The sequence below is a fragment of the Bradyrhizobium elkanii USDA 76 genome (assembly GCF_023278185.1).
Taxonomy (GTDB): Bacteria; Pseudomonadota; Alphaproteobacteria; order Rhizobiales; family Xanthobacteraceae; genus Bradyrhizobium; species Bradyrhizobium elkanii.
This window is the reverse complement of sequence record NZ_CP066356.1, coordinates 3953191-4007618: the sequence shown is the minus strand read 5'-3', so window position 1 is coordinate 4007618 and position 54428 is coordinate 3953191. Positions and strand designations below refer to the sequence as shown.

Genomic DNA, 54428 nt, shown 5'->3' with positions numbered 1-54428 from the left:
GGTCTCCGGGTTAGGCTCCGGCGCGTACTCGGCGAAGCTGTTGAATGGCACCAAGCATCGGCCCTCGGGCTTGAGCCAGCCGCGCCAGTGCGGTGATGAGGTGTTGCGGATGTTGGTGACCGGTGGTCCGCCAGTGCGCGGCGGTGGCGGCATACCCCAGCGCATCATGATCATCTCGCGCTCATCGGCGGCATTTCGGATCACGGGCGCGGGGTAGTCCGGAAACACGCCCGGCATCGGAGCCAGATTGCCGACGTAGCGGTTGACCACGCGGAACAGGTTGAGGATTGCGGCTTGGTTGGTCGTGATCGAATAAAGGTTGCACATGATGCAGTTCAGACTCCCGTGCGCCAACCTCAGTTGTCATTGAGGCCGTAGGGCTGGCGGGTATGCAGTCGTTCCTTCCAACTGCTCTCCAACCGAATGACTTCCTCCGGTGGCATCGCCGGGGAAACGAGTTCGAGGATTGTAAATCGAAAGTTCGACGGGTCACGCTTTCGAAGCAAACGGTTGCCACCATGACCCGAGGCCCCGTAATGCCTCCACCGGCCAAACAGGTTTTCCGCGCCATAGGCCGAGCCGATGTATCCTTTCGCGTCCGACGTGTCGAAGATGTAGTAGATACCTCGCCATTCAGAGAGCCGAGCTTGCCAGCGTTTCGGCAAGCTGGTGAGCTGGCTCCAAGTGAGGTCGATCTCGTCCCATCTCTGCATCGCCGTCTCAAGCGCGCTTTCCTCCAGCACCGCGTGCACTCGCATCTGGTTGCGATGAGCGCGACGCCACCAAGATCGTTCGGGCGGCGGCCAGTCGATGATCAGTTTGCCTTTCCATTCGGAGTAGAATGGGAGCAAATCCAGATCGAAGCGAAGGCAGGAAGATCGACGGCCGGTAACAAACGCTCGCAGGCCCAACTTGCCGAGTTCGGCATAGGCGGGAACGCTCCAAAATTGTTTCTGCGTGAGAGACTTCGACTTGCCGATGGCGTACAGACCGATGAACAATGCTTTGCCCGGCCCATGCCGAATAAACGACGCAATGTGCGACGCGGACAGCATCGCGTTCTCGACCTTTTCGCTGTTGGTCTGCTGGTAAGCATTGAACAGATCGGGCCGGTCGGCGGCTATCAGGGGAAATACCTTGTTCAGCTCCGGCTCGGCCGGACGATGGCGAAAGACGAGCACGCCGCTGGGCTCGATGCCCTTTCCAGCCAGTAAATCGTTCAATTCCATGCAGCAGCTCCAACGTCAAAAGATGCTCAAGCCACGTCGCTGATCTAGCGCTCACCCGGCCACCACTTCGATGGCGGATCGTTGGCTGAAATCTTGGTCGGTCGCAGCGCGATCAGATGGCTTCGCTTGAAGGGATAACCGCGCTGTTCGGAACACAGTTTGCACCGCATGTACCGCTCTAACTCGTGAATGGGCGTCGTCTTAGGTCGGCGCACGATGTCGAGCGCCACACTCTGGTGTGTGTCGCAGCCTAGGCACTTCACCTCAAGGTACCCGTAGCCCGCGTTGAGGGCGTCACCTAGCGCGGGTGACGGCTGAGCTGGCCCCTGAAAGGCGAGCATGCGGGCGTTCCACGCCTCGCACGCGAGCCGGTCGGCTTTTCGGCGGGCCTTGGCGGCTTGCTCAGCGGTGGCGCGGACCTGTGCGCCGAATAGGTATTCGCGGGATTTAGAGCCCATGCCGACCATCAAAGCGCAGCGGCGAGCGGTCGGCAAATTATCAATCCGTTGGGGCTTGCGAGTCCCGCGAGATACCTGTGGTCGGGGTGTGGATAGCGCACGCGATTAGCGACTGCGGACGAGAATTCTCTGTTTGTGCTGACGTGCATCGCCTACAGCTCGCCGACGACGACATCATAAACGGGCGCGCCTAGGTCACCGAAAATTCGGATGCGGGCCATCAAGTACTCTTTGCCTATTGCGCTTGGACAACGCAGCAATCGAAGCTCAGTCAGGAACTTGCTGGGGGCAACTGGATTTGGGTTGCCTCCTACCAAGAAACCAAAATACCACGGCTCTTTGCCAACAATTGCTGGACCAATGATGGGTTTGAATTTGCCATCAGCAATCGCCACGGCATACGAGTAACCAATTTTCGCTAACATCTTCGAGAAGATCGTGGGGTGAAAATTGGCCATAGAATGAACTCTTGAAAGATCGGGCGTCGCGGCCTGCAGCGCGATCCCGGCCTCATTCCCAAGACCCAAAATAGCCCAACCGTGCTCGAAGGGGCGATCCTTTCTAGTTAGCGGCGTCTGGCCGCTTAAAATTGTCGGCTCATGAAAGGCGTACATCATTGCGGTGGTTAGGCGCTCGGCTGGTTTCGGCGCCGGATATGGTTTTAGGCGTCCGCCGACCATAGCAAACATAGGTCCGGGGGCATAAGCGTCTTTAGCTTTTCGTTTGCGGCGTTTGATATTCCGCAGCAAGCGCAAATCGCCGAACATCGTTCGCAAGCATTCACGCTCTATCTTACCGGTAATTCTTGCGCACGAAACGCAGCTTGCTTGTGGCAAAATATGCCTACCGCCAAGCCCGTATGGGATGATGTGCTCTTTTGTCAGGCGCACGCCACTGTCTCCGCAATAGATGCACCGACCGACCGCACCATATACAACGGTTTCCTCTTGCGGAGCGTCCCGCTCGTCTAGGATTGCTTTATCAGGTGGTTTAGCAGCGTCCGCCGCCATGTCAGGTAACTCTTTGAGCGAGCAAGAAAGGGCGGTCGATTGATCCTTTGCTGCCCTTCTTCTATTTCTTCCAATCCGTCTTAAAACCAAGAGCGCGGGTCATCGCGAACACATTGCAGCACTGCACTCCCATAGTAGAGCACACATCGGGAATTTTTCGATTTTGTCGCTTTTTGGCTGGAGCTGAAACTTCGTTTGATACGACGCAACGCTGGTCGCGCGCGGCCATCGCATAGGCGATTAGAAAGGGGTCACGACCCATCCGTAGCAACTCATCGTCCGTCAAATCGGGCGCATAGCCGATCTTTGTGCACCTCGCTACATGCGCCGGGTTAACCTGTTCGTCTAGCAGCAAATGCTTTTTGACGGAGCTGTCTGCAACCCATTTGTAGAGAATATCTTTATTACCGTCTTTGCCACCTACCTTGATCTCCTCGTAAATCTCAAACGGGATTTTCACGTCGCCGTTCTCGGCTTGATGTAAGAGCCAATCCCAAAATTGGGGAACGGTGTCGATTGGATAATATTGGTTGTGCGCAGTAATCAGCACGTTGGCATCAACGAGGTAGAGCGGCATGCAACCTCGTTACGCGGCTCGATTGCCGCTTGAAATGGGACTGAGAAGAGGTGCAACGCTGCGCGGCTTGACACCAAGGATGTTTCCGGCGCGGGTCGGCGTGAGGACGCCGCTATCTAATGCACGGCTCACAGTTTGAATTAGTGCATTCCCCAAGCGATGGCGCCGAACGACGTAGTAGTTTGGGCCGTCCTTATCCTTGTCGCGCTCGCGCTGGGCGGCCCTGCCCTTACGCCAGTTGGCCAAAAATATGCCAGTGAGCGCACGCCAATTATCTTCCGTGAGAAGCGAGGCTCGATACAATCGGTAGGCAACCATAGTTCGGCTGACATGATTTTCGTCAGCAAATCTTCCTATCAGTTCGATTGCCGTCTCGGTCGGTGTTCGCCGCGTGACTCCCACGCTTGCAAGCTCATGCGCAGGAAGCAAAAAGGAAGCTGCAACGTCATTGCAGAATTGTTCGATCCGCAGATCGGGCGAACGCCCGCTAACGCCAGATTGGCCGAGCCATAGGTGCGCCAGTTCGTGCAAGAGAGTGAAGGACCAAGCAGTAACCCTGTCTTGATCGTTGATCACGACAAAGGGTGCAACCGGGTCAGCAAGCGCGAAGCCCCGAAAAGCTTCAACGTCAATTGCGGTATGGTGGCTTCCCAGATTGCCGAGCAGCAAAACGAAAATGCCCACAGCTTCGGCTTGCGAGCGAAGCAAGGCAAACGCCTTCTCTGGCGACGATTGACGGCGGTAAGAGGAAAGATCGAGCTTGAGCGTACTTTTTATGGAGGCCAAGACTGCATCAGTACCATCTGAAACCCTCATGGAGCCAATGAAGAGGAGCGGCTGATTGTCCTCGTCGTCAATGAGCAGATCGCGGATGGCATCTTGCCTCGCCCGGACGTCGCGAAGCAGTGCATCAACCAGCGCCTCCGAGCCGGTTTGCCTATCGGGAATGCTGCGGAAATCCTCACCCCGGTCACCCTTTGCAGGCGGCGCATCTAAATAGAATGCGAGCAAGGGCCGATGGTATTTTTCTGCCATCTTGGAGATCAGGGCACGACTCGGTGCCGCCCTGCCCTCTTCGAGGGCCGCCAGTCGCTCGACGGCTCGCTCTTTCCTTGTGTCCTTCAAGCCAATTGCCGCAGCCGCACGGCCAAGCGAAAGCCCCGCCGTTTCACGCGCCCAACGCAATATCTCTGGTTTGACCTCAGGCATGGCGTTTTCTAAAACATGCGGCGTCGGTATACCGACACATGATCTTTAGCGTCTAAGTTGCTAAATTACCTTATACGAGGCGCACGGGCCCCTGAACAAGCCCGGCGTTCAGCCAGAAAATCCTTCAACTCGTTGAGCCAATCACCCTGTACGACTTCGCCTGCTTGCGACGCGGCTGTTGCGCTGGCTCGTGCCTGTTCAATGCTCGCATAACGCCGATCCGCGCCAGCATCGTCGGGCCGCCGCGCGCCACCAGCATCAGCGCCTCGATCGCAGCCTGCCATTCCAGCGCATCCTGCTCGGACTTCGGCAACTCGGTGATGTAGGTCGCTGCATCGTGCAGCGTGATCAGCTTCCGGCCATTTGGGAGGATGATTGGATCATCGAAAGGTCGTCGCCATCCCGTCAATGACGCCAGCCCTCCTTATCGAACTCTGTTCTAAATCCCTTCGGAGGTCGCGGTGGATTGTCCTCGTCGCTCGGGTTGCACTGAGGGCACGGAGCGCCAGCCCCACCGCATGAGCAGGCACAGTTACCCATCCATGCCCGCTCAGGGTGGCTCTCGCAGACCCAACCGCAGTCGTCGCATGCCGGACACTTCATCGCAGCGATCCTCCCCATCAAGGTCTATACTGATCGGGTTCGGACGTAGCTATCCGGATCGGCTCTGATCTCGCCTCCCTTTCTTCCGCATGCGGTGCATCTGAAGCTTGGCTCTACATCAGAGAGCCTGACGTGATCAGGCCATATGTCAGCGCTGATCCGCACGTTATGGCTGCATGAGTAGTCGCGGCAATAGACGATGATCCCGCGATAGCCCTGCTCGCGCAGCTCTCCGAACGTGATCTTGACCGGGTATGCCTCTGCCATTGGTGCGCCCAATGCGCTGCAATTGATCCTGCTGAAAATTAGAAAAAAGGCGGCCCGACCTTGGGGTAGTCTGGGGTCGGCCGGGCCGTCAAGCCATGCCGAAAGTGTGAGTTTCCGGCTACTCCATCAGCGATTCAGATTCGGGCATCACGAGGGCGCGCAATTCGATGTCGGCGGTTGTGATCATTTTGCCGACTCCGCCAGCTTCAGTATTTCGGCGACGATTTTACGCCGCTCCGCTGTGTCGTTTGATCGATTGAACTTATCTACCAGCACTTGGAAGGTTGTTCTGATCAGCGCGTCATCAAGCACGACCGGCAATTTATCCACGGCATCGAATCCGGCAGCAGCCGCCTCCTCAAACCCAGCCGCGAATGCCTTCTTAAAGGCCTCGCGATCGTGCAGAAGATGCGCGATCTTCGGCTCAATGGACGCGCTGAAGGCATGTCCGAAAACAAGAAACATACTCATGCCGCCACCGCCGTTTCAGCCTCTTGAACGACGCAAAGAAACACGCGGGCCCGTGCGTGGTACGATGACTGATTTGGGCGATACGAGGGCGCGGTCCCGTCCGGGACTGGCTGAGGGTTCATGGCCGGGACCGCGCTGCCTCGCCGCTGCTGGCATCACGACCGTTGTTCGCCTTCATGGCCTCGCTCGGGCCGGATGGTGGCTCGATCTTGGTTGTCCGCGATATTCAAGCCGGGAGAATTGCGGGCGGAAGGTGGCCGCCCGGCGAAGTGCGCGGTCCCTGATCTCCGGGGCTGGCGGATGAACCATCAGGGACCGCGCGCCGCGCTGGCTAGTCCCATAAGCCGTGAACAGCGGGAAACGTTCCGGCCAGACCCTTGGGCACGAACGCCGCTAGTCCCCGGCTACCGGGTTCCCGCTACTACAGGCTCCCAATCCTTCCACCATCCTTCCACCATTCGAGGCGATCGGATGACGTGGAAGGCAAGCGTCGTAAGTGATTGATTTGATTGGTGGGGGAGGCAGGACTCGAACCTGCGAAGCCATGAGGCGGCTGATTTACAGTCAGCTCCCTTTGCCACTCGGGACACTCCCCCGTCCAACAGCATCAGACCGGCCGCGCGAGTGGCGGCGGACCGGGTCATCGAAATGACGCTGATAACCGGCCGACCCGAAGCGGGTGCGCGGTCGGGCGCGTTTATGGGGGAAGGCGGTCCCCAAAGTCAACCAAGCCAGCCATCTAATTGGGATACTTTTGCAGGCTCGGGCGATCTCTGTTCCAAAGTCGTGAGTCTTGCGGCTAGATTCTTGTTTTGTCGCGTTTTCTTCACGCGAACCGGCCCCCACTTCGCTCGAAAACGCTGTGTAAAATTGCCAATATTCGGGAGCCGTGACACAAGCCTCACATGAGCGACCGCGACCGCAAACCCAATTTCCGAGGCAAGGGCGGTAAACCCTTCCAAAAAGGGCCGAAATTCGGCCGTCCGCCGGCCCGGCGGGAACGCGAATCCGGTTCCGACGGGCCGGTGATTCTGTACGGCTGGCACACGGTGTCGGCCGCGCTTGCCAACCCCGACCGCCATATCCGCAAGCTTTACCTCACCGAGAACGCGGCCAAGCGCCTCGCCGACGAAAACATCGCGACCCGCGTCGCCCCCGAGATCGTCCGGCCGAGCGAGATCGACCGGCGCCTCACCCCCGATGCGGTGCATCAGGGCCTCCTGGCGGAGGCCGATCCCCTGCCCTCGCCCGGCATCGACACGCTGGCGCTGGAGGGCATCGTGCTGGTGCTCGACCAGATCACCGATCCGCACAATGTCGGCGCCATCCTGCGCTCGGCCGCGGCGTTCGCGGTGAAGGCGATCGTCACCACCGCCCGCCACAGCCCGGAGGCGACCGGCGTGCTGGCGAAGTCCGCCTCCGGCGCGCTCGAACTGGTGCCTGTCGTCACCGTGCAGAACCTTGCGCGCGCGCTGAACGAGTTGAACGAGCGCGGCTTCCAGACCGTCGGCCTCGACAGCGAGGGCACCGAGGATCTCGGCAAGGCCGCGCTGCAAGCGCCGCTCGCGCTGGTGCTCGGCGCCGAAGGCAAGGGCTTGCGGCAATTGACGCGCGAGACCTGCCGCCTCGTCGCCCGCCTCGACATGCCCGGCGAGATCAAGAGCCTCAACGTGTCGAACGCCTGTGTGCTCGCGCTCTATATCGGCGCCAGCCGGCTCGGGCTGATGTGAACGACAAACGCCCGCTCGCGTGACGCGAACGGGCGCTGATCTCTCGAACTGACGATCGGATCAGTAGTAGCGGCGCAGCACCGGATGGCCGTAGCGGCCGTAGCGATAGCCGTAGTGCGAACGATAGCCGTAGTGATGGCGGTAGCCGTAGTGACGGTAGCCGTAGCGGCGATAGCCGTAATACGGGCGGCCGTAGCCTTCGCGGTAGTACGGGCGCGGTGCCCAGTTGCCCGGACCGGTGTAGGTAGGTCCCTGGTTGACGTAATAGTACTGCTGCGCCGCGCTGGGATAAGCGGCATCCGGGTCGGGCAGACGTTCGACGGCGCCGTAACCGTAGCCGTAGCCGTAACCCCCGCAACCACCGCAGCCGTAATTCACGACGGGCGCGGAATAGCCGCAAGGGTTGAATCCGCACGCCATTGCGGGCGCGCTCAGCATGACGGCCACCGCCGCAATCAGTCCTTTGATCATTTGACGCATTACTCTCTCCTGTAGGTCTCTCTGTTCGTCGCGTAGCTCTTGATGGCTATTCAGGACCCCCGTTTCGCGGGGCTCTTGATTTCGGGCAGTCGATTTCAGAATCCTCTGGGTCGCGGTGGCCGCGGGAACGGGCGCGGCAGCGGCCGCGGCCCGTTGAACTCCGGCGCGTAGATCACCGGCGGCGGATCGACCGGCACGTTGGACTGTGCCGGCAGCGGCGCCGATTCCGCGCCCCACGATTGATGATAGCTCTCGGCCGGCTTGGGCAGGCGGCGGTTGGCCGGCGGCTCGATCTCGAGGCGGCCGTAACCCGGCATGCGGCCAAGGCTCGGATAATAGTGGCCGACATTCGGCTGGGGATCGATCGGGCGGCCGCCATAGACGGTCGGCACCATCGACTCGTTGCGGGCGAGCCCCATCGCGCTTTCGACCACGGCATAGGAGGCGTCGACGCCGTTAATGATGATCGGCACGCCGGGCCGCACCGGCACGACAATGTCGAAGCCGCCGCCGGCCAGCGCCGTCGAGGTCATCGCAGCCAATATCGCCAGCGCAAGACTTGCGCGCATGTTCACCCAGCGTCCCGAATTGTTCCACCACAACCTAATCCAACGGCTCGGCGGAAGGGTTAAGGACGCCGGCCAAACTGCCGGTAAGCCTAACGCGTAAGCATCGGCATCCGGTCAATGCGGCCGTGCGGAATCAGAAATCGTTAACGGGCGCCCGGAAGCCGCCTACCCGTCAGGTGAAGGCGTTCTCGACGATCGAGTGGACGCCGATCGCGATCGTGACCGCGCCGACCGCCGTTTGCAGGCCGTGATTGGCCCAGGTCAGCCAGCGCGCCGAGGCTGCGAGCGGCACCGCGATCACGCTGGACAGCACGCCCATGCCGATCATCGAGCCGATGCCGAACAGCGCGACATAGCCGAGCCCGATCACTGGACTTGGGGCCTGCGACACCGTCAGCACCAACAGCGCCGCCGAGCCGGCCATGCCGTGCATCAGGCCGACCAGGAGCGTGCGCCAGCGGAAGCCGTGCGCATGGCTGTGCGCGGCGCGGACGTGCGGCACGGTGGACGCAAGCGCCACGGTGGACGCACGCGCTACGGTGGACGTAACCGCCACGGTGGACGTAGCCGCCACGGCTTCACCGGCATGGCTGTGGGCGTGGAAATGCGTGGTGCCGTCGCCATGCGAATGGGTGTGGAAGTGCACGCGGTCGCGCCACAGCCGCCACCACACATGCGCGCCGAGGCCGACCAGCATGATGCCGACCGCGGTCTCGATCGGCTGCGATACCGTCTCGGGAATCGCGCGCCCGAGCAGGATCGCGGCGCCGGCAAAGATGAACAAAGTGAGCGTGTGGCCAAGCCCCCAGGTCAGCCCGTGCTTGACGATGTCACCGACATGGGTGCGGCGGGCCGCGATGCTCGATACCGCCGCGATATGATCCGGCTCCAGCGCATGCTGCATGCCGAGCAGAAAGCCAAGACTCAAGATTCCGAACATCAATCCCCCGCGTCGGCACCGACACCAGTTCGTTCACCGCTGTACACGCAATTCTCGTCGAAGGCAGCGTGCTCCGGAACGCATCATGCGCACGAGCCTGCGGAACTTCACACTGGTTTGAACGCAGGGCAAGGCCGCGGCGGAACGAGCGCTGCACGGCGAAATTAGCCGTCCACCACGACGAGAGGAGGCCTTGCATGACACACTTCAGAATCCTCGGCGCAGCAGCCCTGCTCGCCTCGGCACTGGCGAGCCCGGCGATGGCGCAACAGACGATCGGCACCGCCGCGCGCTGCTCGAATGCCTGGCCGGACGCCCGATGCCAGGCGATGGCACCAGGCACCCGCGCCGCCTATCACCAGCGCATCGATCGGCGGGACCGCGACTGGCAGAGCAGCTACAACCGCTATGACCCCGGCCCGTTCGCGCCTGTCGACGCCGCGGCCCGCGTGGCCGGTGGCGTCGTCGGCGGCGCGGTCGGCACGGCGGCTGCGGTCGCCACCGCCCCGTTTGGCGGCCCCGACTATGCCCGCACCCCGATCGGCGGCGCCGAATATGCCCGGCAGAACGGCTTTGTCTGCACCCCCGGCACCTGGTTCCGCGGCAGCGACGGCCGACGGCATCCGTGCCAGTAGCTCAGCTGACAGGCCGACGGCGCAAAAGGCGGCCTGCGGGCCGCCTTTTGCTGTCGGGCCGATCCGGGGGCGCGATCGCTTCTCGCCTGCTCGGTTCAAGCCTTGGTTCTGGCTCTGGCGCGCCAAGTCTGCTATGCGAGCGCGCAAATCATTGCCAATTCGCCGGCTTAGCTCAGCGGTAGAGCAGCAGTTTTGTAAACTGAAGGTCGGGGGTTCAATCCCCTCAGCCGGCACCATTTGGCTTGGATTTCCGCCATCCTGGCCGCCGCGACCCAGCTTCAGTCTGCCGAGATCGACCGCCGGCCACGGCAGCCCCGCCAGCTCGCAGGCGAATAGGGCAGTTCCGAGCATGGGGAAGCGTGCTTCGACGCTGCAGAGCTGTCCGGAGCACGCTTCTTCGATGCCGACGCCGAAGCAGTCCGCTGCTGCAAATCCTTCGATGACCCCGTGAACGCCGACCGTCCTGCGGCCGATGCTGCCTTCAAACCGAAGTGCCTGGGCATCGCGTCCTCCATCCAGATATGCGCGGCTTTGCGCCGCGCGTCTTTCCCGGCTGCGATTCGAACACGTCGTCGCGATTCAATCAAAGCGCTTCGCTTGATTGCCCGCAATGTGCAGAGCGAGCCGTATTATTCCGGTGGTCGGGAGTGCAACATCGTCGATCGCGTTCACCGATAGCCAATGCAACGACCTCGGCGCGCCGCAATGTTTTGCATGAAGCCCTGCAAGAACGTTGAGTCCCCTCGCAACGACCACTTGTGATTTCCACCGGCACGACGAAGAACGGCACTCGGTTCGTCTGCACCCAACGCTAAGCACATCGATGGGACGACAGGAACCGCCACATCGACTGGTCGTGAAGCGCTGAGGTAGTTCGCCCCTTCCGAACCGACGCTGCGCCGCAGGGCCGGTTCGGAAAGCCGCTGCGACACCTCCCTGGCAGGAATCGTGGGATCCTTCCCGTAGGATCACCCATCCCTCGCCTTGCTTCTGTTCTTGCGGCCCCAAACGGGGTATGCAGAATGCGGGGTGGGACTCAGCCAATGACCTATTTGATCCTTGCCCGAGATGGCACCAGCCAAATCGTGCTGAAGCGCGACAGCGAAGACGCGGCCGAGAAGAAGGCACGCGAGCTGAAGGAGATGGGCTGGTTCGAAGTCGAGGTCCGCGAGGACAAGACGCGGCCCGCCGCGGCGGCTCCGCCGGCGGATCGCCCACCGACGCTGCAATGACACCTTAATGAACCTTTGCCGGGTGGCCCTTACAGATATGTGAGGAGCCGCCACCATGTCCGACACAGCACATTACCGCTTCCAATCCGATCAGGCGCGACGGCTGGCCCGGCAGGTGACCGACGCCGCGGTGCGCGAGAAGCTGCTCGAAATGGCCGAGGAATATGGCCGCTACGCCGACCTGATCGAGGCGCGCAGCACCGAGCAGGTACCCGCCGCGGTAACGGCCCATTAGGCCGAACCCTGCCCCGTTCCTGCCGGCACACCGGTTCGTCCTCTCCTGATGCTCGTTCTTAAGATGCGACGAAATCCGCGCGAAAACGTCTGAGGATTTGTTCGGAACGTTATGCCCGCTCACGCGATTTTCCTCGTATGAGGGTCCGCGAATCCAACCGCAATCTGCTGCTCCTGGGCACGTTCACGCTGCTCAGCGTGGCCGCGGCCGGCCTCGTCGCCCTGCTCGATCAGGCGCCCGCGCCGGCGAACCCCGCGCCTCGGCCGGCCGCGAATCAAGCGTCGGCGCCGAATCAGGGACTGGCCCAGACCCCGGTCCGGATCGTCGGTATCCCGTTCGTCCCGAACACCAATCCCCGTCAGCGCTGACCCGTCCGCGCCCGGCACGTGTCACAATTATGTCACCGCGCCTACCAAACAGTCGTCTTCGTCAACCATCATGATGGCGAGCGCTTGATTCCGCGCGGTTGCTTTGCTGGAATCCGCGCGCTCAGGGTGCGCCATGAAGTGGATGAAGGAACGCGATCTCCTGATCGCGCAGACAATGGCCTTCGTACAGTCGGTGAAGGGCAAGCTGCCCGACGCCGAGCTGCCGGCGCCTGCCCGGCAGACGGCGCCGCCTGCGGCCCAGCCGACCGCCACGCCGCCTGCCGCTACACCTGCCCCCGCCGCGTTGCCAACCGCCGCTGAACAGGCCTTGGCCGAGGCGATCGCCACGTTCAGCGTCAAGCCTGCGGCCGAGGTGCGGGCTGCGGTGGTGCCGCCTCCGCTTCCGGTGCCGACCGTGATCGAGGGCCTGCCCCCCGCTCCGTCGCCCTTGGCGGTGACGGTCGTCGAAGTCCCGCCTCAGCCGGCGCAGCTGCCGCATTTTGCCAGGCTCGACATCAGCGGCGACTTCGGATCCGAGGTGCGGGAACGGGTTGCCAATTTCCGCGCCCAGCAGCAGCGCTTCCTGAAGGAGCGCGAGGAATACTGCACCACGACCATGGCCAAGGTCCGCGCCGCGATCAACGAGCTGCCGCGCTCGGGCAAGTAGCGCAGCCCCATTAGACTCCGGAGCGTGCGTTGGGCATCAGCCGCGCGCGCCCGATTTTACCGGTTCGGTCAGAAAGCGTCCGCCCGATCGCGTCAGCGCCGGATCTTCCACTGCGTCGAGGACAGGCTGCTTCCCCTCCAGCATGGATCGCAAACCGGCGATCGCCTTGGTCATGCGTTCGGTGTATTTGGCTGCGGCGCCGTCGACGAACTCTCGATCCTTTGGCTTAGGCTTGGCGACCCGCAGCTCCAGATGCGTCATTCCGTCTGGACCGTCCAGAACGGCGCGAGTCATCACGATCCGCGGCGCGCCGGGAATTGGAAGCGTAATGCCCACCGTAAAATAATCGGTCGGGCGCCAATCGAGCATCTCCTCAACGACGGTATGGTTGCCGTGCATACAGTGGTTCTTGGTGCCGAGACCGCGTCGTCCCTTGCCGGAATCCTCGACGATGGCGTCGGCGTCCCACCATTTCTGCCATTGCCCGGGCACGGTGAAAAACTCCCACACCGTCTGCCGCGGCGCGGCGATGTCGAATTCCAGTATGGCGTAGGCATCGTCGCGCGTCACCTGCATCCGGGTTTGCGCGTCTTCCTGCCGCCACGCCGCCTCGAGATCGCGCGCCCACAGCGTCACGTCGCCGATGACGTCGATGGTTTCGTGATGCGCGATGAGACCCTGCGCGACCGGATCGACGCCCATCGCGCGGATGGCCGCGTCGCTGTAGAGCGCATACGCGCGCCCGCCGATCTTCTCACCAACCGTGTTCTTGAGCAGCCGGTGAACCAGAATGACGTCGCGCCCGGCGAGTTCCTCTCTCCCGCCCATCTTCTGCTTCACCATCTCGCCATGATGAATAACGAACTTGAAATCGAGATCGCCCATCGCGACGCAGGCTTGACACTCGCAAGTCGAGGCCTGGCGCACACTGCGCAGGCGCCGCCGGAATTTGAAATAGGCGCCCTCGATCGCGTCCTGCAGCAGCGAGCCGTCGATCTTTTCGGCGGTGGTGTAGACGAACGCGGCGTCGCCTTCGAACTTGGCGAGGCGGAATGGCGGGCGCAGCGCTTTCACCACCGTATCCATGAAATCGGCGATGATGTCCTGCGCATGGTCGAGCTCGACCGCCGCGAGGAAGTTGGTATAGCCGGAGATATCGGCAATCGCGAAATAGGCCGCTTCAGCCTTCGGAAGCATGGGGACCTCCTGCGCAACCGGTTCACGCCCAATCGTGCGGACGCGCAGTCTGTCATACCGCACCGCCCGCAGTCGAGGATCAAAGCAACCGCCCTGCGCTCGCAAGCATCTGCCTCTAGCGGCCGCCGATCTGCTCCAGCACCGGCAGCAGATGCTTGAGAAACTCGCCCGGATTCTCGCTCATCGGGAAATGGCCGAGGCCCTTCATGATGGTGACCTCGGCTCCGGCGATGCTGTTCGCCACCGCCAGCGTCTCTTCCGGGGTGCAGGAATAATCGTACTCGCCCGACAGCAGGAACAGCGGGCAACGTCTCGTGTCGATCTCGGCGACGCGGGCGCGGATGTCGCCGTCGATCTTGTAGAAATAGAGGTCGCCCTTGAACACGCCGGGCCCGCCCTGCATGTAGTGCCACAGCGTCTCCCACCGCTCCTTGTCGGGCGCGTCGGGGCCGACGAGGCCCGAGACGATGGCGGCGGCGACCTCGCCGCCATGCACGTCCGGCCGGTGCAGGAAATTCAGGTCGTAATAGGGATCGACATGCGCGCCGGCCTGCAGGCCGATGATGGCGCGGAAACGTTCGGGATGCTCCAGCGCGAGATGCAGCGCGATCCGGCCGCCGATCGAGCAGCCGATCACGATCGGCCTGTCGAGGTCGAGCGCGTCCATCACCGCGAGGATCATGGTCGTGTATTGCGCGGAGGTGAGCTGGTACTCCTCGTCGTGCCAGCCCTGCGGCGGCGACGACTTGCCGTGCCAGGGCATGTCGAAGGCGATGACGCGGTGGTTGCGCGTGACCCGCGCATCGTTCATCAGGCCGCGATATTGCCGCCCGTCCGCCCCTGCGGTGTGCAGGCAGAGCAGCGGCGTGCCCTCGCCCGCCTCCTCGACATAGACGCGGTGGGCCCGGCCGAACAGCTCCAGATGCATGTAACGGCCGACGATCGGTTCGAATCTCGCGCTCATGCGGCCACTCCCTCGCGGCGCAGCTTGCCCAGCGCCTCCTTGAAGTAGCGCAGGTTCGCCATGAAGATCTGCAGCTCGCCCTCGGCCTTCAGCACGCGGCGCTTGATCAGCGCCATCAGGTCGTTCGAGCCCGGCGGCGGCCGCTCTTCGCAGAACCGGTCCCACTCCGCCTGCGAGGTGCGCAGCGCGAACGACGACGACGGCATCACGAACGGGCCCTTCGTGACCGCGACGATGCGGCCCTCATGGATCGCGATCAGCCAGGCGGCGGCGCCGATCTCGAGCAGGAATGTCGTGGTGAGGTAGCGGCCGCGCCGCACCAGGCCAGCGTCGCCGTTGACCCGTTCCTTCAGCGTGTCGATCATATCGGCTCCCCCGATCGCGGCCCGTCCGCGCAGGGCGCAGCGGGCGCTTGTTCTGCCGGCAATGATGGGAGGAATGCAGGTGCCGTCAATCGCCAGCGGCGCCGCGCGGCTCCGGCGATTTCGCGTGGCCGCCACATACGAATTTTGGCGAGAGCCGGGAGATCTAGAGCCAGGATATCTAGAGCCAGGACCAGACCAGCGCCACGTTGGCGGCGCAGGCCGCGAGCAGCGCAACCGCAAGCGCGAGCTGCACGCGTTCGTAGGGGGGCTGGTGGATCGCTCTCATGGACCGAAGCATCCGGCGATTCTAGCCGGCGAGTCCCGGGGATTCTTTTTTCCGGGGTTTACCACCCGTTAAGGACTCAAGGCCCTTCCGCGAAAGGGCCGAAATGACTCATATTTTCAGATGCTTGCCGCAGATGCTCGCTCACGGTTCCGTGACCGGAACGGCGATATTGCCTGAAACCCAAAACGGGGGCTGGCGTTGTCGGTTGTTTGGGGAACGACGAATGCCGTACGCGCTGTTTTATCAGGACGCCAAACTGAGCAAGGCCTACCCGACCGAGGCGGATGTCTGGACGCTGGCCAGGAAATCCGGCCTGGTGGTGGATGCCATTTCCGAGGAGAAGTCCGCGCCCCGCCCGGTGCTGGATAACGACTACGAGATCCGGCCCTGTCAGCTCGAGCCGAACGAGGATCCGGCCAAGAACAAGGCCGATGCCGATCGCGAAGCGCGCCTGGAGCCGCGGTTGAACTGATCAGACGGTAGGCTGGCCGGCGCGCAGCGGCGGACCGGGGATGCAATGGGTGCGGTCGCCCCGCGCCTACGGCGTTGCCGTCGCCAGCGAGGCCTGTTCGGCGGCGAGCGAAACGCAAATCTTCCGCCGATGCAGACCGCGGATCGCGCCGGTCACCTTGAGCACCTTGCCAGCCGAGCAGGACGCGTCCTGCACGAATACGACCTCATAAGGCGCGAGCGCCAGGGGTTCGGATTTGAGGATAGTCTGGGCAAGGCACGGCACGGAGACCGCAGAGAGGATCAGCCCTAACGCAAAACTACGCATGTTCGTTTGTCCACCAGCCCGGCGACCGCATAATAGCGCAGCACGATGAAAGTTCCGTGCCATGCAGGAATTATTTTTTGCATTGCACGATCAGGCGTGAACATCAGCTGAATGAGACAGCGTCCGGCAAACAAAAAGGCCGACCCTAAGGCCGGCCTTTTCATTGATGCGATGAAGCCGCGATCAGTAGCGGGAGCCGACCGGGCCACCCCAGCCGAAGCGGTAGTTGACCCCGAGCTTGACGGTGTGCTCGTCGTTCCGGAAGCTCGTGCCGACGAGGTCGGCCGGGCCGCTGGTGAAGTTGGTCTTGCCGAAATTGTAGTACTGGTATTCGGCCTTCGCCGACCAGTTCGGGGCGAACATGTATTCGAGGCCCGCGCCGACCGTATAGCCGTCCTTGTGGCCGCCATCGGTGGTGAAGGACGCCGGCACGCCGCCGACCGACGCGGTGATGTTGTTGTTGTCGCGCCAGGCATAACCGCCCTTGGCGTAGAGCAGCGCGGGACCCCAGGTGTAGCCAAGGCGGCCGGTCACCGAACCGATCTGGTCGGTGTTGCCGGTCACCAGCGTTCCGCCCGGGAGCAACACGCCATTGTTCGAGGAGCTGGGCAGCCAGGAATACTGCGCCTCGGCGCCCATCACCCAGTTCGGGGCGAACTGATAGTCGAAGCCGCCCTGCACGCCACCCATGAAGCGCGCGTCGCTGCCCATCAGGTTGTTGCCGTCGGTGAACGCGCCGCCGACATGGCCGCCGATATAGAAACCGGTCCAGTTGTAGACGACGGCGGGTGCGGTATAGGGCGGCGGTGCCTTGGTATAGGTGCGGGCCGGCATGTCAGCCGCAAACGCAGGGCCCGCAAGGGCGGCCAGCGCGACTGTGCCGAACAAAAACTTCTTCATTTCTGGTCCCCGTTACTAACGCTGCGCTGTTAAGCCAAACAACGTGACCTCAATTAGGTTGCTTTGGGGCAATGCCGCACCCGTGATGTTTCCGAGCTGTGACAGGGTCGCAACAACGCCCGTCTGTTCCCTGGCACAGAAGGTTTTTTTCACCGGTTAAGCAGCCGCATCTCGCCTGAATGTAAGTCGCAAACGGCTAAAGTGAAGTTCAACGCTCCCCGAAAAGTGATCGGAGTTCGCTAACGTTTCGATCAGGCTTGCGACAAGCGGCCGCGCAGAAGCGCGGTCAGCACCTCACACTTTTCCGGATCATGCCCTAGCGCGACATCTTTTCCAGTTCCGGAAAAGCCGCATAGGACGCGCCGGCGCAGGGCTCGGCGGGGTTGTCGAGGATGCGGTCGAGCCGGCCGTCGACAAACAGGACACCGCGCTCCCGGGCCGGGCGGTAATTGCCGTCGGTATCCTTCGCGCTGTAGCGCAGGCACACGACGTAGCGCAGCCGGCCGCCGACCGTGCGCTGCGCCGGCTCGGCGATAGCAGCCTCGCGGACCCCGACCGGATTGTTCAGGTAGGTCCGCATGAACGCGAGGATCTGGTCGCGGTAGCGGTCCGGGAACGGCTGGTTGGCGACGCCCCGATCGTCGGTGAAGGTGGTCGGCCCGCTGCCGTCATCGCTGGTAAGGCAGCCGGCGAGCGGAAGCGAGAGCAGCAGGATGGCTGCCAGTTGTGATGAAATCCGCAAACGACGCTGTTCCCTGAGTCCCCGGAGGCGTCTCATAAACTGCCGGGCGGCCGAAGGGAATTCGCAACTCGGTTATTCTTCGCCCGGGTTCACAACCGGAGCCGGACGCACTCCGGCCCGTCGCCATTGGGGAAGCAATGGACGACGGGCCGGTTCTGCATCCAAAAGGCGCAGCGGGGCAAATGTGGATCGAAACTACGCCCCTCGGATCAGATTCAACCGCGCTTGATCAGCCGCGTTTGGCCGGCGCGACGTGCTTGATCGCTACCTTCGCACGGACGTGCTTGGTCGCATGCTTCGGCGACTTCACATTCAGCATGCCCATGTGATTGTGGTGACGGTGATGACGATAGTGCTTGTGGTGCATCTTGGCGTTGGCGCTGCGCACCTTGGACGGCAGCTGCTCGCTCTTGATGACGGGGGCAGCCTTGGTCGCGGGGGCGGTCGTGGTCGCCGGCGCGGGCGTTGCGGCCTTGCCGGTCTCGGCGGCGAGCGCGGGCGCTGCGATCACGGACATGGCGAGCAGCGCGGCGGAAATCGTCTTCAGCATGATGGTCCTCCTCGTCGGGATCGAGAGGTTTCCGGCCGGATGGTCGGCCTCACCGATCAATGCACGTGACCTTAGGGGCCGCGCACTGAACCCGTTCTGAAGGACCCTGACGGACTTCATTCATGTGCATGACATCTCTGTCATGTTCTCCTCTACCGCCGGAAAAGCAGGATCACGCAATCGTGGGATCGGCCGGGAATGTTCTGCACCCCTGGGTGTTCAAGTCATCAGGCTTCGGTGTAGGATTACCGAGCACGATCAGGAACGATCAGGAGCAACCAGGAATGAGCAGGAAGACGAAGTTTTTGGGCCTCGCAGTGCTCTCGATGACGCTCGCCTCCGGGCCGGTCATCTCGGCCTATGCGGCGGGCAGCGACAATCCCTCGCCGCCGGCTTCCGACAGCGGCAGCAGCAAGGGCAAGAAGGCGAAGAAGGACAAGAGCTCCGCGATCGACGATCAGAAGTTCCTGGCCGGCTATCGCGCCGCCTACACCACGATCTACGACAAGCACGACTACACCGCCGCGATCGGGCAGCTGAAGGCGCTCGGCCAGGATGATCGTGCCGACGTCGCCAACCTGATCGGCTACTCCTATCGCAAGCTCGGCGACTACAAGGTCTCGCAGATCTGGTACGAGCGCGCGCTCAAGGCCGACCCGGCCCATGTGCGCACCTGGCAGTATTACGGCCTCTGGCAGGTCGAACAGGGCAACCGCGATCAGGCGCAATACCACCTGAATCGCATCGCCCAGCTCGCCGGCACCAACAGCGACGAATATCGCTCGCTCGCCGCGGCGCTGGAGAAGCCCCCGGGCACCGGCCTGGTTTACTGAGTTAAGGCAACCGCTTTCGAGCCGGCGTAGTCGCGACGACTGCGCCGGCTTTTTGCTGCGCTGTAGGATGGGTAGAGCGCAGCGAAACCCATAATGCTTCCGCGCGGATCAGAGGTGATGGGTATCGCTTCGCTCCACCCATCCCAAGGATCAGCATAATCGTTACGGATGGTGATTACGGATAATGCTCGAGGCGACGATCGGGCTTTTGCGGGCGGCTCGCCCCCACCGTGTTGCCCGCTGCGCCGGCATCCGGCTTTGCCGGACGCGCGGCCTTCTCCACCGGCGGCCCGCTGTCGCCGGTCTTCTTGGCGCTGTTCAGCGCCTGACCGGTGGTGGTCACATTGGCGGCCTGCCCGGCCCCCGCCGAGCCGGCCGAAGGGCCGGAGCTTTGTGCCAACACGGTTCCCGACAGCACCAATGCCGCCATCAGTATTGCCGCGTTGATTGTCATGAGGGGGCCTTCTGTGCGCGAATGATGCACAGCAACGCACCGCTGCCAAGGACGTTCCCCCGGAGCCATCATTTAAGGTAAATGCGCGGCAAATTTCTGCCCTGCCGCGGCCCGTCGCAGGAAGCACCGGGCGCTTGCGGCTTCATCAGCCATGCGCCGCTAACGGACTGCGGAGCGCCGCCTTGCGATATTCGGCCCATGCCTGCCGCAGGATTTGCACCGACGAGGTAAGGAATATCATCGCCATCACGGCGGCGACGGCAAGGTCAGGCCAGGCCGAGACCGATCCCCACACGCCGAGAGCCGCCGCCATCACGATGAGGTTTCCGATCGCGTCGTTGCGCGAGCAGAGCCAGACCGAGCGGACATTGGCATCGCCGTCCTTGTACGGCAGCAGAAGCAGAACCGAACCTAGATTGGCCGCGAGTGCCAACGTGCCGATGGCGCCCATCACCTCGGCCTTCGGCACGCCGAGCACGAACGTCTGGTAGACGGTCGAGCCGAACACCCACAGCGCCATCAGGCTCAGCGACGCGCCCTTCAGCAGCGCAGCGGAGGCACGCACACGCAGGCTGGCGCCGATCACCGCAAGGCTCAATCCATAGGTGAGCGTATCAGCAAGGAAGTCGAGCGCATCGGCCTTGAGCGCCTGCGATCCGGCAAGCTGACCCGCGATCATCTCGGTCAGGAACATCGCGCCATTGATGCCGATGACCGTCCAGAGCACGCGCCTGTAGCGTGGATCGAGACCGTCGAAGACGGGAACGCCGCCTGAGCAGCCGCACGAATCGACCGCGCGATCGCGGTCCCCTGCCCGCACACGAGCCTTGACCGGCAGCGTCAGCGGCGGTGGTGCGCAGCATTCGGTCGTCTTCTGCTCACAGCAATCGTTCATTGCTCGTCCTTCCAGACGACAGGATAAGGCCGACCACGTAACGCATTCAAGCCGATCCGTCTGGAACCGCTCTGCGGATCATGTGTCGCGGTCAAGGGCTGCCGGCTGGGTTCAGCCGACAGCCCAACCTGTTGATGCGGGCCGTCGCCTCACTTTGCCTTCTGGATCGCGGTGACGGTGTAGCCGCCGTCGCCCTCCTTGGCCTCGAACCGGACCTTGTCGCCGACCCTGACCTGCTTCAGCAGCGCCGGATCCTTGACCCGGTAGACCATCGTCATCGGCTCGTCCATGCCAAGGCTCCTGGCCGGGCCGTGCTTGAGCGTGATCTTCCCCGCGCCCTCGTCGATCTTCTTGACCTCGCCATCGATATCAGCGCCCTGCGCGAACGCCGCGCCCCAAGGCGCACTCAATGCCAACGCCAGCGCAAGCGAGGCCGCGCGCGCAATCCGGATGATCCTGTTCATGGTTGTTGTCCTTTCTTTCGTTGATGATTTCATTTCACGATGACGCGGCCGGTCATCCCGTAGTCGCGGTGATCCGGAATCAGGCAGGAATATTCGAACGTTCCGGCCTTGGTGAATTTCCAGACGATCTCCGCACTCTTCTTCGGTGCGAGGCGAACGCCGTTCGGATCGGCATGCTCCATATGCGGATGCTTCTTCATCACTTCGGCATGCTTCAAATTCTCTTCGGTGGTCGCGAGCAGGAATTCGTGATCCTCGGTGCCGGCATTGCGGATCACGAAGCGGATCTGTTCGCCACGCTTGACCTCGATGCGGAACGGCGTGAACTCCATCTCCTTCATCTCGACCTCGACCGTGCGCGAGGGCTTGCTCGGATCGCCGGGCTCGCCGGCCGAATAGGATTCGTGACCATGTTTTTCGTGACCGCGCGACGGCACTGCCGCGACCGACAGCGCGATCAGCGCGACGCCGATGCCGGTGAGTTGCTTCACTGGATTCTCCATTCTGTGTTTGATGCTTGTGGTTGGTGAGTGAGCCGGATCCGCTACATCTTCATTCCCTTCATCGATGGCTTGGCCTTTCGCCCGGGCGCCGCCGGCGGTTGGCGCGCGGGCTCGGCGGCGGGCGCCTCGACCTCATAGGCAACCGTGCCCGGCGGATATTTATAGGGACCGGGGTCGGCGTAATCGTCGCGGCCGAGCCCCTCGCGGATCTTCATCACCGTGAACATGCCGCCCATCTCGATCGGTCCGAATTGTCCGGTGCCGGTCATCATCGGCAGCGTGTTGTCGGGCGCGGGCATCTCCATGTTGCCCATCGCCATGCCGGTCGATCCCATCACCATCGCGTCGGGCGCGAGCTTGCCGACCGCCTTCGCCAGATCCTTTCGCGACACGCCGATGAAGTTGCGCATGTCGTGGCCCATCGCGTTCATGGTGTGGTGCGACTTGTGGCAGTGGAACGCCCAGTCGCCCGGATTGTCGGCGAGCATGTCGAACGCCCTGACCGCGCCGACCGGCACGTCGGTCGTGGTCTCCGGATATTGCGCCGACACCGGCACCCAGCCGCCGTCGGTGCAGGTCACCGCGAAATTGTGCCCGTGCACATGGATCGGATGGTTGGTCATGGTCAGGTTGCCGATCCGCACCCGGATCCTGTCGCCGAGCCGGATCGGCATCGGATCGATGCCGGGATAGACGCGGCTGTTCCAGGTCCACATGTTGAAGTCGGTCATCTCGTTGACCTTCGGCAGATAGGTGCCGGGGTCGATGAGGTAGCTGCTCATGATGAAGACGAAGTCGCGGTCCACGGGACGGAACGCCGGATCACGCGGGTGCACGATGAACATGCCCATCATGCCCATCGCCATCTGCACCATCTCGTCGGAATGCGGGTGGTACATGAAGGTCCCGCTGTGCTTCATCTCGAATTCGTAGACGAAGGTCTTGCCGGGCTTGATGTGCGGCTGGTTGAGCCCGCCGACGCCGTCCATGCCGCTGGGCACGATCATGCCGTGCCAGTGCACCGTGGTGTGCTCCGGCAGTCTGTTGGTGACGAAGATGCGGACCTTGTCGCCCTCGACCGCCTCGATGGTCGGCCCCGGCGCCTGGCCGTTATAGCCCCAGAGATTGCCCTTCATGCCGTCGGCGAATTCGCGCACCACGGGCTCGGCGACGAGATGGAATTCCTTCCAGTCGCCGTTCATCCGCCACGGCAGCGACCATCCGTTGAGCGTGACGACCGGCCGGTAGTCCGGCCCGCTGGTGGGATGCAGCGGCGGCTGCATCACCACCTTGTCCATGGTCGGTGCTTCGGGAATGGCGGCGGCCTGGACGCGGCCGCTCACCGCGCTGGCCGTGACCAGCGCCGCGCTGCCGAGAAATCCTCGTCGTGAAAACATGTGCTGCTCCATTCAATGACCGCCGCCGGCCGCGGGCTGCGCGACCGAGGCGATGGCGGATGGTGTCGATGCTGCGCCGGCCGAGCCGCCGCCGTTGATCGCGGTCTGCAGTTCGGATTGCGCCAGCAGGAAGTTGCGCTTGGCGTCGATCGCCGTGCGCAGCGAGGCGAGCCGCTGCCGCGCTTCGGTCAGCAGCGCGAACACGTCGACCTGCATGCTGGAGAAGCGCAGCTGCATCTCCTCGGTGATGATCTGCCGCAACGGCAGCACCTCGCGCTGGTAGTGGCGCGCGATGTCGTAGGTCGAGCGGTAGACGCGGTAGGCGTCGCGCGCCTCGGAACGGACGTTGATCGCCTTCTCGGTCAGGCGGTTCATCGCCTGGCGGTAGGTCTCCGCCGCCTGCCGTACTCGCACCTCGCCGCCGTCGAAGACCGGAATCTGGAACTGGACGTCGAAGCCGCGCTCGCTGAACGGCGGGGCTTCGGGATCGTGCGTCCGCTTGTCGATGCCGGCGACGTCGAGCAGCGTGACGAAGCGCGTCGCCTCGGTGAGATCGAGCGCCTTGGCGAGCGCGACGATTTCCATCCGTGCAATCTGCAGATCGACGCGGTGACCGACCGCGGCGATCTCGATCGACGGCTGCTGCAGCGGCTGCTTCGGCAGCGGCGGCAGCCGGTCCGGAATCCGGAAGCCGAGATCGCCGTCCCACAAGCCGAGCAGGCGCGCCAGCCGCTCGCGCGAACTCGCCGCATTCTGCCGCGCGCTGGCGAGGTCGGCGGTGATCTCGGCGTAGAACACCTGCTCGCGGGCCTGGTCGAGCTTGTTCATGCCGCCGGTCTCGCCGAGCTTCCTGGCGAGTTGCGCGGTCGACTCCGCGGTTGCCTTCGCATCCGTCAGCAGCGCGACCATCTCATTTGCCGCGACGGCCGCGACATGGCTGCGCCGCACCTCGGCGGCAAGCCGCAGGGTGGCGAGCGCGGCCTTGAGCTGCGCCTGGCGGAAGCGCTCGCGCGCGATCTCGGAGCGGACCGGCAGGGTCGCGAGCGCAAGGATGTCGCCGACCACTTGCCGCTCGACCTCGCTGGCACCGTTTCCGGCGATGCGGGAGATCGAGAAGGTCGGGTTCGGCGGCAGGCTGTCGGCGACGTAATCGGTCTCCGCCAGCGCCAGCTCGTTGTAGGCGGCTTGCAAGCCCTTGTTGTTCAGCAGCGCGACCTGCACGGCGGCATCCGCCGTCAAATTGCGTGCGAGCAGCCGTTTCACCGCGGCGTCGACGCTCGCGGCCCCCTCTCCGCTGCGAACGAAGGCGACGTCCTTGCCGATCGCCTGCGCGGTCACCTCGGAGACGACGCCCATACCGCTATCGGGCGAGAACGAGGCGCATCCCGCGAGCGCGGATGTCAGCAGCAGGATCGGCGCGATGGCCGGATATCGCATGGCGCCCTCCTAATGTTCGGACTTGGCCGGCGGGGTCACGCCGTCGTTGCGCTCGCGCCAGGGCTGCGGCGTCGACGGACGCAGGCTGCTGTAAGGCGCGATCGTCGAGCGGTAGCCAACGCTGGCCCTGCCCGCCGACGGATCCGCAGGATCGCCAGCAACGGCGACCGGCCGGCCGTCGGCCATGCAGCCGACGAGCGGCGCTGCCGCGACGACGGCGGCGGTCAGCCGCGATAACAGTATGGATTGCGCGCGCCGGCCAAGCCGGTTGCCAAGCCGGTTGGCCACGGCGGCGAGCCTCGCCCCGAGATGCGAAAACATGGATCTGTCCCGATCATCAAATGAATCACAGGCATGCGCACGCGAGCGCGCGGCGCAGCCACGATGTCAGCGAGAGATCAGGCGATGGGGGGACGATAGAGCCGCGCAGGCGCCTCGCTGCGCAGGCTCTGGAAGGCTTCAGCGAGACGGGTCGCGATCGGGTGCAAGGGACCGGCGACGAGCGGAAGATCGGCCGGCAGCGCCGATGCGCACATCAACGCGCAGCACGGTCCCGGCGCGGTCTTGCCGTCGTGGCTGTGCTTGACCGGTGGTTCAGCGCCATCGGCTGCGTGATGCATGTGCATGCCGCCGTGATCGTGGGCGGCATGATCGTGCGCGACGCCTTCGGCATGCGCCATCGGCGTCGACGCCGCGTGAACATGCGCGGCGGCAGCCGGCTGGACCTCATCGGTCAGGCACGGAAACGGCGCCCCGAATGCGAGCGCAAAGGACGGCGCGAGCACGCAAAACAGATAGGCCAGGATGATGGAACATCCCGCCCGTACCCGCCTTGTCCTCGTCAATCGCACCAACACCCGCGTCGCATCTCCAACCATCCGCAAGCTACCCGCAAATCAGCCTGCTGCAAATCGCCACCAGCTATATACCCCCGCCGGGTATCATTCAATCCGGTTCAAATCCACGAGCCGGCGTCATGTTTCTATCACATCCTTGCCGCTTGGTGTGACGCGCAGTTTCGAGTGACACTCCCGGGCTGATCCGGGATCAACCGGGATTGGCCGGGAAGTGGCGAGTTCTCAAAGGCTTGGCTGGCCACTGCGCGCATTTGGACGGGACGCGAGCGCGCAACTTCGAATGTCACCCGGCGGCGCGCCGCGCACGAAAATGCCAATCAATTCAGTCCGGCGAGGCCTAAGTGGGACTCAAACCGGCGTCCTCGCGAACGGGAGTCCCACCTAGGTCGGATGTTCAAGAAAGCCTTGCCGCGCAAAGGGTTTTTGACTTCGGGCGCACAGCAGACGCGTCGAAAGTGGGACTCCAAGTGGGACTCAATTTCGGTCGCTTTTGATAGGTAAGCGAGCTCGCTTGTCCCACTGCGTTGACGTCGAATTAGTCTCGCTGCTGACGTTTGCCATCATCGCGCCTTGCGCCGTTCTCGTCCCGCCTTGAGAAGGCGGTCGATGCGGACATGGATGCCCTTCGTGCTTTCGGCGGCGGCCAGCGAGCGGTGCTTAGATAGCGGATCAGGACGCGTGTTGTCCCACAGCACAAAGCGACCCTCGGCTATTCTTATCGCGTAGCGTGAGTCCGCAACCGGATCGCCAATTGATTTTTTCAATGCTGTTCTCCAATGAAAGAACACAGGAACGTCGATCCGCTTGCACGGTACCGGCGAAAAAAATTGTCTCGATTTCCTTGCCGAGGCGCGCTCCCTGACGGATGTTACAGAGCGCCACCGTTGCGGCTAGATTTGTTGAGGCCCTTTCACGTTTGCCAAGGCCGTAACCCGCAGTTCGCTTTCGTCGCGCTCACCCGTTGCGGCACAAGAAAGGATGTTCTGTGCAATCTGCAGACGGTTAGAGATCGTGAGCGTCATGGGTAATAATGAAGTTATCGCTTCCTCAAAAACTTTTCGGAAACTGGCAAGCTCTTCTGGTGAATAATTATTCATCCTGATCTCCCTCTCGCTACGCGCGTCTGCGTCAACCTCTCCGATTGCTCGCGTCCACCAATTGCGGCGAGCCGATTCCATTGCAGAGATTACGAGGCCATCATCTCGAGGTCGTAGTTGCGGCTAACCGTGCCCGCGGCAATTTGAAGCGAACATCCAATTGCCCAGCAGCATGCGATCAGAACGATCGAACCGTCGGACACTACGTGATCAAGGACAATCATATTGACGCACAGAAACGCGGTAATAGCGGCGACGAAAGTACCTGCCGCACTGAGGATCTCGGCGGCGTCTGTGCCAGTGGTTCGCTCTCCCGGCAGCCTCGAAGTTGATCGCTGAGCAGGACGGCCAGGCAGGTCGATCCCGATATAGAAGCTGAAGGCGCCAAAGAGCATCACCAACCAGATAAACCAGTCGCTTCCAAACAATTCGCCTTTCAGGTGCATCAATGCTGCGCCCACATACATGCCGCAGGAGGCTCCAACGGTAGCCAGTCCAATCCTTTCAAGGAGATGCACCGATTTGATTAGAGCAAGAGGAGCTACCCAGTTGGTAGCCGAGGCATAAACGTACTTTGCCATCGCCCGTGGCGCATTGCACATTCGCATGTTGTTTCGCCTCTGCAAGGAACAAATGGCCTGCCGCAGTCAGCGGGCTGCGCGTTTGGGTGCACTTCACGTCATTAAGCGTGGAAAAAGTGTGCCGACCGACGGCATGAGCTGCCCCACCTGGTGGCTGCGAGACCTCGGCGCCTCGCCACTTTGGCAGCTATCCGGCAAGCAATTCGGTTGAGCACTGTAGAGACGTTACTCCGTCTCCCGTCTAACACCTAATGATTAATGACCGAACATGTGTTGAATAAGGAAGGGCACCGCGGACCTCGATACCTGCACAAGGGCTTGTGAGTACGAGCACGTATAGACTTTATTCCTCGGCGCGCACCGGTTGCTCGCCTGGTCGATAGGCGAAACCGGGGTCGATTCCTTCGGGCACCATGACGGTTCGGTCGCCGACGATGTGCGGCACCAGGCGCGAGGCCGGCGCCTGGTAGGACACCTCATAGCCGTAGCGTTCAAGGTCGTCGTCGGAGAGGCTTTCGACCCAGCAATGGCAGAACCAGCCATTGGGCGGGAAATGCGTCTGCCACCACGGATCATCCACTGGGAGAATTGTGCCGTCCCAGGCCTTGTGCTCCGGCCGCGGATGCGCCTGGCCCGGCAGATGCTTGTACATTAGGTAAGGCCCGGGTCGCCTTGACCTGCTGTATCTGCTCCCAGCGCCCGGATGGACGCCCTTTGGACCGCCGCGGCGGCGCTCGGTTGACCCAAAGTTCCGGGTTGGTGATGGGGTGACAAACGAAGTTGCGCACGGTGCCATTCGTTTTTGCGCGCTACACTTGGCGCGCGGCACAGGAAGCAACTTCGCGTGCCGACACTCTCGCCTTGATCTCGATGCCCTTCACGACGGCGAAGATCGCGGGAATCACGATCAGCGTCAGCAGCGTCGACGAGATCATGCCGCCGATCATCGGCACCGCGATGCGTTGCATGATCTCGGAGCCGGTGCCGGTGCTCCACATGATCGGCAACAGCCCGGCCATGATGGCGACCACCGTCATCATCTTCGGACGGACGCGCTCGACCGCGCCCGTGATGATCGCGCGATTGAGGTCGTCACGAACGATCGTGCGTCCCTCCGCAGCGCGACGCGCGGTGATCTCGCCCAGCGCCTGGTTGAGATACATCAGCATCACGACGCCGGTCTCGGCGGCGACGCCGGCGAGCGCGATGAAGCCGACCGCGACCGCAACCGACAGGTTGAAGCCGAGCGCCCACATCAGCCAGAAGCCGCCGACCAGCGCGAACGGCAGCGACAGCATCACGATCATCGTCTCCGCCACCGAGCGGAAATTGAGGTAGAGCAGCAGGAAGATGATCGACAGCGTCACCGGCACCACGATCCTGAGCCGCGCGGCGGCGCGTTCGAGATATTCGTACTGCCCGCTCCAGACCACGTAGGTTCCGGGCGGAAACTGCACGCCGGCCTGCACCGCGCGCTGCGCGTCCGCGACATAGCCGCCGAGATCGCGATCGCGAATATCGACATAGATGTAGGTCGCGAGTTGCCCGTTCTCGGTCCGGATCGTGGTCGGCCCGCGCGCCGGCGCGATGTCGGCGACCTCGCCGAGCGGCACCGCGCCGCCCGCCGGCATCGGCACCAGGATGTCGCCCGCAATCGCGCCCGGATTGTCGCGCAAATCGCGCGGATAGCGCATGTTGACGGTGAAGCGCTGGCGCCCCTCGACCGTCGTGGTCACGCTCTGGCCGCCGAGCGCGGTCGCGATCGTATCCTGCACGTCCTGCACCGCGATGCCGTAGCGCGACAACGCCTCACGGTTCGGCGTGATCTCGAGGTAGTAGCCGCCGAGGCTGCGCTCGGCATAGGCCGACGAGGTGCCGGGCACGCCCCGCACGACCTGCTCGACCTGGCGCGCGAGCTTGTCGATCACGGCAAGATCGGGACCGATCACCTTGACGCCGACCGGCGTCCTAATCCCGGTCGACAGCATGTCGATCCGCGCCTTGATCGGCATGGTCCAGGCGTTGGAGACGCCGGGAAATTGCAGCGCCTTATCCATCTCGGCGATCAGGCGGTCGAGCGTGAGGCCGGCGCGCCATTGCTGCTTCGGCTTCAGATTGATGACGGTCTCGAACATCTCAGACGGCGCCGGATCGGTTGCGGTGGCGGCGCGGCCGGCCTTGCCGTAGACCGAGGCGACTTCCGGAAAGCCGCGGATGATCCGGTCCTGCATCTGCAACAGCTCGGCCGCCTTGGTCACCGAAATCCCCGGCAGCGTGGTCGGCATATAAAGCAGCGTGCCCTCATTGAGGTCAGGCATGAATTCGGTGCCGAGCTGCCGGGCCGGCCAGATCGAGACGGCGACGGCACCGAGCGCCAGCAGGATCACCAGCGTCTTCGCCCGCAACACGCCGTTGATGACCGGACGGTAGATCCAGATCAGAAAGCGATTGATCGGATTTCTGTGCTCGGGGACGATCCTGCCGCGGACGAAGATCACCATCAGCGCCGGCACCAGCGTCACCGACAACAGCGCCGCCGCCGCCATCGCGAACGTCTTGGTGAAGGCGAGCGGCGAGAACAGCCGCCCCTCCTGCGACTCCAGCGTGAAGATCGGCATGAAGGACACGGTGATGATGAGCAGGCTGAAGAACAGCGCCGGCCCCACCTCCGCCGCGGCCTCGATCAGGATCGCGACCCGCGACCGCCCGGGCTCCGCCCGCTCCAGGTGCTTGTGCGCGTTCTCGATCATCACGATCGCCGCGTCGATCATGGCGCCGATCGCGATCGCGATGCCGCCGAGGCTCATGATGTTGGAGCCGATGCCGAGCAGCTTCATCGCGCCGAACGCCATCAAGACACCGACCGGCAGCATCAGGATCGCGACCAGTGCGCTGCGGACATGCAGCAGGAACACGATGCAGACCAGCGCGACCACCACGCTCTCCTCCAGCAACGTCCGCTTCAGCGTGTCGATCGCCGCATAGATCAGGTTGGAGCGGTCATAGACCGGCACGATCTCGACCGATTTCGGCAGGCTGGTCGCGATCTCCCTGAAACGCTTCTTGACGTTCTCGATCACGTCGAGCGCGTTGACGCCGAAGCGCTGCAGCACGATGCCGCTCGCCACCTCGCCCTCGCCGTTCAGTTCAGCGATGCCGCGCCGCTCGTCGGGGCCGAGCTCGACGCGGGCGACGTCGCGCAGCAGCACCGGCGTGCCGCCATCGGTCTTCAGCACGATGTTGCCGAGATCGTTGATGTCCTTCAGATAGCCTTTGCCGCGGATGACATATTCGAACTCGGAGAGCTCGACGGTGCGGCCGCCGACATCGGCATTGCTGGCGCGGATCGCATCGCGCATCCGCTGCATGGTGATGCCGCGATCGCGCATCCGTTGCGGATCGAGGATCACGTTGTACTGCTTGACGAAGCCGCCGACGCTGGCGACCTCGGCCACGCCTTCCGCCCTGGCGAGCGCGAATTTCAGGTTCCAGTCCTGGATCGTGCGGGTGTCCGCAAGGTTCAGCTCCTTCGACATCACGGCATACTGGTAGACCCAGCCGACCCCGGTCGCGTCGGGTCCGATGGTCGGCGAGACGCCGGCCGGCAGCCGCGACGCCGCGCCGTTGAGGAATTCGAGCACCCGCGAGCGCGCCCAGTAGATGTCCGTGCCGTCCTCGAAGATGACATAAACAAAAGACACGCCGAAGAACGAGAAGCCGCGCACGACCTTCGACTTCGGCACCGTCAGCATCGCCGTGGTCAGGGGATAGGTGACCTGGTCCTCGATCACCTGCGGCGCCTGGCCGGGATACTCCGTATAGACGATGACCTGGGTGTCGGAGAGATCGGGGATCGCATCGAGCGGCAAATGCAGCAGCGCGTAAAGGCCCGCGGCTGCCGCGAAGCCGGTGCCGAACAGCACCAGCAGCAGATTGCGCGCCGACCAGGCGATGACACGGGCAATCATCGCCGGTCCCCCGTCTTCTCGCCCTCGCCCGCCTGCGCAGCACCGGCCTCGGCAAAGCCCTTGATCGCCGCCTTCAGGTTGCTTTCGGCATCGATCAGAAACGTCGCGGAGGTCACCACCGCATCGCCCTCGGCGAGGCCGTCGCGGATTTCGACATAGCCCTCGCCGCGCCGGCCGAGCTTGACCTCGCGCGGCTCGAACCGCCCGTTGCCGCGGTCGATCAGCACGCTCTGGCGGCTGCCAGTGTCGAGGATAGAATTATCAGCTACCGTAAGTACCGGCGCCGCGCCGCCGGTGTCGATCTCTGCGTCGACATACATGTCCGGCAGCAGCGCGAGGTCGGCATTCTGCAATTCGATCCGCACCCGCGCGGTGCGCGTCTCCTTGTTCACCTGCGGATAGATCACGCTGATCTGGCCCGCGAAGCTGCGCCCGGGATAACTGCGCGCCCGCACCGTGACCTTTTGCCCGACGACGATATTGCCGAGATCGCGCTCGGCAACGTCGACCAATGCCCACACGACAGAGACGTCGGCAATCCGGAACAGCACGTCGCCGGGCTGCGCGCGCATGCCCTCGATGGCGGCGCGCTGCAGCACGATGCCGTCGCGCGGCGACAGCCACTGGATCGCGATCGGAACCGTCCGGCTCTTCTCCATCTCGGCGATGACCGGTTCGGGAACGTCGAGATTGGTCAGTCGCTGCTTGGAGCCGCGCCCGTAGGGCTCGATACCCACGGTCGCCTTCGACGTGATGGTCGCGACATATTCGGCCGCAGCGGACGATATTGCCGGGCTGTAGATCTCCATCAACGGCTGGCCCTTCGTCACCCGGCTGCCGGTCGTGACGTCGGCGACTTTCTGCACATAGCTCTCGGCGCGCATTGCAATCACCGACACCCGCCGTTCGTCGAGCTGGATCGTGCCGGGTGCGCGGACCAGCGTGCGGATGCGGCGCATCTGTGCGGGCTCGGACTTGACGCCGCTACGCTGGATCCTACCGGGCGACAGCGTGATCGACCCGTCGTCGCTGTCATCGCCGTCATAGACGGCGATGTAATCCATCCCCATGGAGTCCTTCTTCGGCACCGGCGAGGTGTCGGGAAGTCCCATCGGATTGCGATAATATTTGACCTTGCGCTCGCCTTTCGCGGCAGGCGCGCTCACCTCTGCCGATTGCCCGGGCCCGCCGGCACCTCCCTCGTCATCCGCAAACACCGGCAGATAGTCCCGCCCGTCAGGCGTCTTCTTGGGTGTCGCCGAATAGAGCGACTTGCCGTCGGGATCGCGGTAGTAGATCGGCGCAGCGGTCTCCGCCGCCCGCGCGGCGGAGACGATGGCAGCGGTCGCTGGCCGCGGCGGCAGGTCGCGGCCGATCCATGCGGCGCCTGCCACTGCGGCGATCGCAGCCCCAGCGCCGGCCCATGTTAAGGGGCCCATTGCTCGACGGCTCATTGCTCGGCCGTGACGACGAGCTTGTTCTCGACCGCGCCGGTCTCGCCCTGCACCTTGGCGCCGAGCGACAATTGCCAGCGGCCGGCCATGCCGAAGGTCGCCTTGAACCGATAGGTGCCGGGCTCGGTGCCCGGCATCGGCGTCACCTTGGTGGCCATCTCCTGCATGCCGTCGGGCGCCATGTCGAGCCTAGTCGAGAAGATGACCGCGTCGGGCACGGCTTTTCCGCTGGTCTTGTCGACCAGCCGCACCGTGACGATGCGATCGGCACCCGCCTTGACCGTCGGCTGCACGAGCTGGAATTCGTAGTTCTTGATCTCGGCGTGGGCAGCCATGCCCGTTACGGCAACGCCCATCAGCGCGGCGGCAGCGGCGCGCGCCAGGTGGAAAGACTTCATGGTAATGATCCTCGATACGTCTGATGAACCGCGTGAGCGGCATGCAAAGGCACGCGCGCCGTCTGGCGCACGCGTCAACGATCAGGCGCTTGCGCGCCCGTCAGACGTGGGTTCGAGGCGGATGGTCGGGAGGTTTGGCACCAAGGCCGTCAAGCAGGCGGTCGTCACGGGCGGCGATCCGGCTCCGCAGCGGCTCGCGCTCGACCAGCGACGCTGTGCCGGCGGGCACCGGTAGCGAAACGCTCAGCATGCAGAGCGCGAGGAACGGACAGTCGCCGCAGCCCTTGCTTTTGCTCTGGTCCGGACAGCACGGCATGTCGTCGGCCATCTCCTGCCCGGACATGGTCTCGACGGACACGGCCTGATGCGACATGGCCTGTCCAGACATGGCGTGATCGGACATCGCCTGCATCGCAGCAGCCGATGCATCCGGCATCATCCGGGCAAATGCCGGCGCCACGGGCGCGAGCAACAGCCCGGCCGCGACCAGCAGCAGAATCCAGAGATTGGCGAGCCGCCTCAAATGCATGCCCGCTTCTCGCACGGATCTGTGCACGGCGCAAATCCGTCCGGCTTCACGATCGCGCCAGCACCCCGGCTGACATTCTCACCCGCGGCTTACGTCTGCTTCAACACCGCCGGATCGACCGGCATCTTGCGCAGCCGCTTGCCGGTCGCCGCGAAGATCGCGTTGCTGATCGCCGGCACGATGCCCGAGGTTCCGGTCTCGCCCATGCCGCCGGGCGGCTCGGTGCTCGGGACGATATGGACCTCGATCGCCGGCGCCTGATCGATGCGCAGCATCTGGTAGCTGTCGAAATTGCTCTGCTCGACGCGGCCGTCCTTGAGCGTGATCTCGCCGTAGAGCGCCGCCGTGACGCCGAAATTGATGCCGCTCTGCAGCTGCGCCTGCACCGTGTCGGGATTGACCACGGTGCCGCAATCCATCGCGCAGACGACGCGGTGGACGCGGACCGAGCCGTCCCTGGCGACCTCGACCTCGGCGACCTGCGCGAGGTAGCTGCCGAACACGAATTGCAGCGACACGCCGCGTCCGCGCCCGGCCGGCAGCTTGCCGCCCCAACCGGCCTTGGCCGCCGCGAGCTCGAGCGCCGCCTTGGCGCGCGGCGACTTGCCGAGCAGCGCGCGGCGATAATCGACCGGATCCTGCTTCGCCGCCGCCGCCAGCTCGTCGATCACGCTTTCGGTGACGAACACGTTGTGCGAGGGCCCGACGCTTCGCCAGAACGCGGTCGGAATGCCCGGCGGCTCGACCCGGACATATTCGACGTGGAAGTTCGGGATGTCGTAGACGAGATCGATCGCGCCTTCCGTCGTGTCGGGGTCGAGCCCGTTGCGGAACGCCGGCGGCGCCCATCGCGCCAGCACCGACGAGCCGGCGAAGCGGTTGTTCCAGGCGACCGGCTTGCCGGATGCATCGAGCCCGACCGCAATCCGGTCGCACCAGTAGGGCCGGTACATGTCGTGCTGGATGTCCTCCTCGCGGGTCCACACCAGCTTGACCGGCGCATCGACCTGCTTGGCGATCTGCACCGCGCGAATGACGCCATCGACCTCGAGCCGGCGGCCGAAGCCGCCGCCGAGCAGGTGATTATGCACCACCACCTTCTCCGGCGGCATGTTCAGCACCTTCGCGGCCACCGCCTGCGCGCGCGAGAGCGCCTGGCTGCCGACCCAGATCTCACAGCCATCGGGGCGCACATGCACGGTGCAGTTCATCGGCTCCATCGTCGCATGGGCGAGGAACGGCAGCTGATAGGTCGCCTCGACTTTCGTCGCCGCGCCTGCCATCGCCTTGTCGGCGTCGCCGATATTCTGCGCGACCGCGCCCGGCTTCGTGGTGGCGGTTTCGAGCTCGCGCGCGATATCCGATGTGGCGAGCTTGGCGTGGGCCCCCTCGTCCCACTCGATCGTGAGCGCCGCGAGACCCTTCTTCGCCGCCCCCATGTGGTCGGCCACCACCGCGACGGCGTCGTCGAGCGTCACGATCTGGCGCACGCCGTTGACGGCTTTTGCCGCCGCATCATCGACGCGCTTCACCCGCCCGCCGAACACCGGCGACTGCGCCAGGGTCGCGATCTTCACCCCGGGCGGCCGGGCGTCGATGCCGTAGACCGCCGTGCCGTTGATCTTGGAGGGCGTATCGAGCCGCTTGGCCGGCGTGCCGATCAGCTTGAACTCGGACGGGCTCTTCAGCGTGACATTCTCCGGCACCGGCATCTGCGCCGCGTCGGTCGCCAGTTCGCCGTAACCCAGCTTGCGTCCCGAGGCTGCATGATGCACCTCGCCGTTCTCGGCGCGGCATGTCCCAGGCTCGACGTTCCAGCGTTTCGCCGCGGCTGCAACCAGCATCGCCTTCGCAGTCGCGCCGGCTTTCCGCATCGGCTGCCAGGCGCCGCGCATCGCATTCGAATTGCCGGTGGCCTGCACGCCGAGCAGCGGGTTGGCGTAGAGCTTGTCGCTCGGCGGCGCGTGTTCGAGCCGGACCTGCGTCAGGCCGATCTCGAGTTCCTCGGCGATCAGCATCGGGATCGAGGTGTAGGTGCCCTGCCCCATCTCGACATAGGGCATGGTCAGCACGACCTTGCCGTCGCCGCCGATCCGGACGAAGGCGTTCGGCGCGAAGCCGTCGGAGGCCGCCGCCTCGCTCTCGCGGCCCGCGAACGGCAGGCTCACGCTGAGCAGCAGGCCGCCGCCCGCGATCGCGCCGGCGCGGAGGAAGTTGCGCCGCGACAGGTCAGCAGCGCGCTCGGACAGATTGTCGATCAGCGTCATGGCTCAACCTCCCGACTGCGCGGCTTGCTTGATGGCTTCGCGAATGCGGACATAGGTGCCGCAGCGGCAGATATTGCCGGACATCGCGTCGTCGATATCGGCATCGGTCGGCTTCGGCTTGCTCGCGAGCAGCGCGGAAGCCGACATGATCTGCCCGGACTGGCAGTAGCCGCATTGCGGCACCTCATGCGCGAGCCATGCGTCCTGGATCTTCTTGCCCGCCGGCGTGTTGCCGACCGCCTCGATGGTCGTGATCTTGGAGTCGCCGATGCTGTCGATCGTCGTGATGCAGGAGCGCACCGCGCTGTCATCGAGATGCACCGTGCAGGCGCCGCACAGCGCCATGCCGCAGCCGAACTTGGTGCCGGTCATGCCGAGCACGTCGCGCAGCACCCAGAGCAGCGGCGTATCGCCATCGGCATCGACCTGATGACTGGTCCCATTGATCGTGATCTGGAAAGGCATCCTGACACTCCTGTCTGGTTCAAGTCCTGGGCGGGATCGCGTCCCTCCGGGCGAAATCGGCAGCATTTCGAAGCAATCGCACGGATCATCGCGCCGATTGCTCACTTATGGTAATAAATACAATTCCAGCGCCGTATAAGCGACGCTTTGATCTGCAGTGAAATAACTATTGGTTTATAATCATGGATCGACTGACCAGCATGTCCGTGTTCGCCCGCGTCGCCGATCTGGGCTCCTTCACCGCGGCGGCCAAGGAGCTGCGGATGTCGCCGACCATGATCGGCAAGCATATCCGTTTTCTCGAGGACCGGCTCGGCTCGCAATTGATCAACCGGTCGACCCGGCGGCAGGGCCTCACCGAGCTCGGCCGCAGCTATCTCGATCACTGCAGGCAATTGCTGGAACAGGCCGAGGCCGGCGATGCGCTGGTCGAGGAGGCCCTCAGCGCACCGCGCGGCAAGCTCCGGATCGCGACCTCGGTCGCCTTCGGATCGTACAGCCTGGCGCCCGCGCTGGTCCGCTTCATGAAGAAGTATCCGGAAGTCTCGGTCGACCTCATCCTCAGCGACAGGATGGTCGACCTGCTCGAGGAAGGGCTGGATGCGGCGATCCGGGTCGGCACGCTGACTGACTCCACCATGATGTCGCGCTCGCTGTCGCCCTATACCGGCGTGGTGTGCGCCGCGCCGAGTTATCTCGCCGAACGCGGCACGCCGACCCATCCGGCGGATCTCGCCCGCCATGAATGCCTGCGCTACCCCGGCTGGTCGGACGGACAGCGATGGACCTTCTTGGGGCCGGAGGGCGAAGTGCATGTCGATGTCGCGAGCCGCCTCTTCATCAACAGCGCGTTCGGCATCCGTTATGCGGCGCTGGCCGGCGCCGGCATCGTGCTGATGCGCGACGAGCTGCTTGCCGACGATATCGCCGCAGGACGGCTGCAGGTCCTGCTGCCGAACTACACGACGCGGGCCCGCGCGCGCCAGATCCTGTGGCCGAAGCACCGCAAGATGACGCCGAAGCTCCGCGCGCTGATCGACTTCATCGTGGAGACGTATGGGTGAGACAGATCGATCCTTCGGTTCACGCTCGAAACGTGAATTGAGGTTAGTTCGTGCCTGCTATGATGAGAAGATTGTTGAGTACGGGCGTGGAGCAAAACGCCGCCACGATCGCAATATTGTAAGGGTTATTGCTGCGCCAAAGCAGCCACATCATGAAATAGGTCAAACCGAGCTTCGGGATAAGCCACCAGGGGCCGAGCCATGTCTGAGCGACATGCATGAACGGGTTCAGCTCGCCGAGGCCGAGATTCAGGATTGTGTTCGTGGTGTATAGGTCGGCGATGCCAAGAAGCAGGACGGACAGCACGAGGAGCGTCTTGGCGAGGTAACGCGGCCCCAGAATAATCTCGTAAGCAAAAGCGACGCCCTCCGGGACGTTCCGCTTGAACCACGACTGCGCGGCGTCATTGGTCGCGAAAACCTTCAGACGCTCCGGCTCGCCAACGGGCTTGCTTGTGTCGGTATAGACCCAGACTTTCATTCGATGCTCAAATAGCTCTTTTCAAATCATAAGACGTATCATCTGCCGCAATGGTCCGCTCCGGAGACGGCTCTGCCGTCGCCGCAAGGATTGATTCCGGAGAGTGGAGGTGCCGCTTCTGGGCGATTCAATCGTTGCGTCGCTTCAGGTCCATGCGTCCGATGCGTTCATCAATCAGTCGATTTAGTCTCTCGTCCCGCAATGAATTCTTCCTAAACAGCCCGCCATGCAGCCGATAGGCAAGAAGAAGCAGGACAATAGCAGTGCTCCCGAGATAGTAGGACCAGTCCATCGTTGAACCGCGCCTGGCTGCTGCAATGGGCGAAGCTTAGGGCGAGCTTGTCCTACTTGTCCAACGCTATCCTGTGCGCCGCACCTGTCCGTACCCGCTGGATTGGCCTGATTTATGCTTGGAGATGGCCACATGCGGAGGACGCGCGATGAGGCGGGACCTTTTGGTGATCTGCGGCGGAATGCTGGCCACGGGCGCTATCGCCTGGATCTTGTTCGGTAACCCGGCGAGCGTGCCACGTATGCACGGGCTCCAGACGATGTCTGCCGATCAAGACGACCAAGACCTGAGACGCGTCTCCCAGCGAAGTCCATATATGCGAGACGAGCGCTAGGGCCGTCCCCGGCGGGTGCCCCGCGAAATTCAATCACTGAGCTGTCCGATGGCGCAAGGCGGCTGTCGATTCGAATGCGTCCAGTCAGTGGGACTGAGCGTAGGGCGCAGCATTCATCAGCAGCGCCCCGAAAAGCAGGACCAGATAGAGCATCGAAAACACGAACAGGCGACGAGCGGGCCGCCTTTCCTTGTCGTGGCTCCGGCGTACCTGCCATGCGAGAAAAATCATGATCGCTCCCAGCGTCACCGCAGCCGCGCCGTAGACGGCTCCAGCAAACCCCAGTGCACAAGGCAGCAGTGAGGTCGAAACAAGAAGGGCGCTGTAGAGAAGAATCTGGCGCTTTGTTTCGGCCTTGCCGGCCACGACCGGCAACATCGGCACTCCGGCGCGGGCATACTCTCCAGCAAGATTGAGCGACAGTGCCCAGAAGTGGGGTGGCGTCCAAAGGAAGATGATCAGAAACAGGATGAGCGGCTCGAGCCCGATATGTCCTGTGACCGCGACCCAGCCGATCACCGGAGGGAGCGCGCCGGCGGCACCGCCAATGACGATATTCTGCGGGGTTCGGCGTTTGAGCCACATCGTGTAGACGACAACGTAGAAGAAGATTGTAAAAGCAAGCAGCGCAGCAGCGGCCATGTTCAGCAAGGTGCCGAGGGCGAGGACGGCGCACGTGCCGAGCATCAATCCGAAGACCAATGCTTCCGGGCGCGATACGCGGCCGCTCGGAATTGGACGGATGGCGGTACGTGCCATCATCGCATCGATGTCGGCATCGTACCACATATTGAGCGCGCCTGCAGCGCCGGCGCCCGCAGCGATGCAAACAAGAGCAGCGAACCCGATGAAGGGATCGATGCCCCCCGGTGCGACCATGAGACCGACCAGTGCGGTAAAGACGACCAGCGACATCACGCGCGGTTTCGTCAGTGCGACGTAGTCTCCGATGTTGGCATAGCTCCGGCGACGAATTGAACGATTGATTTGCACGAGATTAATTCCTCGTCAGTTCGAAAAGCCATCGGTTGAAGGCCCTCTTCGCAGGGTGCCGGACGATGCGGCGAGGCCTCCGCCTTCAGGATGTCTTGCCTCGTCCAGCACGACCGATGTGGTCATGGCCGCCCCATTTCTAGCTTGCTGGTGCGAAGAACATGACCCGAAGCAGGTGCGTATAGTCGGATTCGAACACCATGATCCCCACAAAAACCAGCACCAGCACCGGCGGCAACAGAATGGCATAGGCCAATGCCAACCGCTCCCAGGCCATGTGCATGAACACGGCGACGATCAGGCCGGCCTTCAGCACCATGAACAGCAGGATCAGCGACCATCGCAGGTGGCCATGGATACCAAAATAGTCGACGAGATAGGAGCAGGTGCTGAGCACGAACAACCATCCCCAGACCACGAGATAGAGCTTGATCGGGTGCTGCTGGCCCTCCGCATGCGCGGCGCCCGATGCCACCGCGCCATGCACATAGCTGTGTAGCACATGCTGTGCTGCCTGCCCTTCCACATGTACCGCTGCTTCTGTCATGCGCGACCTCACCAGAGATAAAAGAAGGCAAAGATGAACACCCAGACCAGATCGACGAAATGCCAGTACAGGCCCATGATTTCGACGATCTCGTAGTAGCCCTTGCGGCTCGTGAAAAAGCCGCGCCGCTCGACGTCGAAGTCTCCCCGCCAAACCTTTCGCGCGATCACGATCAGGAAGATCACACCGATGGTCACGTGGGTGCCGTGGAAGCCGGTGATCATGAAGAAGGAAGCGCCAAATTGCGGTGCGCCCCACGGGTTGCCCCAGGGCCGCACGCCCTCCATGATCAGCTTGGTCCATTCGAAAGCCTGCATTCCGACGAACGTCGCGCCAAATGCCGCGGTGACCAGCATCAAGGCTGCGGTTTTGACGCGATCCCGGCGGTAACCGAAGTTGACGGCCATCGCCATCGTCCCGCTGCTGCTGATCAGGACGAAGGTCATGATCGCGATCAGGATCAGCGGGATGTGCTGGCCGCCGATATTGAGCGCGAAGACTTCGCTGGGATTGGGCCACGGCACGGTCGTCGACATTCGCGCCGTCATGTACGACAGCAGGAAGCAGCTGAAGATGAAGGTGTCGCTCAGGAGGAAGATCCACATCATGGCCTTCCCCCACGACACGTTCTTGAACGCGCGCTGGTCCGAGGCCCAGTCGGCGGCGATGCCTCGCAGTCCGGGCGTCGTTCCGGGCAGCGCCTTGGGGGTTGCGAGTGTGGTTTCGGTCATCGCGTCCTGCCTCGCTAGGTGAGCAACTGGCGACAGATGTCGACGAAATTGTCGGTCCAGCCCGTCAGCAGACCGAGCAGGACCAGCCATACCAGCAACAGGAAATGCCAGTAGATGGTACAAAGCTCGACGCTCAGGCGCATCTGCGTCATCGGCGCGCCGCGCCACAGTTTTACGGTCGCCCTGCCGAGCGCCACCAGGCCGCCGGTCACGTGCAGCCCGTGGAGCGCGGTGATCAGATAGAAGAAGGAATTGGCCGGATTCGACGCCATGACATAGCCGGCGACGTTGAGCTGCTGCCACACCACGAGCTGCCCGATCAGGAACATCACGGCCGATGCACCGCCGACCAACAGGCCCGCGATCAAGCCCTCATGGTCGTCGTGGCGCGCGGCCATCAGCGCCCATTGCAGCGCCACGCTGCTGATGACGAGGACGCCGGTGTTGAACCACACCAGCCTCGGCAGCGGCAGCTCGCGCCAGTCCACCATGGTGGTGCGCATCGAGTAGGCGCTGATCAGGAGCGCGAACAGCGAGCCGACCACCGCGAGAAAGACACCAAGGCCGATTTTCGCCGCCGGCACCGAAGAGCCGAGATCGCCGCGAAGATCGACGGCAATGCCCTGCTCCAGCCACGGCTTGGCGGCCAGCCGTTGCTGCGAGAGCCACCATCCCGCGATCGCTGCAATCGTAGCAATGAACAGGACGATGGCACTCACGGATGGGCTCCCTGGGCCAGCACCTTGGCCGGCGGTTCATTCTGCGGGATGAAGTCTCTCGCGGAACCGGGCACGCTGTAATCATAGGCCCAGCGATAGACGACGGGGAGCTCCTTGCCCCAGTTGCCGTGCCCCGGCGGGGTCTCCGGCGTCTGCCATTCCAGCGAGGTGGCACCCCAGGGATTGCCGCCCGCCTCTCTTCCCTTGAACAGGCTCCAGACCAGATTGAACAGGAAGACAAGCTGGGCGAAGCCGACAATCAGCGCCGCCACGCTCATGAACGCATTGAGGTCATGGGCGGATGCCGGGACGAACGAGGTCTCGCCGATGTCGTGATAGCGGCGCGGCATCCCGAGCAGGCCGAGATAGTGCATCGGGAAGAACACCGCATAGGCCCCGATGAACGTCACCCAGAAGTGGAAGCGTCCGAGCGCATCATTGAGCATCCGCCCGGTGACCTTCGGATACCAGTGATAGATCCCGCCGAACACGGCCATGATCGGCGCAATTCCCATCACCATGTGGAAGTGCGCGACGACGAACATCGTATCGGACAGCGGAACATCGACGACAACGTTGCCGAGGAACAGCCCGGTCAGGCCGCCATTGACGAAGGTGACGATGAAGCCGAGCGCAAACAGCATCGGCACCGTGAGATGGATGTCGCCGCGCCAGAGGGTCAGCACCCAGTTGTAGACCTTGATCGCGGTCGGGATCGCGATGATGAGCGTCGTGGTGGCGAAGAAGAACCCGAAATAAGGGTGCATGCCGCTGACATACATGTGGTGCGCCCACACGACGAAGCTCAGCGCTCCGATCGCCACGATCGCCCAGACCATCATGCGATAGCCGAAGATATTCTTGCGCGCGTGCGTGCTGATCAGATCCGAGATGATGCCGAACGCCGGCAGCGCGACGATGTAGACTTCGGGGTGGCCGAAGAACCAGAACAAATGCTGGAACAGGATCGGGCTGCCGCCGCCATACTTGGTCAGCTGGCCCATCTCGACCAGTGTCGGCATGAAGAAGCTCGTTCCAAGGAGGCGGTCCAGCAGCAGCATCACCGAGGCCACGAACAGCGCCGGGAACGCCAGCAGCGCCATCACGGTCGCGGTGAAGATGCCCCACACCGTCAGCGGCATGCGCATCAAGGTCATGCCGCGCGTGCGCGCCTGCAGCACCGTCACTACGTAATTGAGCCCGCCCATCGTGAAGCCGATGATGAACAGGATCAGCGAGGCCAGCATGAGAACGATGCCCCAGTCCTGCCCGGGGGTACCGGACAGAATCGCCTGGGGTGGATAAAGCGTCCAGCCGGCACCGGTCGGCCCGCCCGGCACGAAGAATGTCGCGGCCAGCACCAGCACCGCGAGCAGGTAGACCCAATAGCTCAGCATGTTCACATAGGGGAAGACCATGTCCCGCGCGCCGACCATCAGCGGGATGAGGTAGTTACCGAAGCCGCCGAGGAACAGCGCCGTGAGCAAATAGATCACCATGATCATGCCGTGCATGGTGATGAACTGAAGGTACTGATTGGCATCGATAAAGGAGAATGTGCCGGGAAATCCCAGTTGCAGCCGCATCATCCACGACAGCACCAGCGCAACCATTCCGATCGACATCGCCGTGATCGAGTACTGGACGGCGATCACCTTGGCGTCTTGCGAAAAGACGTACCTCGTCCACCAGCTGTGCGGATGGTAGAGCTCGACCTCACCTACTTCGGCGGGCGGGATGCCTGCGACCTGATCAAACGGGATATCGACCATCGGAATACCCTCCTCGGTCTTCCGCTCAGCGACGAGTTCACGTCATATCCGGCCGAACATCCGGCCGATCCTCGTCGGCATGTTCATTCGCTGCCAGTCTTGTACGCCGCCTTCGCGACGTTGCGCTGGCCGGACAAGGCGGCGAACGTGTGCTGCTTGTCCAGCCACGCGTGATATTCCTTCTCTTCTTCCACGACGACCTTGCTGCGCATCTGTGCGTGCGCGGCACCGCAAAGCTCCGCGCAGAGGACGTCGAAGGTTCCGGTCCGGGTCGGCGTGAGCCAGTAGTAGGTCACCGAGCCGGGGATCATATCCATCTTCGCCCGGAACTCGGGGACGTAGAAATCATGCAGGACGTCGATCGAGCGGAGCAGCACCTTCACCGGCTTCCCGACCGGCAGATGCAGATCCTCGTTTTGCACGACGATGTCGTCCTGCCCGTTCGGATCATTGGGATTCAACCCGAGTGGATTGTCGGAGCTGATCAGGCGTGCATCTGAGGTGCCGAGCCGGCCGTCCTTTCCCGGAAGCCGATAACTCCACATCCATTGTTGTCCAACGACCTCGACGTCGGTCGCGTCGTCGGGAACGGTGACGAACTGGTGCCAGACGACGAGGCCGGGCGCCAGCATGGCGACGACGCCGATCGCGGTGCCGATGCTGAGCCACCATTCGAGCTTCTTGTTCTCGGGATTGTAGTGGGCGCGCCGTCCCTCGGTGTGGTGAAAGCGCAGGACGCAATAGGCCATGAACACGATCACCGTGCAGAACACCGCTCCGGTGATCCAGAATGTCAGGTTGATGGTGTGGTCGATATAGCTCCAGTTCGAGGCAATCGGGGTCCACCACCAGGGGCTGTAGAGGTGAAACAGCACCGAGGCGACGGCAACCAGGAGCAGTAAGATCGCTACAGCCATCCCTCATTCCTCCTTGCCATCGAAGGCTGCGGAGACGAACGAAAGGGCGGAGCTCACGTCAGAGGGATGGTCTCACGTTCACCATCACCGTGGCTTTTGCCTCGCCCATTCTGCCGGTCACGATGCTGGGACATGACAAAAACTCAACGTCACGGCCGCAACCTCATCGGAGCTGGGGGCGTCAACCATCAACATGGTACCCATCGAGGCGGACGTCAATAGAGGAGTAATGCCCGCCCCTGTCCGGCGCGTGCTGCCGGGAATGCATGGGATGCCGCGAACACTGATCGGCCCTCCCGTCTCGCATGGTGCATCGCAAGACATCGCTTGTGCAGCTGCACAATTCTCCCGACCGCATTCGCCACCTTGCTTCTGCCGCGCATCGGACTAGTTTTACCGGACCGGTTGCGACAGATGTCGTCCGGCAAGCTCCTTCTGGTTGAATCTGATTTGCCGGACTCAGTCGCGATTTTCGCGCATGAGGCGGATGTGCGTGTGTTGATGGCGCTCCGTTCCCCTGCGGCCACAAGCAAGGAGACCGGAACCATGACCACGGTGTTCGCACGACCCAAGCTGCAATTGTTTGGCGTCTCTACCGCCTTCGTCGTTCGCAAGATCAGCCTTTCCGACCTGGGCGACGCGCTGCGCCTCGGCTGGGAAGACTTCAAGGCCATCCCGACCCACGCAATCGTCCTGTGCGTGATGTATCCGGTGCTCGGACTTGTCCTGTTCAGACTTGTGCTTGGCTATTCGGTGCTGCCGCTGCTGTTTCCGCTCGCCGCCGGCTTCGCCCTGATCGGTCCTTTCGCCGGACTCGGCCTCTACGAACTGAGCCGACGACGCGAACGCGGAGAGGAGCCAGGAGCCTGGGATGCAATGCAGGTGCTGCGCGCGCCGTCGTTCGGCGCCATGTTCGAACTCGGCGTTCTCCTGTTCGTTCTGTTCGGGGTCTGGATCGCCACCGCGGACGCGATCTACATCATGACGTTCGGCTATGCGCCGGCTGCGAGCATCCCTGATTTCGCAAAGCGCGTGTTGACGACGCCCGAAGGCTGGTCGCTCATCATCGTCGGATGCGGCGTCGGCTTCCTTTTCGCCTTGGTTGCCCTGTGCGTCAGCGTCGTCTCATTTCCACTGATGCTCGACCGTCATGCGACAGCGATCGATGCGATCCGCACCTCGATACGAGCCGTGATGATGAATCCAATTGAGATGGCCGCGTGGGGATTGATCGTTGCGGTATTGCTGGCCGTGGGCTCACTGCCGTTCTTCGTCGGCCTCTGCGTCGTTCTGCCGGTGCTTGGTCATGCGACCTGGCATCTTTACCGGAAGGTGGTCGAGCCCGACCGGAATCCTCCGCAAGAAGAGCCCCGCCCGCCGATCGGTCACCGCTACGCGGCCGACTTCCCGGCCTCCCTCTTCCCATGGAGCCGTGAGCGCTAAGCGTTTTTTGAGCGAAGCATGTCGCGAGAATGCGGGTGCATGGCACCGATGCTGCAACAATTGGGTGTCGTCCCGGCCTGATGCGTAATTGCGCACGGGGGGCCGGGACGACGAATGTGGATGTCGGCCGTGCCACACAATCGATGTCGTCCTGGCGAAAGCCAGGACCCATTCCCCCAAATGGCACTTGTTGCGCGACGCTGGGGCCACGATCCCGCTCACAATCGAATCCAGTGGTAATGGGTCCTGGCTTTCGCCAGGACGACGACCGTATTTGCAGCGACGGCGCAATCCACGCCGCCACATCCCCTCACCTCATCAGCGCCTCGACCTCCTTGCGGAAGGCCTGGCGCGAGCCGTCGCGGGAGTAGAACATGTGGCCGCCGGGATAGACCGCGAGCCTGGTGCGGCTCGGGCCCGCGAAGGCTGGCAACTGGTCGAGGATGATCTTCGAGGCGAAGTACGGCGTGGCGAGATCGAACAGGCCGTGGCCGACCAGGAGTTTCAGGTTGGGGTCGAGCGCCAGCGCCTGGCGGAGCTGCGTCACCGACTCCGCCGGACTGATGCCGTGACCGAACTCCCAGGCCTTGTTCACGCTCTCGCTGAGCAGATGATAGGAGCCGTCCGGCCGCCAGTTCAGCTTGCGCGTGGTGAGGTCGACGGCGGCGCTGGTCAAGGGCGCCATCAGGGGATCGCCGGACGGATCGTTGAAGCGGAAGTAGCTGGAATCCGGATAGGGATCGAAGCCCTCGACCGAGGCGTCGTAGCGGCCGGTGACCTTGCCGTTCTTGCGATCGAACTCGCGGCGGAATTCGCCGATGTCGAAACGGCCGGCGAGCCTGCGGCTCACCGCCTGATCGATCCCGGTCAGGCTTGCGACCTTGTCGGCGAGCCGCGTGGTGGCCTCGGTGTCGGCCTGCCCCCTGACGAGGTCGAGCAGGAAATCGCCGCGCGCGTAACTCTCGACGTCGGCGAGATCCTCGCGCGTCACCGGGCCCTTCGCCTGTCGCGCGACCGCCGCCATGGTCGGCAGGCTTGCGACATATTGCAGGAGGCTGGAGCCGGTATATTCGCGGAAATCGAGCACCGGCGAGATCAGCACCAGGCCGCGGACGCCGACGCCCTGCTGCATCTGCAGATTGCGTACCACCTTGGGTCCGCGAATGCCGCCATAGCTTTCGCCGACGAGATATTTCGGCGAGGTCAGCCGGTCGTATTTCTCCAGCCAGCGGCGGATCACCAGCGCGACCGAATTGGCGTCGCCGTCGACGGTGAAGAAGCGCTTGCGCGCCTCCTCCGACGTCGTGACGAAGCGGCTGTAGCCGGTGCCGACCGGATCGATGAAGACGAGATCGGTGAAATCGAGCCAGGTGTCGGCATTGGCCTGCAGCTCGGGCGCGGCCGAGGACACCGCGCCGTCGAACGGCAGCCGCCACGGCCCGATATTGCCCAATTGCAGCCAGGCCGACGCGGAGCCCGGACCGCCGTTGAACAGGAAGGTCACCGGACGGTTCGCCTTCTCGGCGCCGTCGAGCTGGTAGGACGTATAGGCGATGTCGGCGAGCGGTTCGCCCTTGTCGTCGAACACGCGGATCGAGCCCGCGGTCGCGCTGAAGTTAAGGGTGCGGTTCGGCAGCGCGACCGATTGCTTGGTCGTGGAGTCCGGCGGCAGGCGGTGCTGCTCGGCGGTCGAGCCGCTGGCCGCGGCGTTGGCGCCGGAGCCGGCCTCGCCGCCGCGTCCTGCCCGCCCCTTCTGACCGCTCGGGTTCTGGCCAGCTGGGTTCTGGCCGCCTGGGGCCTGCACGCTCGGCGACGGCGATGGCTGCGGGGTCTCGTCGTCGGCCCGCGCCGCGGTCGCAAGACAGGCCACCAGCAACGCCGCGGCGAGCCGTGTCGCAAGACTGTTAGCCATATCGTTCACTCCCTGCGCCCCGATTTACGCAACCCAGCGGCAAACTGCGCTAGTTTGGCGGCGCCGGCGTGGCATGCGGTCCGTTCCCGGACCATCTCGACAAGGCCGCCCGGGATGTATAGACGAGCGCGGCGTGTTCCGTGCCAAACGAGTTCGTGAGCGAATGGCCAGCTCCAAGCGGTATGACAAGATCGCCTTCGTCGCCAGCGCCAGTGCGGAAGCGCAATCGGCGCTCGAGCAGCTGACGGAAATGTACGGCAACCATCCACCCGCCGATGCCGACGTCGTGGTCGCGCTCGGCGGCGACGGTTTGATGCTGCAGACGCTGCACGCCAACATGCGCAGCGGCAAGCCGATCTACGGCATGCACCGCGGCACCGTCGGCTTCCTGATGAACGAATATTCGACGCATGATCTGCGCACCCGGCTTGCCGCCGCGCGCGAGTCGCTGATCAATCCGCTGCTGATGCGCGCCACCGACATCCACGGCGCCGTGCATCTGCATCACGCCATCAACGAGGTCGCGCTGTTCCGGCAGACCTACCAGGTCGCCAAGCTGCGCATCCTGATCGACGAGCACGAGCGGATGCCCGAGCTGATGGCCGACGGCATCCTGGTGGCGACGCCGGCCGGATCGACCGCCTACAACCTCTCCGCCCAGGGGCCGATCCTGCCGATCAACGCGGCGCTGTTGGCGCTGACCCCGATCAGCGCGTTCCGGCCGCGGCGCTGGCGCGGCGCGCTGCTGCCGAATTCCGCCTTCGTGGTGATCGAGGTGATCGAGGGCGAGAAGCGCCCGGTCGCCGCGGTCGCCGACCATGACGAGGTGCGCGACGTCCGCCGGGTTGAGGTGTTGTCCGACAAGACGATCGCGATGCGGATGCTGTTCGATCCCGGCCACTCGCTGGAAGAACGCATCCTGCGCGAGCAGTTCGGCTACTGACGGCGACGGCTGCCCCTTGCCCGGCAACCAATCATTAACCCCGGGCAGGATATGGTTAACGTCGGGTAATACCGCATTGGCGAGGTAATGCCCTATCAGGGCCGGACCATGTATCGCATCGATTTCAACAAGCTGCGATTTTTGATTTGCGACGACAATCCGCACATGCGCCGCATCCTGCGGACGCTCTTGCATTCGTTCGGCGCGCGCGAGGTGTATGAGGCCGAGGACGGCGCCACCGCGCTCGAGATGTATACGCACTACGTGCCCGACATCGTCATCACCGACTGGTCGATGCCGATCTTCGACGGGCTCGAGCTTGCGCAGATGATCCGGCAGCCGGAATCCAAGGGCAACCCCTACGCGCCGATCATCATGCTGACCGGGCATTCCGAGAAGCGCCGTGTCACCGTGGCGCGCGATGCCGGCGTCACCGAATTTTTGGCCAAGCCGATCTCGGCCAAGGGCCTCTACCAGCGCATCATGAACGTGGTCGCCAATCCGCGCCCGTTCATCAAGACCAAGACCTATTTCGGCCCCGACCGCCGCCGCAACACCACCACCACCTATATCGGCCCCGAACGCCGCGGCAGCGGCGAGGTCGAGGTGCTGCAACAGCCGTCGCTGCTCGAAAAGGCGCGCTCGGCCATCTAGGACACCGCCATGGCGAAAGACAAACCCGGGACGATCGAGGTCAAGAGTTTCGGCACGCACCACGTGATCACGCAGCCCAATCCGCTGCGCAAGATGCTGCTGCGCGTCCCCGAGAGCGATCTCGACGATCCGGTCGGCCGCGCCGAAAAGGCGCTCGCCGGGCTGTCGGGCGAGTTCAAGGAGTGGATGACGATCGAGGCCGACCGCCTCTCCGCCGCGCACGCCACCGTGCTGCGCGAGGGCTTCAGCGACAAGACGCGCGAGGAGCTGTTCCGCGCCGCGCATGACATCAAGGGCGACGCCGCGACATTCGGCTATCCGTCGGCCGCCGCAGCCGCGGAGAGCCTGTGCCGCATCATCGAGCACGCGCCGGATCTCGGCGCCGTGCCGCCGCAGCTGATCGCCCATCACATCAACGCCGTGCAGGCGATCGTGCGCAACCGCACCAAGCTCGACACCGCGGTCGTCGCCGGCGTGCTGAGCAAGCAGCTCCGCGGCATCGCCGATGAATTCCTGACCCACGCCAACCGCGACCGGCCCGAGCACCTCGAGGCGATCCTCGCGCCGAGCATCGTGCCCGGCGAATAGCCGCGCGGCCGGCCGCTCGCGTTGCGGCCGCCTCTCAGGCATCCATCGATCGGAAAGAATCGCGGCCCTCAGGCCGCGATGAGATCGTCGTCGTAAGGCAGCACCGCGATGGCGTCTTCCGCGGCGAGCTCCTCGCAGAACATCCGCGCGTCCTCGCGGGCCGATTCGGTCGCGAAGCGGCGCAGCAGGATCAGGAGCGGCTCGGCCGCCGAATGGTCCGTCTCGCAATGCGTCAGCACCCGCTCCACCATGCGGCGATGCAGCCGCGCCGCACCGTCGCCGCTGTCGACATAGCCGACCTCGTGGCTGGCCTCGAGCGCGACGCGGAACGCGGCGTAGGTGGATTCCGGCAGACCGGCGCGGCGCAGCAGCGCCTGCAGGCCGTTGCCGCCGCGGTCGTTCAACAGCGCGGAGACGCGGCCATAGGGCAGTCCGGACAGTTCGGCGAGCGCCGCCCCAAACAAATCGAGATTGCCCGACAGCAGCGCGCGCAGGATCAGCCCGGCGGTCAATTGCCCGGTGGCGCGCAGATGCATGATCAGGTTCTGCATGTCATCGCCGAAGGCACGCGCGGCGATGTTCACGGTGGAGCGTTCCCTGGCCTCGCCGGCGATGCGGTCGGCCCGATCGCTGCCGAGCCAGTTTCGCGCGACGACGAACTGCGCCAGCGTGTCGGAGAGCTTTGCGACCAGCGCCAGCCGCGTCGCCGACGGCAGGTCTTCCAGCTGCAGCATCGATTCCCTGATGGCGGCGAGATGGCCGTGGCGTTCGACGATGCGATCCCAGGAGAATGGCGCGAGGCCGGCGTAAGGATTTTCGATCAGCTCGAGCGCGGCCGCCGCCGAGCCGACCTCGGCAATCGCGGCGGCGACGGAGGCCGGCAGGTTGATGCGGCGCGCGATCGCGCATTGCATCTCGTCGGAACCGGTGGCGACGATGTCGACGAGGTCGGCATCGATCAGAAGCGGTGAATGTTCCAGCACCGGCAGCGCGATCGCCGGCTGGTCGGCCGACAGCGCCTGCACGATTGCGGCAGGCGCGTCCGCACTGCGCGCGAACACCTCGGCCATCGCCTGCCGTACCAGCGGCGACGGGTCGTCGAGCAGCATCAGCAGCGCGCCTTCGGCTGCGATGCGGTCGTCCTCGGTGAGATCCGAGATGAGCCAGGCCCGGGCCAACGCCCGTGTCGCCTCTGCTCGCTCACCTGCTGGAGCGGTCCTAATCCAACTAATAAATTGCCGAACGATCATGGTCCTGCCGGCTTACGCAACGAAACGGCATCGGCATACGACGCCACTACAAGGAAAAATAAACCATGACGCTTAATAAAGGGTTCACCATAAACGTTTGGGATTATTGACGTTTCGTTAAGACGGCAACGGCGTGCGGCTTCGCGCGCGCGGCAGGGCGGCGCTAGCCGTTGCTGTAGGTGCCGCTCGGATCGCTGAACAGGTCAAGCCGTCCGGGCGCGCGAACCTTTGGCGTCGCCGACGCGGTCAGCGAGGAGGAATTGCCCCACAGCTCCTGCACCGCCGGCGAGATCGGCTCCGAGCGGTCGCCGGCCTGGTAGAGCGAGCGGAAGGCCGGTGCCGGCTGCGCCGATGCGACGGCCGAGGTCGCAGCGACGGGCGTCGCCGACCGGGAGTCCGGGAAGGTCGAGAGATAGGACGCGGTGTCCATGGTCAGCGCTTGTGTGGGCGCGGCGCTTGCGATCGCGTAAGGCGACATGGTGTCGCCGCCCGCCGCGGCGAAGGCGGTGCGCGTGTCCTTGGAGTTCGCGGCCGCGGCGTAGCGCGTGGTCAACACCGAATAGACCTGGCTGACGCTGCGCGCGTTGCCCGACTTGTCGTAGAAGATCGACTGGTTGGCGGCCGCCGCCTTCGGAAACATCGCGGCCGCATTGGCGCTCGGGCTATCCTCGGCGCTCGAGATCAGCTTGCCGGCGCCGCCGACTCCCATGAAGTGGGCCATGTAAAGTTCGGCATCGGTCGGACGGCGGCCGAGCTTGCCGGTGAGCTTGAAGCTGTTGGACTGCGTCAGCACCGCCGCCATCGAGGACGCCGCGTCCGGATCGTCGCGCAGCTTCATGACCGCGGCGCGCGCGGAGGGATCGCCGACCGAATAGCTGCCGTCGGAATTCCTGCTGATGGCGTCGGCATACTGGCCGTAGCCGAGCTGGCTTCCAGCCTCCTTGACGGTGCCGAGCCAGGTCTGGTCGATGAATTGATAAAGTCCATGCGCCGACGAGGTCGTGGCGCCGGCCCGCGGATTGAAATTGGATTCCATCTTCGCGGTCGTGAGCAGATATTCGAAGCTCGTGCCGGTGGTCGCGGCCGCCTGCTTGATCGAGCTCGCGACCTTCAGGCGCGAGGGATCGACACCTGCCGAAGCCGTCGCATTGAAGAGGTCGACCGCCATCTGTCCGGGTGCCTTGCCGGGTGCCGGCAATCGGCACCCATGTCCCGTCAACCTGCCGTAATTATGGTTAATGGCGCGTTAATGGCTCAGGGCTGGGCCTCGTAGTAGTGCGCGACCTGGTCGATCTCCTCGGCCGTCATCTGGCGCGCGATGTTGCGCATCTGCTGACTGATGTCGTTGCGGCGGGCCCCGGATGCAAAGGCCTCGAGCTGCGCCTTGATGTAGACCGCCGACTGGCCGCCGAGCCAGGGGCTTCCCGCCTTGTTGTCGACATCGCCGTGGCAGGAGCCGCAAGGCGCGATGTTGCGCATCGGGGCGCCCGTCACCACGATCGCCGGCGCGGGACGCCCGGTATCCAGATTGTTCGAAGGCACCCGCGGCAGATAGGCGTAATAGGCCGCGACGTCCTTCATGTCCTGATCGCTCATCGCCGCCGCGAACGGGCTCATCACCACGCTGACCCGCGCGCCGGTCTTGAAGTCGTTCAGTTCCTTGTACGTCACCGCGGCAAATTGCCCGGCGAGGTTCGGTGAATGGGCGTCGCTGACGCCCTGCGGTCCGTGGCAGATCGCGCAGCGCTGCGCCAGCGTCGCGCCCCGCCCGATCGAGACCTGATTCACCTTGGTCAGCATCTCCGACGTCATGATGACGTTCGACGTCTTGAAATCCGGCTTGATGCCGGGCTCCTGCACGGCGGCACGCGGAACGCCGGCCGCGCTGCAGATCGCATCCCAGACGCCGGCAAGCTTCAAATTGGGTTGCGCCAGCGGCAACCAGATCAGGCCTGCGACGGCCGACAACACGGCGATGGCGGCCGTGATGCCGACGCTGGCGCCGAACCACGGATTGCGAAGCGAGAACAGCGGCTGGTCGCTCATCGGCCTGCTCCGACATAGACCGCAGGCACGCTGGTCTCGTTCAGCGCCATCAGCTGCGCAATCGGGAAACCATAGTTCACCACGGTGAGGCCGACCATCAATGCGAGCCACAGGCCGAACGAGTTGAGCGCGACCGGAATCCGCGCCGGCATGTGCAACGGCACCGCGAAGCGGTACGCACCAGCCTCGCCCCGCGCGCCGAACTGCCCGCGGATCAACACCAGCAGGAACAGCAGGCCCGACAGCAACAGGATGAATCCGCCGATTGCCGACATCGTGACCGACAAGGCCTGCGGCGAGATCGCCGGGTTGGCATAGTCATAATAGGCCATGCGGCGCGGCATGCCGAGAATACCGACATAGTGCCACGGGAAGGTGGTCACGATCATGCCGATGAACCACAGCCAGAGCTGCGTGCGCATCAGCGCAAAACTGTCCAGCGCCCGGTCGGTCAGATGCGGCCACAGATCATAGGCGATGGCAAAATACATGATGACGATGGCGCCACCGAAGATCAGGTGAAAATGGCCGGTGATCCACTGCGTGTTGTGCACGGTGGCGTCGAGCTGATAGCTCATGTTGATCAGACCGCCGGCGCCTCCGAAGCCGAGCATGACCAGCGACAGCGCCGTCGCCAGCATGATCGGATTGGACCACGGCAGCGCCCCGATCCAGCCAAATGCACCGCGGCCGCCGCGCAGGCGGCTGGCGATCTCCGCCGACGCGCAGATCGTGAACACCGTGAGCAGCGTCGGCAGCGCGACGAGGCCGGTGAACACAGAGTGCATGAACTTGAATCCGGCGCCGACCTGCGGGTCGGCAAACAGATGGTGCACGCCGATCGGCATCGCCACCACGACGAACAGGATGAACGAAATCCGCGCCATCGCGTCGCTGAAGAGCCGGCCGCCGATCGCACGCGGAAAGATCGTATAATAGGCGATGTAGGTCGGGATCAGCCAGAAATAGACGATGGCATGCAGCGTCCAGGAGAAGAAGACACGGGCCAGCCCCGCATCGATCGTCGACTTCAGCCCAAGCGCCACGGGCAGGATCTGGAACAGGATCTCCAGCGCCGCGCCGACCGCGGTCCAGCCCCAGAGCAATGAGCCCGCAACATTGGCATACATCGCAAGCGGCACCGGCTTGCCCGGGTTCTCGCGCTTCCAGATCACGAAATTGGTCACCATCAGCGCGACCCAGATCCATGAGCCGACCACGACCATGACGACGCCGATGTAATAGAAGGGGTTGCCGACCATCGGCGGATAGAAGGTGTAGAGCACCGAGGCGAGCCCGAGCGACACCGGGATCATCGCGACAACGGCACCGACGGCGACCAGGAAGAAGCCCACCCAGGCCCAGCGCCGTCCAACCAGCTCTTTCTCGAGCGAGGCTTCGGTGATCGCGTAGCCGAATCCCATCGCGATCAACGTCGGGAAGACGTATCCCATCGCCGAGCCATGGGCGGTGACCGAGCGATAATAGAACTCGGGATTGAAATGCCAGGCGTTCAACGGGCTGCGCACGAACATCTGCCAGGCGCCGAGCACCAGCGCGACGCCGAACACGATGAAGGCAAGCCAGAAATGCGCCGCGATCAGCCGCTTGTTAATCAACACAGGTCAGCCTCCGCTTCGCTGCCGCCATGTCACGGAACGCAGCCTTGTCGACCACCTTG

Annotated in this window: 63 protein-coding genes and 2 tRNA genes (2 of these 65 only partly in view); 15 read left to right on the top strand and 50 right to left on the bottom strand. The window is 63.7% G+C overall.

The features are described 5' to 3' along the window. The 9 genes from JEY66_RS19390 to JEY66_RS19345 all read right to left on the bottom strand — a co-directional run. Positions 1 to 327, bottom strand: the 5' portion of a protein-coding gene (locus tag JEY66_RS19390) for an SOS response-associated peptidase (RefSeq protein ID WP_018272253.1). 351 nt of this gene lie to the left of the window's left edge; 327 of the gene's 678 nt are visible here — the first part of the coding sequence; its start codon is at positions 325 to 327; the stop codon falls past the left edge of the window. Between the two features lie 29 nt (positions 328 to 356). Continuing rightward, a complete protein-coding gene (locus JEY66_RS19385; protein ID WP_018272254.1) occupies positions 357 to 1229 on the bottom strand; it encodes a GIY-YIG nuclease family protein in 873 nt (290 codons plus the stop codon). Between the two features lie 44 nt (positions 1230 to 1273). After that, entirely contained in the window at positions 1274 to 1687 is a 414-nt protein-coding gene (locus JEY66_RS19380; RefSeq protein WP_026192926.1) for a hypothetical protein, read from the bottom strand. A 152-nt stretch (positions 1688 to 1839) separates the two neighbouring features. Further along, positions 1840 to 2697, bottom strand: coding sequence for an HNH endonuclease (locus JEY66_RS19375; protein ID WP_129965122.1), 858 nt, complete (start codon positions 2695 to 2697; stop codon positions 1840 to 1842). A 61-nt stretch (positions 2698 to 2758) separates the two neighbouring features. Further along, positions 2759 to 3274 (bottom strand): DUF4411 family protein, encoded by a 516-nt coding sequence (locus JEY66_RS19370; protein ID WP_018272257.1) that lies wholly within the window; start codon positions 3272 to 3274, stop codon positions 2759 to 2761. A 9-nt stretch (positions 3275 to 3283) separates the two neighbouring features. Further along, the gene (locus JEY66_RS19365; protein ID WP_018272258.1) at positions 3284 to 4483 is read right to left on the bottom strand and encodes an XRE family transcriptional regulator; all 1200 of its coding nucleotides are present in this window, start codon (positions 4481 to 4483) and stop codon (positions 3284 to 3286) included. A 124-nt stretch (positions 4484 to 4607) separates the two neighbouring features. Then, positions 4608 to 4892, bottom strand: a complete 285-nt coding sequence (locus tag JEY66_RS19360) for a hypothetical protein (RefSeq protein WP_018272259.1) — start codon at positions 4890 to 4892, stop codon at positions 4608 to 4610. A 644-nt stretch (positions 4893 to 5536) separates the two neighbouring features. Then, positions 5537 to 5824 carry a hypothetical protein gene (locus JEY66_RS19350; protein WP_018272260.1) on the bottom strand — a complete coding sequence of 96 codons (288 nt, stop codon included), beginning with the start codon at positions 5822 to 5824 and terminating at the stop codon, positions 5537 to 5539. Between the two features lie 510 nt (positions 5825 to 6334). Then, positions 6335 to 6420 (bottom strand) — tRNA-Tyr (locus tag JEY66_RS19345). A gap of 309 nt (positions 6421 to 6729) precedes the next feature. Here JEY66_RS19345 and rlmB point away from each other — a divergent pair. Beyond that, complete coding sequence (gene rlmB, locus JEY66_RS19340) at positions 6730 to 7554, top strand: 23S rRNA (guanosine(2251)-2'-O)-methyltransferase RlmB (protein ID WP_018272261.1); 825 nt, start codon at positions 6730 to 6732, stop codon at positions 7552 to 7554. 60 nt (positions 7555 to 7614) lie between these two features. Here rlmB and JEY66_RS19335 read toward each other — a convergent pair whose 3' ends face one another. The 3 genes from JEY66_RS19335 to JEY66_RS19325 form a co-directional block, all read right to left on the bottom strand. After that, positions 7615 to 8034, bottom strand: coding sequence for a hypothetical protein (locus tag JEY66_RS19335; RefSeq protein ID WP_026192928.1), 420 nt, complete (start codon positions 8032 to 8034; stop codon positions 7615 to 7617). Positions 8035 to 8129: 95 nt separating this feature from the next. Then, a complete protein-coding gene (locus JEY66_RS19330) occupies positions 8130 to 8603 on the bottom strand; it encodes a hypothetical protein (protein ID WP_018272262.1) in 474 nt (157 codons plus the stop codon). A 172-nt stretch (positions 8604 to 8775) separates the two neighbouring features. Beyond that, entirely contained in the window at positions 8776 to 9543 is a 768-nt protein-coding gene (locus JEY66_RS19325) for a sulfite exporter TauE/SafE family protein (RefSeq protein WP_016843376.1), read from the bottom strand. Positions 9544 to 9740: 197 nt separating this feature from the next. On the opposite strand from JEY66_RS19325, the gene JEY66_RS19320 reads away from it, so the two are divergent. From JEY66_RS19320 to JEY66_RS19290, 7 genes are all read left to right on the top strand, one after another. Next, positions 9741 to 10178, top strand: coding sequence for a hypothetical protein (locus JEY66_RS19320; protein WP_018272263.1), 438 nt, complete (start codon positions 9741 to 9743; stop codon positions 10176 to 10178). A gap of 161 nt (positions 10179 to 10339) precedes the next feature. Beyond that, positions 10340 to 10414: transfer RNA gene (locus tag JEY66_RS19315), tRNA-Thr, on the top strand. 211 nt (positions 10415 to 10625) lie between these two features. Then, the gene (locus JEY66_RS19310) at positions 10626 to 10856 is read left to right on the top strand and encodes a hypothetical protein (protein ID WP_125459437.1); all 231 of its coding nucleotides are present in this window, start codon (positions 10626 to 10628) and stop codon (positions 10854 to 10856) included. Between the two features lie 365 nt (positions 10857 to 11221). Then, the gene (locus JEY66_RS19305; RefSeq protein ID WP_016843374.1) at positions 11222 to 11410 is read left to right on the top strand and encodes a hypothetical protein; all 189 of its coding nucleotides are present in this window, start codon (positions 11222 to 11224) and stop codon (positions 11408 to 11410) included. 55 nt (positions 11411 to 11465) lie between these two features. After that, entirely contained in the window at positions 11466 to 11645 is a 180-nt protein-coding gene (locus tag JEY66_RS19300) for a hypothetical protein (protein WP_016843373.1), read from the top strand. Positions 11646 to 11782: 137 nt separating this feature from the next. Next, positions 11783 to 12013: a hypothetical protein gene (locus tag JEY66_RS19295; RefSeq protein WP_016843372.1), complete on the top strand. Its 231-nt coding sequence runs from the start codon at positions 11783 to 11785 to the stop codon at positions 12011 to 12013. A 133-nt stretch (positions 12014 to 12146) separates the two neighbouring features. Beyond that, positions 12147 to 12680: a hypothetical protein gene (locus JEY66_RS19290; RefSeq protein WP_018272265.1), complete on the top strand. Its 534-nt coding sequence runs from the start codon at positions 12147 to 12149 to the stop codon at positions 12678 to 12680. Between the two features lie 36 nt (positions 12681 to 12716). Here the strand turns inward: JEY66_RS19290 and JEY66_RS19285 are convergent, their stop codons facing one another. The 3 genes from JEY66_RS19285 to JEY66_RS19275 all read right to left on the bottom strand — a co-directional run bounded on the left by JEY66_RS19285 (position 12717) and on the right by JEY66_RS19275 (position 15206). Then, positions 12717 to 13877, bottom strand: a complete 1161-nt coding sequence (locus JEY66_RS19285) for a DUF2652 domain-containing protein (RefSeq protein ID WP_016843370.1) — start codon at positions 13875 to 13877, stop codon at positions 12717 to 12719. Positions 13878 to 13992: 115 nt separating this feature from the next. Continuing rightward, complete coding sequence (locus JEY66_RS19280) at positions 13993 to 14841, bottom strand: alpha/beta fold hydrolase (RefSeq protein ID WP_016843369.1); 849 nt, start codon at positions 14839 to 14841, stop codon at positions 13993 to 13995. Then, a complete protein-coding gene (locus JEY66_RS19275; RefSeq protein WP_063709307.1) occupies positions 14838 to 15206 on the bottom strand; it encodes a hypothetical protein in 369 nt (122 codons plus the stop codon). Before JEY66_RS19275 ends, JEY66_RS19280 begins: the two co-directional genes overlap by 4 nt. A 509-nt stretch (positions 15207 to 15715) precedes the next feature. Here JEY66_RS19275 and JEY66_RS19270 point away from each other — a divergent pair. Further along, positions 15716 to 15964 carry a hypothetical protein gene (locus tag JEY66_RS19270; RefSeq protein WP_016843366.1) on the top strand — a complete coding sequence of 83 codons (249 nt, stop codon included), beginning with the start codon at positions 15716 to 15718 and terminating at the stop codon, positions 15962 to 15964. Between the two features lie 66 nt (positions 15965 to 16030). Here the strand turns inward: JEY66_RS19270 and JEY66_RS19265 are convergent, their stop codons facing one another. From JEY66_RS19265 to JEY66_RS19250, 4 genes are all read right to left on the bottom strand, one after another. Beyond that, positions 16031 to 16270 carry a DUF6719 family protein gene (locus tag JEY66_RS19265; RefSeq protein ID WP_026192929.1) on the bottom strand — a complete coding sequence of 80 codons (240 nt, stop codon included), beginning with the start codon at positions 16268 to 16270 and terminating at the stop codon, positions 16031 to 16033. A gap of 183 nt (positions 16271 to 16453) precedes the next feature. Next, positions 16454 to 17170: an outer membrane protein gene (locus JEY66_RS19260; RefSeq protein ID WP_016842362.1), complete on the bottom strand. Its 717-nt coding sequence runs from the start codon at positions 17168 to 17170 to the stop codon at positions 16454 to 16456. Positions 17171 to 17486: 316 nt separating this feature from the next. Beyond that, entirely contained in the window at positions 17487 to 17912 is a 426-nt protein-coding gene (locus JEY66_RS19255) for a hypothetical protein (RefSeq protein WP_016842361.1), read from the bottom strand. Positions 17913 to 18141: 229 nt separating this feature from the next. Then, a complete protein-coding gene (locus JEY66_RS19250) occupies positions 18142 to 18462 on the bottom strand; it encodes a His-rich protein BRANT (RefSeq protein WP_075968988.1) in 321 nt (106 codons plus the stop codon). 284 nt (positions 18463 to 18746) lie between these two features. On the opposite strand from JEY66_RS19250, the gene JEY66_RS19245 reads away from it, so the two are divergent. Further along, positions 18747 to 19295 carry a tetratricopeptide repeat protein gene (locus JEY66_RS19245; RefSeq protein ID WP_016842359.1) on the top strand — a complete coding sequence of 183 codons (549 nt, stop codon included), beginning with the start codon at positions 18747 to 18749 and terminating at the stop codon, positions 19293 to 19295. 175 nt (positions 19296 to 19470) lie between these two features. Here the strand turns inward: JEY66_RS19245 and JEY66_RS19240 are convergent, their stop codons facing one another. From JEY66_RS19240 to JEY66_RS19155, 18 genes are all read right to left on the bottom strand, one after another. Beyond that, entirely contained in the window at positions 19471 to 19749 is a 279-nt protein-coding gene (locus JEY66_RS19240) for a hypothetical protein (protein WP_018272266.1), read from the bottom strand. Between the two features lie 145 nt (positions 19750 to 19894). Continuing rightward, the gene (locus JEY66_RS19235; protein WP_016842358.1) at positions 19895 to 20644 is read right to left on the bottom strand and encodes a cation efflux transmembrane domain-containing protein; all 750 of its coding nucleotides are present in this window, start codon (positions 20642 to 20644) and stop codon (positions 19895 to 19897) included. A 149-nt stretch (positions 20645 to 20793) separates the two neighbouring features. Continuing rightward, positions 20794 to 21108, bottom strand: coding sequence for a copper-binding protein (locus JEY66_RS19230; RefSeq protein ID WP_016842357.1), 315 nt, complete (start codon positions 21106 to 21108; stop codon positions 20794 to 20796). 29 nt (positions 21109 to 21137) lie between these two features. Further along, the gene (locus JEY66_RS19225) at positions 21138 to 21611 is read right to left on the bottom strand and encodes a cupredoxin domain-containing protein (RefSeq protein WP_016842356.1); all 474 of its coding nucleotides are present in this window, start codon (positions 21609 to 21611) and stop codon (positions 21138 to 21140) included. Positions 21612 to 21652: 41 nt separating this feature from the next. Further along, positions 21653 to 23008 carry a multicopper oxidase family protein gene (locus tag JEY66_RS19220; RefSeq protein ID WP_026192930.1) on the bottom strand — a complete coding sequence of 452 codons (1356 nt, stop codon included), beginning with the start codon at positions 23006 to 23008 and terminating at the stop codon, positions 21653 to 21655. Between the two features lie 12 nt (positions 23009 to 23020). Further along, positions 23021 to 24445, bottom strand: a complete 1425-nt coding sequence (locus JEY66_RS19215) for a TolC family protein (RefSeq protein ID WP_018272267.1) — start codon at positions 24443 to 24445, stop codon at positions 23021 to 23023. Positions 24446 to 24454: 9 nt separating this feature from the next. Next, entirely contained in the window at positions 24455 to 24766 is a 312-nt protein-coding gene (locus JEY66_RS19210) for a hypothetical protein (RefSeq protein ID WP_018272268.1), read from the bottom strand. Positions 24767 to 24843: 77 nt separating this feature from the next. Then, a complete protein-coding gene (locus JEY66_RS19205; RefSeq protein ID WP_370143235.1) occupies positions 24844 to 25296 on the bottom strand; it encodes a hypothetical protein in 453 nt (150 codons plus the stop codon). A 566-nt stretch (positions 25297 to 25862) separates the two neighbouring features. Then, a complete protein-coding gene (locus JEY66_RS19200; RefSeq protein ID WP_157790980.1) occupies positions 25863 to 26090 on the bottom strand; it encodes a hypothetical protein in 228 nt (75 codons plus the stop codon). 102 nt (positions 26091 to 26192) lie between these two features. Then, positions 26193 to 26399 carry a hypothetical protein gene (locus JEY66_RS19195; RefSeq protein WP_125459324.1) on the bottom strand — a complete coding sequence of 69 codons (207 nt, stop codon included), beginning with the start codon at positions 26397 to 26399 and terminating at the stop codon, positions 26193 to 26195. An 89-nt stretch (positions 26400 to 26488) separates the two neighbouring features. Next, positions 26489 to 26980, bottom strand: coding sequence for a hypothetical protein (locus JEY66_RS19190; RefSeq protein WP_244620814.1), 492 nt, complete (start codon positions 26978 to 26980; stop codon positions 26489 to 26491). A 343-nt stretch (positions 26981 to 27323) separates the two neighbouring features. Beyond that, a complete protein-coding gene (locus tag JEY66_RS19185; protein WP_259171294.1) occupies positions 27324 to 27776 on the bottom strand; it encodes a phage head morphogenesis protein in 453 nt (150 codons plus the stop codon). Between the two features lie 13 nt (positions 27777 to 27789). Beyond that, positions 27790 to 30948, bottom strand: coding sequence for an efflux RND transporter permease subunit (locus JEY66_RS19180; RefSeq protein WP_018272269.1), 3159 nt, complete (start codon positions 30946 to 30948; stop codon positions 27790 to 27792). Beyond that, complete coding sequence (locus JEY66_RS19175) at positions 30945 to 32402, bottom strand: efflux RND transporter periplasmic adaptor subunit (RefSeq protein WP_370143231.1); 1458 nt, start codon at positions 32400 to 32402, stop codon at positions 30945 to 30947. Before JEY66_RS19175 ends, JEY66_RS19180 begins: the two co-directional genes overlap by 4 nt. After that, the gene (locus JEY66_RS19170) at positions 32399 to 32800 is read right to left on the bottom strand and encodes a FixH family protein (protein WP_016843891.1); all 402 of its coding nucleotides are present in this window, start codon (positions 32798 to 32800) and stop codon (positions 32399 to 32401) included. Before JEY66_RS19170 ends, JEY66_RS19175 begins: the two co-directional genes overlap by 4 nt. Positions 32801 to 32900: 100 nt before the next feature. Beyond that, positions 32901 to 33329 (bottom strand): hypothetical protein, encoded by a 429-nt coding sequence (locus JEY66_RS19165; RefSeq protein WP_018272271.1) that lies wholly within the window; start codon positions 33327 to 33329, stop codon positions 32901 to 32903. Between the two features lie 89 nt (positions 33330 to 33418). Then, complete coding sequence (locus tag JEY66_RS19160; protein WP_018272272.1) at positions 33419 to 35596, bottom strand: xanthine dehydrogenase family protein molybdopterin-binding subunit; 2178 nt, start codon at positions 35594 to 35596, stop codon at positions 33419 to 33421. Positions 35597 to 35599: 3 nt separating this feature from the next. Continuing rightward, complete coding sequence (locus JEY66_RS19155; protein WP_016843894.1) at positions 35600 to 36061, bottom strand: (2Fe-2S)-binding protein; 462 nt, start codon at positions 36059 to 36061, stop codon at positions 35600 to 35602. 182 nt (positions 36062 to 36243) lie between these two features. Between JEY66_RS19155 and JEY66_RS19150 the strand changes: the two genes are divergently transcribed. Beyond that, positions 36244 to 37125, top strand: a complete 882-nt coding sequence (locus JEY66_RS19150; protein WP_016843895.1) for a LysR substrate-binding domain-containing protein — start codon at positions 36244 to 36246, stop codon at positions 37123 to 37125. A 43-nt stretch (positions 37126 to 37168) separates the two neighbouring features. Here the strand turns inward: JEY66_RS19150 and JEY66_RS19145 are convergent, their stop codons facing one another. From JEY66_RS19145 to coxB, 7 genes are all read right to left on the bottom strand, one after another. Then, the gene (locus JEY66_RS19145) at positions 37169 to 37606 is read right to left on the bottom strand and encodes a DUF5658 family protein (protein WP_016843896.1); all 438 of its coding nucleotides are present in this window, start codon (positions 37604 to 37606) and stop codon (positions 37169 to 37171) included. A 710-nt stretch (positions 37607 to 38316) separates the two neighbouring features. Next, positions 38317 to 39225 carry a heme o synthase gene (locus JEY66_RS19140; protein WP_016843898.1) on the bottom strand — a complete coding sequence of 303 codons (909 nt, stop codon included), beginning with the start codon at positions 39223 to 39225 and terminating at the stop codon, positions 38317 to 38319. Between the two features lie 139 nt (positions 39226 to 39364). Continuing rightward, the gene (locus JEY66_RS19135; RefSeq protein ID WP_026192933.1) at positions 39365 to 39772 is read right to left on the bottom strand and encodes a cytochrome C oxidase subunit IV family protein; all 408 of its coding nucleotides are present in this window, start codon (positions 39770 to 39772) and stop codon (positions 39365 to 39367) included. An 8-nt stretch (positions 39773 to 39780) separates the two neighbouring features. Then, positions 39781 to 40503, bottom strand: a complete 723-nt coding sequence (locus tag JEY66_RS19130; RefSeq protein WP_016843900.1) for a heme-copper oxidase subunit III family protein — start codon at positions 40501 to 40503, stop codon at positions 39781 to 39783. A 14-nt stretch (positions 40504 to 40517) separates the two neighbouring features. Continuing rightward, entirely contained in the window at positions 40518 to 41222 is a 705-nt protein-coding gene (locus JEY66_RS19125) for a cytochrome c oxidase subunit 3 (RefSeq protein ID WP_016843901.1), read from the bottom strand. After that, a complete protein-coding gene (ctaD, locus tag JEY66_RS19120; RefSeq protein ID WP_018272275.1) occupies positions 41219 to 42994 on the bottom strand; it encodes a cytochrome c oxidase subunit I in 1776 nt (591 codons plus the stop codon). The genes JEY66_RS19125 and ctaD overlap by 4 nt, the downstream gene beginning before the upstream one ends. An 83-nt stretch (positions 42995 to 43077) precedes the next feature. Next, a complete protein-coding gene (coxB, locus tag JEY66_RS19115; RefSeq protein WP_018272276.1) occupies positions 43078 to 43911 on the bottom strand; it encodes a cytochrome c oxidase subunit II in 834 nt (277 codons plus the stop codon). A 546-nt stretch (positions 43912 to 44457) separates the two neighbouring features. On the opposite strand from coxB, the gene JEY66_RS19110 reads away from it, so the two are divergent. Beyond that, positions 44458 to 45354 carry a DUF2189 domain-containing protein gene (locus JEY66_RS19110; protein WP_026192934.1) on the top strand — a complete coding sequence of 299 codons (897 nt, stop codon included), beginning with the start codon at positions 44458 to 44460 and terminating at the stop codon, positions 45352 to 45354. A gap of 310 nt (positions 45355 to 45664) precedes the next feature. Here JEY66_RS19110 and JEY66_RS19105 read toward each other — a convergent pair whose 3' ends face one another. Continuing rightward, positions 45665 to 47266 (bottom strand): S10 family peptidase, encoded by a 1602-nt coding sequence (locus JEY66_RS19105; RefSeq protein ID WP_018272278.1) that lies wholly within the window; start codon positions 47264 to 47266, stop codon positions 45665 to 45667. A gap of 163 nt (positions 47267 to 47429) precedes the next feature. Here JEY66_RS19105 and JEY66_RS19100 point away from each other — a divergent pair, with 163 nt between their 5' ends. From JEY66_RS19100 to JEY66_RS19090, 3 genes are all read left to right on the top strand, one after another. After that, a complete protein-coding gene (locus JEY66_RS19100; RefSeq protein WP_016843906.1) occupies positions 47430 to 48209 on the top strand; it encodes an NAD kinase in 780 nt (259 codons plus the stop codon). Between the two features lie 108 nt (positions 48210 to 48317). Next, a complete protein-coding gene (locus JEY66_RS19095; protein ID WP_026192935.1) occupies positions 48318 to 48863 on the top strand; it encodes a response regulator in 546 nt (181 codons plus the stop codon). Positions 48864 to 48872: 9 nt separating this feature from the next. After that, on the top strand, positions 48873 to 49451 hold the full coding sequence (locus tag JEY66_RS19090; RefSeq protein ID WP_016843908.1) for an Hpt domain-containing protein: 579 nt from the start codon (positions 48873 to 48875) through the stop codon (positions 49449 to 49451). 68 nt (positions 49452 to 49519) lie between these two features. Here JEY66_RS19090 and JEY66_RS19085 read toward each other — a convergent pair whose 3' ends face one another. From JEY66_RS19085 to JEY66_RS19065, 5 genes are all read right to left on the bottom strand, one after another. Further along, positions 49520 to 50701, bottom strand: a complete 1182-nt coding sequence (locus JEY66_RS19085; RefSeq protein ID WP_026192936.1) for a DUF2336 domain-containing protein — start codon at positions 50699 to 50701, stop codon at positions 49520 to 49522. 163 nt (positions 50702 to 50864) lie between these two features. Then, a complete protein-coding gene (locus JEY66_RS19080) occupies positions 50865 to 51869 on the bottom strand; it encodes a transglycosylase SLT domain-containing protein (protein WP_018272280.1) in 1005 nt (334 codons plus the stop codon). An 86-nt stretch (positions 51870 to 51955) separates the two neighbouring features. After that, on the bottom strand, positions 51956 to 52747 hold the full coding sequence (locus tag JEY66_RS19075) for a c-type cytochrome (RefSeq protein WP_016843911.1): 792 nt from the start codon (positions 52745 to 52747) through the stop codon (positions 51956 to 51958). Continuing rightward, on the bottom strand, positions 52744 to 54369 hold the full coding sequence (locus tag JEY66_RS19070) for a b(o/a)3-type cytochrome-c oxidase subunit 1 (protein ID WP_016843912.1): 1626 nt from the start codon (positions 54367 to 54369) through the stop codon (positions 52744 to 52746). Before JEY66_RS19070 ends, JEY66_RS19075 begins: the two co-directional genes overlap by 4 nt. Next, positions 54359 to 54428: the 3' end of a cupredoxin domain-containing protein gene (locus JEY66_RS19065; RefSeq protein WP_016843913.1), read on the bottom strand. The gene runs 494 nt beyond the window's last position; only the last 70 of its 564 coding nucleotides appear in the window; its start codon lies off the right edge, out of view; its stop codon occupies positions 54359 to 54361. The genes JEY66_RS19070 and JEY66_RS19065 overlap by 11 nt, the downstream gene beginning before the upstream one ends.

Excerpts from the sequence above, each read along its gene's own strand:
- JEY66_RS19385 (WP_018272254.1), bottom strand. The coding sequence starts at position 1,229 with ATGGAATTGAACGATTTACTGGCTGGAAAGGGCATCGAGCCCAGCGGC.
- JEY66_RS19380 (WP_026192926.1), bottom strand. The coding sequence starts at position 1,687 with ATGGGCTCTAAATCCCGCGAATACCTATTCGGCGCACAGGTCCGCGCC.
- JEY66_RS19375 (WP_129965122.1), bottom strand. The coding sequence starts at position 2,697 with ATGGCGGCGGACGCTGCTAAACCACCTGATAAAGCAATCCTAGACGAG.
- JEY66_RS19370 (WP_018272257.1), bottom strand. The coding sequence starts at position 3,274 with ATGCCGCTCTACCTCGTTGATGCCAACGTGCTGATTACTGCGCACAAC.
- JEY66_RS19365 (WP_018272258.1), bottom strand. The coding sequence starts at position 4,483 with ATGCCTGAGGTCAAACCAGAGATATTGCGTTGGGCGCGTGAAACGGCG.
- JEY66_RS19350 (WP_018272260.1), bottom strand. The coding sequence starts at position 5,824 with ATGAGTATGTTTCTTGTTTTCGGACATGCCTTCAGCGCGTCCATTGAG.
- rlmB (WP_018272261.1), top strand. The coding sequence starts at position 6,730 with ATGAGCGACCGCGACCGCAAACCCAATTTCCGAGGCAAGGGCGGTAAA.
- JEY66_RS19335 (WP_026192928.1), bottom strand. The coding sequence starts at position 8,034 with ATGCGTCAAATGATCAAAGGACTGATTGCGGCGGTGGCCGTCATGCTG.
- JEY66_RS19330 (WP_018272262.1), bottom strand. The coding sequence starts at position 8,603 with ATGCGCGCAAGTCTTGCGCTGGCGATATTGGCTGCGATGACCTCGACG.
- JEY66_RS19325 (WP_016843376.1), bottom strand. The coding sequence starts at position 9,543 with ATGTTCGGAATCTTGAGTCTTGGCTTTCTGCTCGGCATGCAGCATGCG.
- JEY66_RS19320 (WP_018272263.1), top strand. The coding sequence starts at position 9,741 with ATGACACACTTCAGAATCCTCGGCGCAGCAGCCCTGCTCGCCTCGGCA.
- JEY66_RS19305 (WP_016843374.1), top strand. The coding sequence starts at position 11,222 with ATGACCTATTTGATCCTTGCCCGAGATGGCACCAGCCAAATCGTGCTG.
- JEY66_RS19300 (WP_016843373.1), top strand. The coding sequence starts at position 11,466 with ATGTCCGACACAGCACATTACCGCTTCCAATCCGATCAGGCGCGACGG.
- JEY66_RS19295 (WP_016843372.1), top strand. The coding sequence starts at position 11,783 with ATGAGGGTCCGCGAATCCAACCGCAATCTGCTGCTCCTGGGCACGTTC.
- JEY66_RS19290 (WP_018272265.1), top strand. The coding sequence starts at position 12,147 with ATGAAGTGGATGAAGGAACGCGATCTCCTGATCGCGCAGACAATGGCC.
- JEY66_RS19285 (WP_016843370.1), bottom strand. The coding sequence starts at position 13,877 with ATGCTTCCGAAGGCTGAAGCGGCCTATTTCGCGATTGCCGATATCTCC.
- JEY66_RS19280 (WP_016843369.1), bottom strand. The coding sequence starts at position 14,841 with ATGAGCGCGAGATTCGAACCGATCGTCGGCCGTTACATGCATCTGGAG.
- JEY66_RS19275 (WP_063709307.1), bottom strand. The coding sequence starts at position 15,206 with ATGATCGACACGCTGAAGGAACGGGTCAACGGCGACGCTGGCCTGGTG.
- JEY66_RS19270 (WP_016843366.1), top strand. The coding sequence starts at position 15,716 with ATGCCGTACGCGCTGTTTTATCAGGACGCCAAACTGAGCAAGGCCTAC.
- JEY66_RS19265 (WP_026192929.1), bottom strand. The coding sequence starts at position 16,270 with ATGCGTAGTTTTGCGTTAGGGCTGATCCTCTCTGCGGTCTCCGTGCCG.
- JEY66_RS19260 (WP_016842362.1), bottom strand. The coding sequence starts at position 17,170 with ATGAAGAAGTTTTTGTTCGGCACAGTCGCGCTGGCCGCCCTTGCGGGC.
- JEY66_RS19250 (WP_075968988.1), bottom strand. The coding sequence starts at position 18,462 with ATGCTGAAGACGATTTCCGCCGCGCTGCTCGCCATGTCCGTGATCGCA.
- JEY66_RS19245 (WP_016842359.1), top strand. The coding sequence starts at position 18,747 with ATGAGCAGGAAGACGAAGTTTTTGGGCCTCGCAGTGCTCTCGATGACG.
- JEY66_RS19240 (WP_018272266.1), bottom strand. The coding sequence starts at position 19,749 with ATGACAATCAACGCGGCAATACTGATGGCGGCATTGGTGCTGTCGGGA.
- JEY66_RS19235 (WP_016842358.1), bottom strand. The coding sequence starts at position 20,644 with ATGAACGATTGCTGTGAGCAGAAGACGACCGAATGCTGCGCACCACCG.
- JEY66_RS19230 (WP_016842357.1), bottom strand. The coding sequence starts at position 21,108 with ATGAACAGGATCATCCGGATTGCGCGCGCGGCCTCGCTTGCGCTGGCG.
- JEY66_RS19225 (WP_016842356.1), bottom strand. The coding sequence starts at position 21,611 with ATGGAGAATCCAGTGAAGCAACTCACCGGCATCGGCGTCGCGCTGATC.
- JEY66_RS19220 (WP_026192930.1), bottom strand. The coding sequence starts at position 23,008 with ATGTTTTCACGACGAGGATTTCTCGGCAGCGCGGCGCTGGTCACGGCC.
- JEY66_RS19215 (WP_018272267.1), bottom strand. The coding sequence starts at position 24,445 with ATGCGATATCCGGCCATCGCGCCGATCCTGCTGCTGACATCCGCGCTC.
- JEY66_RS19210 (WP_018272268.1), bottom strand. The coding sequence starts at position 24,766 with ATGTTTTCGCATCTCGGGGCGAGGCTCGCCGCCGTGGCCAACCGGCTT.
- JEY66_RS19195 (WP_125459324.1), bottom strand. The coding sequence starts at position 26,399 with ATGAATAATTATTCACCAGAAGAGCTTGCCAGTTTCCGAAAAGTTTTT.
- JEY66_RS19190 (WP_244620814.1), bottom strand. The coding sequence starts at position 26,980 with ATGGCAAAGTACGTTTATGCCTCGGCTACCAACTGGGTAGCTCCTCTT.
- JEY66_RS19185 (WP_259171294.1), bottom strand. The coding sequence starts at position 27,776 with ATGGCACCGTGCGCAACTTCGTTTGTCACCCCATCACCAACCCGGAAC.
- JEY66_RS19180 (WP_018272269.1), bottom strand. The coding sequence starts at position 30,948 with ATGATTGCCCGTGTCATCGCCTGGTCGGCGCGCAATCTGCTGCTGGTG.
- JEY66_RS19175 (WP_370143231.1), bottom strand. The coding sequence starts at position 32,402 with ATGAGCCGTCGAGCAATGGGCCCCTTAACATGGGCCGGCGCTGGGGCT.
- JEY66_RS19170 (WP_016843891.1), bottom strand. The coding sequence starts at position 32,800 with ATGAAGTCTTTCCACCTGGCGCGCGCCGCTGCCGCCGCGCTGATGGGC.
- JEY66_RS19165 (WP_018272271.1), bottom strand. The coding sequence starts at position 33,329 with ATGCATTTGAGGCGGCTCGCCAATCTCTGGATTCTGCTGCTGGTCGCG.
- JEY66_RS19160 (WP_018272272.1), bottom strand. The coding sequence starts at position 35,596 with ATGACGCTGATCGACAATCTGTCCGAGCGCGCTGCTGACCTGTCGCGG.
- JEY66_RS19155 (WP_016843894.1), bottom strand. The coding sequence starts at position 36,061 with ATGCCTTTCCAGATCACGATCAATGGGACCAGTCATCAGGTCGATGCC.
- JEY66_RS19150 (WP_016843895.1), top strand. The coding sequence starts at position 36,244 with ATGGATCGACTGACCAGCATGTCCGTGTTCGCCCGCGTCGCCGATCTG.
- JEY66_RS19145 (WP_016843896.1), bottom strand. The coding sequence starts at position 37,606 with ATGAAAGTCTGGGTCTATACCGACACAAGCAAGCCCGTTGGCGAGCCG.
- JEY66_RS19135 (WP_026192933.1), bottom strand. The coding sequence starts at position 39,772 with ATGACAGAAGCAGCGGTACATGTGGAAGGGCAGGCAGCACAGCATGTG.
- JEY66_RS19130 (WP_016843900.1), bottom strand. The coding sequence starts at position 40,503 with ATGACCGAAACCACACTCGCAACCCCCAAGGCGCTGCCCGGAACGACG.
- ctaD (WP_018272275.1), bottom strand. The coding sequence starts at position 42,994 with ATGGTCGATATCCCGTTTGATCAGGTCGCAGGCATCCCGCCCGCCGAA.
- coxB (WP_018272276.1), bottom strand. The coding sequence starts at position 43,911 with ATGGCTGTAGCGATCTTACTGCTCCTGGTTGCCGTCGCCTCGGTGCTG.
- JEY66_RS19110 (WP_026192934.1), top strand. The coding sequence starts at position 44,458 with ATGACCACGGTGTTCGCACGACCCAAGCTGCAATTGTTTGGCGTCTCT.
- JEY66_RS19105 (WP_018272278.1), bottom strand. The coding sequence starts at position 47,266 with ATGGCTAACAGTCTTGCGACACGGCTCGCCGCGGCGTTGCTGGTGGCC.
- JEY66_RS19100 (WP_016843906.1), top strand. The coding sequence starts at position 47,430 with ATGGCCAGCTCCAAGCGGTATGACAAGATCGCCTTCGTCGCCAGCGCC.
- JEY66_RS19095 (WP_026192935.1), top strand. The coding sequence starts at position 48,318 with ATGTATCGCATCGATTTCAACAAGCTGCGATTTTTGATTTGCGACGAC.
- JEY66_RS19090 (WP_016843908.1), top strand. The coding sequence starts at position 48,873 with ATGGCGAAAGACAAACCCGGGACGATCGAGGTCAAGAGTTTCGGCACG.
- JEY66_RS19085 (WP_026192936.1), bottom strand. The coding sequence starts at position 50,701 with ATGATCGTTCGGCAATTTATTAGTTGGATTAGGACCGCTCCAGCAGGT.
- JEY66_RS19080 (WP_018272280.1), bottom strand. The coding sequence starts at position 51,869 with ATGGCGGTCGACCTCTTCAATGCGACGGCTTCGGCAGGTGTCGATCCC.
- JEY66_RS19075 (WP_016843911.1), bottom strand. The coding sequence starts at position 52,747 with ATGAGCGACCAGCCGCTGTTCTCGCTTCGCAATCCGTGGTTCGGCGCC.